The sequence below is a fragment of the Pseudomonas sp. LA5 genome, from assembly GCF_028640825.1.
Classification (GTDB): domain Bacteria; phylum Pseudomonadota; class Gammaproteobacteria; order Pseudomonadales; family Pseudomonadaceae; genus Chryseomonas; species Chryseomonas aestiva.
Map to the genome: position 1 here is coordinate 112907 of NZ_JAQYZY010000037.1, position 56283 is coordinate 169189.

49 protein-coding genes (2 of these 49 only partly in view) are annotated in these 56283 nt (G+C 68.2%); 21 read left to right on the top strand and 28 right to left on the bottom strand.

Annotation, left to right across the window (positions count from 1 at the left end):
* The 5 genes from PVZ72_RS12550 to PVZ72_RS12570 form a co-directional block, all read right to left on the bottom strand.
* A protein-coding gene (locus PVZ72_RS12550; protein WP_158891024.1) for a LysR family transcriptional regulator crosses the window boundary here: on the bottom strand, positions 1–289 show its beginning. It extends 620 nt beyond the left edge of the window; only the first 289 of its 909 coding nucleotides appear in the window; its start codon is at positions 287–289; its stop codon lies beyond the left edge, outside the window.
* Between the two features lie 135 nt (positions 290–424).
* Entirely contained in the window at positions 425–1423 is a 999-nt protein-coding gene (locus PVZ72_RS12555) for a transketolase family protein (protein WP_133860726.1), read from the bottom strand.
* Positions 1423–2271 (bottom strand): transketolase, encoded by an 849-nt coding sequence (locus PVZ72_RS12560; protein ID WP_187979433.1) that lies wholly within the window; start codon positions 2269–2271, stop codon positions 1423–1425. The genes PVZ72_RS12555 and PVZ72_RS12560 overlap by 1 nt, the downstream gene beginning before the upstream one ends.
* A gap of 14 nt (positions 2272–2285) precedes the next feature.
* Positions 2286–3584 carry an MFS transporter gene (locus tag PVZ72_RS12565; protein ID WP_187979434.1) on the bottom strand — a complete coding sequence of 433 codons (1299 nt, stop codon included), beginning with the start codon at positions 3582–3584 and terminating at the stop codon, positions 2286–2288.
* A 78-nt stretch (positions 3585–3662) separates the two neighbouring features.
* Positions 3663–4412 (bottom strand): SDR family NAD(P)-dependent oxidoreductase, encoded by a 750-nt coding sequence (locus tag PVZ72_RS12570; RefSeq protein WP_187981362.1) that lies wholly within the window; start codon positions 4410–4412, stop codon positions 3663–3665.
* Positions 4413–4606: 194 nt separating this feature from the next.
* Between PVZ72_RS12570 and PVZ72_RS12575 the strand changes: the two genes are divergently transcribed.
* On the top strand, positions 4607–5518 hold the full coding sequence (locus PVZ72_RS12575) for a LysR substrate-binding domain-containing protein (RefSeq protein ID WP_273862061.1): 912 nt from the start codon (positions 4607–4609) through the stop codon (positions 5516–5518).
* On the opposite strand, the gene PVZ72_RS12580 is transcribed toward PVZ72_RS12575, so the two are convergent.
* Positions 5515–6396 carry a LysR family transcriptional regulator gene (locus PVZ72_RS12580; RefSeq protein ID WP_273862062.1) on the bottom strand — a complete coding sequence of 294 codons (882 nt, stop codon included), beginning with the start codon at positions 6394–6396 and terminating at the stop codon, positions 5515–5517. The genes PVZ72_RS12575 and PVZ72_RS12580 overlap by 4 nt on opposite strands.
* Positions 6397–6524: 128 nt before the next feature.
* On the opposite strand from PVZ72_RS12580, the gene PVZ72_RS12585 reads away from it, so the two are divergent.
* From PVZ72_RS12585 to PVZ72_RS12595, 3 genes are read left to right on the top strand one after another with little or no spacing between them, the layout of a single operon-like run.
* Positions 6525–7832: a CitMHS family transporter gene (locus PVZ72_RS12585; RefSeq protein ID WP_273862063.1), complete on the top strand. Its 1308-nt coding sequence runs from the start codon at positions 6525–6527 to the stop codon at positions 7830–7832.
* Positions 7833–9185 (top strand): acyclic terpene utilization AtuA family protein, encoded by a 1353-nt coding sequence (locus tag PVZ72_RS12590; RefSeq protein WP_273862064.1) that lies wholly within the window; start codon positions 7833–7835, stop codon positions 9183–9185.
* Positions 9182–9496 carry an AtuA-related protein gene (locus PVZ72_RS12595; protein WP_273862065.1) on the top strand — a complete coding sequence of 105 codons (315 nt, stop codon included), beginning with the start codon at positions 9182–9184 and terminating at the stop codon, positions 9494–9496. Before PVZ72_RS12590 ends, PVZ72_RS12595 begins: the two co-directional genes overlap by 4 nt.
* Here the strand turns inward: PVZ72_RS12595 and PVZ72_RS12600 are convergent.
* Positions 9493–9786, bottom strand: a complete 294-nt coding sequence (locus PVZ72_RS12600; RefSeq protein ID WP_187979439.1) for a hypothetical protein — start codon at positions 9784–9786, stop codon at positions 9493–9495. The genes PVZ72_RS12595 and PVZ72_RS12600 overlap by 4 nt on opposite strands.
* Before the next feature lie 200 nt (positions 9787–9986).
* Between PVZ72_RS12600 and PVZ72_RS12605 the strand changes: the two genes are divergently transcribed.
* Entirely contained in the window at positions 9987–10445 is a 459-nt protein-coding gene (locus PVZ72_RS12605; RefSeq protein WP_273862066.1) for a hypothetical protein, read from the top strand.
* 16 nt (positions 10446–10461) lie between these two features.
* On the opposite strand, the gene PVZ72_RS12610 is transcribed toward PVZ72_RS12605, so the two are convergent.
* Positions 10462–11433 (bottom strand): SDR family NAD(P)-dependent oxidoreductase, encoded by a 972-nt coding sequence (locus PVZ72_RS12610; RefSeq protein ID WP_273862067.1) that lies wholly within the window; start codon positions 11431–11433, stop codon positions 10462–10464.
* A gap of 169 nt (positions 11434–11602) precedes the next feature.
* Entirely contained in the window at positions 11603–13486 is a 1884-nt protein-coding gene (locus PVZ72_RS12615) for a sigma-54-dependent Fis family transcriptional regulator (protein WP_273862068.1), read from the bottom strand.
* A gap of 365 nt (positions 13487–13851) precedes the next feature.
* Between PVZ72_RS12615 and PVZ72_RS12620 the strand changes: the two genes are divergently transcribed.
* Genes PVZ72_RS12620 through PVZ72_RS12640 form a run of 5 tightly spaced genes read left to right on the top strand, consistent with a single transcriptional unit; the run spans position 13852 to position 19120 of the window.
* Positions 13852–14901: an ATP-NAD kinase family protein gene (locus tag PVZ72_RS12620; RefSeq protein WP_273862069.1), complete on the top strand. Its 1050-nt coding sequence runs from the start codon at positions 13852–13854 to the stop codon at positions 14899–14901.
* A 1-nt stretch (position 14902) separates the two neighbouring features.
* Positions 14903–15880 carry a thiamine pyrophosphate-dependent dehydrogenase E1 component subunit alpha gene (locus PVZ72_RS12625; RefSeq protein WP_133860739.1) on the top strand — a complete coding sequence of 326 codons (978 nt, stop codon included), beginning with the start codon at positions 14903–14905 and terminating at the stop codon, positions 15878–15880.
* Positions 15881–15905: 25 nt separating this feature from the next.
* Positions 15906–16925, top strand: coding sequence for an alpha-ketoacid dehydrogenase subunit beta (locus PVZ72_RS12630; protein ID WP_273862070.1), 1020 nt, complete (start codon positions 15906–15908; stop codon positions 16923–16925).
* Entirely contained in the window at positions 16922–18043 is a 1122-nt protein-coding gene (locus PVZ72_RS12635; protein ID WP_273862071.1) for an acetoin dehydrogenase dihydrolipoyllysine-residue acetyltransferase subunit, read from the top strand. Before PVZ72_RS12630 ends, PVZ72_RS12635 begins: the two co-directional genes overlap by 4 nt.
* Positions 18044–18055: 12 nt before the next feature.
* Positions 18056–19120: a 2,3-butanediol dehydrogenase gene (locus PVZ72_RS12640; protein WP_187979447.1), complete on the top strand. Its 1065-nt coding sequence runs from the start codon at positions 18056–18058 to the stop codon at positions 19118–19120.
* Between the two features lie 46 nt (positions 19121–19166).
* On the opposite strand, the gene PVZ72_RS12645 is transcribed toward PVZ72_RS12640, so the two are convergent.
* The 3 genes from PVZ72_RS12645 to PVZ72_RS12655 all read right to left on the bottom strand — a co-directional run bounded on the left by PVZ72_RS12645 (position 19167) and on the right by PVZ72_RS12655 (position 22315).
* Positions 19167–19745, bottom strand: a complete 579-nt coding sequence (locus PVZ72_RS12645) for a glutathione S-transferase N-terminal domain-containing protein (RefSeq protein WP_187979448.1) — start codon at positions 19743–19745, stop codon at positions 19167–19169.
* 64 nt (positions 19746–19809) lie between these two features.
* Positions 19810–20781, bottom strand: a complete 972-nt coding sequence (locus PVZ72_RS12650) for a class I SAM-dependent methyltransferase (protein WP_273862072.1) — start codon at positions 20779–20781, stop codon at positions 19810–19812.
* Between the two features lie 61 nt (positions 20782–20842).
* Positions 20843–22315 (bottom strand): iron-containing redox enzyme family protein, encoded by a 1473-nt coding sequence (locus PVZ72_RS12655; protein WP_273862073.1) that lies wholly within the window; start codon positions 22313–22315, stop codon positions 20843–20845.
* A 268-nt stretch (positions 22316–22583) separates the two neighbouring features.
* Here PVZ72_RS12655 and PVZ72_RS12660 point away from each other — a divergent pair, with 268 nt between their 5' ends.
* On the top strand, positions 22584–23504 hold the full coding sequence (locus PVZ72_RS12660) for a sensor domain-containing diguanylate cyclase (protein ID WP_208691414.1): 921 nt from the start codon (positions 22584–22586) through the stop codon (positions 23502–23504).
* Here PVZ72_RS12660 and PVZ72_RS12665 read toward each other — a convergent pair.
* The 3 genes from PVZ72_RS12665 to PVZ72_RS24240 all read right to left on the bottom strand — a co-directional run bounded on the left by PVZ72_RS12665 (position 23501) and on the right by PVZ72_RS24240 (position 25584).
* The gene (locus tag PVZ72_RS12665) at positions 23501–23809 is read right to left on the bottom strand and encodes a hypothetical protein (protein ID WP_273862074.1); all 309 of its coding nucleotides are present in this window, start codon (positions 23807–23809) and stop codon (positions 23501–23503) included. The genes PVZ72_RS12660 and PVZ72_RS12665 overlap by 4 nt on opposite strands.
* Positions 23810–23965: 156 nt before the next feature.
* Complete coding sequence (locus PVZ72_RS12670) at positions 23966–25378, bottom strand: methyl-accepting chemotaxis protein (RefSeq protein ID WP_443218246.1); 1413 nt, start codon at positions 25376–25378, stop codon at positions 23966–23968.
* Positions 25351–25584, bottom strand: coding sequence for a hypothetical protein (locus PVZ72_RS24240; protein WP_443218247.1), 234 nt, complete (start codon positions 25582–25584; stop codon positions 25351–25353). The genes PVZ72_RS12670 and PVZ72_RS24240 overlap by 28 nt, the downstream gene beginning before the upstream one ends.
* A 225-nt stretch (positions 25585–25809) precedes the next feature.
* Between PVZ72_RS24240 and PVZ72_RS12675 the strand changes: the two genes are divergently transcribed.
* Positions 25810–28896, top strand: a complete 3087-nt coding sequence (locus tag PVZ72_RS12675; protein WP_273862075.1) for a hybrid sensor histidine kinase/response regulator — start codon at positions 25810–25812, stop codon at positions 28894–28896.
* On the opposite strand, the gene PVZ72_RS12680 is transcribed toward PVZ72_RS12675, so the two are convergent.
* On the bottom strand, positions 28893–30209 hold the full coding sequence (locus tag PVZ72_RS12680) for an APC family permease (RefSeq protein ID WP_443218248.1): 1317 nt from the start codon (positions 30207–30209) through the stop codon (positions 28893–28895). The genes PVZ72_RS12675 and PVZ72_RS12680 overlap by 4 nt on opposite strands.
* Positions 30210–30603: 394 nt before the next feature.
* Between PVZ72_RS12680 and PVZ72_RS12685 the strand changes: the two genes are divergently transcribed.
* The gene (locus PVZ72_RS12685) at positions 30604–33525 is read left to right on the top strand and encodes a PAS domain-containing hybrid sensor histidine kinase/response regulator (protein WP_273862076.1); all 2922 of its coding nucleotides are present in this window, start codon (positions 30604–30606) and stop codon (positions 33523–33525) included.
* Between the two features lie 9 nt (positions 33526–33534).
* Here PVZ72_RS12685 and PVZ72_RS12690 read toward each other — a convergent pair whose 3' ends face one another.
* Together PVZ72_RS12690 and PVZ72_RS12695 are read right to left on the bottom strand one after the other, a co-directional pair.
* Complete coding sequence (locus tag PVZ72_RS12690) at positions 33535–34449, bottom strand: SphA family protein (RefSeq protein WP_187981364.1); 915 nt, start codon at positions 34447–34449, stop codon at positions 33535–33537.
* A gap of 106 nt (positions 34450–34555) precedes the next feature.
* Complete coding sequence (locus tag PVZ72_RS12695) at positions 34556–35548, bottom strand: helix-turn-helix transcriptional regulator (protein WP_273862077.1); 993 nt, start codon at positions 35546–35548, stop codon at positions 34556–34558.
* A 275-nt stretch (positions 35549–35823) separates the two neighbouring features.
* Between PVZ72_RS12695 and PVZ72_RS12700 the strand changes: the two genes are divergently transcribed.
* The gene (locus tag PVZ72_RS12700) at positions 35824–36786 is read left to right on the top strand and encodes an alpha/beta hydrolase (RefSeq protein ID WP_273862078.1); all 963 of its coding nucleotides are present in this window, start codon (positions 35824–35826) and stop codon (positions 36784–36786) included.
* A 15-nt stretch (positions 36787–36801) separates the two neighbouring features.
* Here PVZ72_RS12700 and PVZ72_RS12705 read toward each other — a convergent pair whose 3' ends face one another.
* The 3 genes from PVZ72_RS12705 to PVZ72_RS12715 all read right to left on the bottom strand — a co-directional run bounded on the left by PVZ72_RS12705 (position 36802) and on the right by PVZ72_RS12715 (position 40112).
* Positions 36802–37971, bottom strand: a complete 1170-nt coding sequence (locus PVZ72_RS12705) for a D-alanyl-D-alanine carboxypeptidase family protein (RefSeq protein WP_273862336.1) — start codon at positions 37969–37971, stop codon at positions 36802–36804.
* A 112-nt stretch (positions 37972–38083) separates the two neighbouring features.
* A complete protein-coding gene (locus PVZ72_RS12710) occupies positions 38084–39457 on the bottom strand; it encodes a HAMP domain-containing sensor histidine kinase (protein WP_273862079.1) in 1374 nt (457 codons plus the stop codon).
* Positions 39435–40112, bottom strand: a complete 678-nt coding sequence (locus PVZ72_RS12715) for a response regulator transcription factor (RefSeq protein WP_187979457.1) — start codon at positions 40110–40112, stop codon at positions 39435–39437. The genes PVZ72_RS12710 and PVZ72_RS12715 overlap by 23 nt, the downstream gene beginning before the upstream one ends.
* 151 nt (positions 40113–40263) lie before the next feature.
* On the opposite strand from PVZ72_RS12715, the gene PVZ72_RS12720 reads away from it, so the two are divergent.
* Complete coding sequence (locus PVZ72_RS12720) at positions 40264–41052, top strand: substrate-binding domain-containing protein (protein WP_273862080.1); 789 nt, start codon at positions 40264–40266, stop codon at positions 41050–41052.
* A gap of 17 nt (positions 41053–41069) precedes the next feature.
* Here the strand turns inward: PVZ72_RS12720 and PVZ72_RS12725 are convergent, their stop codons facing one another.
* From PVZ72_RS12725 to PVZ72_RS12735, 3 genes are all read right to left on the bottom strand, one after another.
* Entirely contained in the window at positions 41070–42383 is a 1314-nt protein-coding gene (locus PVZ72_RS12725) for a CitMHS family transporter (protein ID WP_133860755.1), read from the bottom strand.
* Between the two features lie 114 nt (positions 42384–42497).
* Positions 42498–43811 carry a C4-dicarboxylate transporter DctA gene (gene dctA, locus PVZ72_RS12730; protein ID WP_187979458.1) on the bottom strand — a complete coding sequence of 438 codons (1314 nt, stop codon included), beginning with the start codon at positions 43809–43811 and terminating at the stop codon, positions 42498–42500.
* Positions 43812–43867: 56 nt separating this feature from the next.
* A complete protein-coding gene (locus PVZ72_RS12735; RefSeq protein WP_133860757.1) occupies positions 43868–44947 on the bottom strand; it encodes a 4-oxalomesaconate tautomerase in 1080 nt (359 codons plus the stop codon).
* A gap of 146 nt (positions 44948–45093) precedes the next feature.
* Between PVZ72_RS12735 and PVZ72_RS12740 the strand changes: the two genes are divergently transcribed.
* The 5 genes from PVZ72_RS12740 (at position 45094) to PVZ72_RS12760 (ending at position 50042) form a co-directional block, all read left to right on the top strand.
* Positions 45094–45993, top strand: coding sequence for a LysR family transcriptional regulator (locus tag PVZ72_RS12740; RefSeq protein ID WP_133860758.1), 900 nt, complete (start codon positions 45094–45096; stop codon positions 45991–45993).
* A 210-nt stretch (positions 45994–46203) separates the two neighbouring features.
* Positions 46204–47055 carry a ubiquinol oxidase subunit II gene (locus PVZ72_RS12745; protein ID WP_252977132.1) on the top strand — a complete coding sequence of 284 codons (852 nt, stop codon included), beginning with the start codon at positions 46204–46206 and terminating at the stop codon, positions 47053–47055.
* Positions 47048–49111, top strand: coding sequence for a cbb3-type cytochrome c oxidase subunit I (locus tag PVZ72_RS12750; protein ID WP_273862081.1), 2064 nt, complete (start codon positions 47048–47050; stop codon positions 49109–49111). The genes PVZ72_RS12745 and PVZ72_RS12750 overlap by 8 nt, the downstream gene beginning before the upstream one ends.
* Positions 49108–49737: a cytochrome c oxidase subunit 3 gene (locus tag PVZ72_RS12755; protein ID WP_187979461.1), complete on the top strand. Its 630-nt coding sequence runs from the start codon at positions 49108–49110 to the stop codon at positions 49735–49737. The genes PVZ72_RS12750 and PVZ72_RS12755 overlap by 4 nt, the downstream gene beginning before the upstream one ends.
* Complete coding sequence (locus PVZ72_RS12760; RefSeq protein WP_064309514.1) at positions 49734–50042, top strand: cytochrome o ubiquinol oxidase subunit IV; 309 nt, start codon at positions 49734–49736, stop codon at positions 50040–50042. Before PVZ72_RS12755 ends, PVZ72_RS12760 begins: the two co-directional genes overlap by 4 nt.
* 45 nt (positions 50043–50087) lie before the next feature.
* Here PVZ72_RS12760 and PVZ72_RS12765 read toward each other — a convergent pair whose 3' ends face one another.
* A complete protein-coding gene (locus tag PVZ72_RS12765) occupies positions 50088–51383 on the bottom strand; it encodes a PQQ-dependent sugar dehydrogenase (protein WP_273862082.1) in 1296 nt (431 codons plus the stop codon).
* Positions 51380–51808, bottom strand: a complete 429-nt coding sequence (locus PVZ72_RS12770) for a DUF2231 domain-containing protein (RefSeq protein WP_160922612.1) — start codon at positions 51806–51808, stop codon at positions 51380–51382. Before PVZ72_RS12770 ends, PVZ72_RS12765 begins: the two co-directional genes overlap by 4 nt.
* A 264-nt stretch (positions 51809–52072) precedes the next feature.
* Here PVZ72_RS12770 and PVZ72_RS12775 point away from each other — a divergent pair, with 264 nt between their 5' ends.
* Positions 52073–53197 (top strand): MFS transporter, encoded by a 1125-nt coding sequence (locus PVZ72_RS12775; RefSeq protein ID WP_273862083.1) that lies wholly within the window; start codon positions 52073–52075, stop codon positions 53195–53197.
* A gap of 47 nt (positions 53198–53244) precedes the next feature.
* Here PVZ72_RS12775 and PVZ72_RS12780 read toward each other — a convergent pair whose 3' ends face one another.
* Together PVZ72_RS12780 and PVZ72_RS12785 are read right to left on the bottom strand one after the other, a co-directional pair.
* Entirely contained in the window at positions 53245–54570 is a 1326-nt protein-coding gene (locus tag PVZ72_RS12780; RefSeq protein ID WP_273862084.1) for a M20/M25/M40 family metallo-hydrolase, read from the bottom strand.
* A gap of 148 nt (positions 54571–54718) precedes the next feature.
* A protein-coding gene (locus PVZ72_RS12785; protein ID WP_273862085.1) for a 3-hydroxyacyl-CoA dehydrogenase NAD-binding domain-containing protein crosses the window boundary here: on the bottom strand, positions 54719–56283 show its 3' portion. It continues 517 nt past the right edge of the window; only the last 1565 of its 2082 coding nucleotides appear in the window; its start codon lies off the right edge, out of view — the gene reads right to left on this strand; it ends in the stop codon at positions 54719–54721.

Below are 56283 nucleotides of genomic sequence, written 5' to 3' on the forward strand. Positions count from 1 at the left end.
CGGCCGAAAAGCCGGCCGCCTGCCGCGTGAGGCGTACCGTCTCGGCCAGGTCCTGCATCAGTCGTTCGGCCCGTGCCTCCAGCACGAAGGCGCCATCCAGCGGCGTCAGGGTGCGCCCCTCGTGCTTGAACAGCGGACAGCGCAGGGCGTTCTCCAGCGAATGGATGGCGCGGTGCACGCTGACATGGCTGGTACCCAGCTCGGCGGCGGCCCGCGCCAGGTTCCGGCTGCGCATGAAGGCCAGGAAGATCTCCAGCTTGCGCAGGGTGAGTTCATCGGTATCGGACATGGCAGCCAGCAGGCGATGGAAGACAGCTGCCCACCTTGCCCGGATGGGCGGGCGGCGTCGAGTCTTCGAATCGCCCTGGCGGCGCCTGGCTCCCTCGGTGCAATCCCGAGGGTAACCAGGCGCCTCCTCCCGGCCCTACAACCAACCCTTGATCTGCTGGCAGACCGCCGTGGTGGAGATGCCGTAGCGGTCGTGCAGGGTCGGCAGCGCCCCGGCGTCGAGGAAGGCGTCGGGCAATGCGATCTGGCGGAAGGTGGGCGTCACGCCGTTGCGCAGCAGGGTGGTCGCCACCGCCTCCCCCAGGCCACCGATCAGCGAATGGTTCTCCGCCGCCACCACCAGCCGCCCCGGCTTGCGGGCTTCCGCCAGGATCGTCGCCTCGTCCAGCGGCTTGATGGTCGGCACGTGCAGCACCGAGACGTCCACGCCATCCGCGGCCAGGGCCTCGGCGGCCTCCAGGGCGCGCATGGTCATCAGGCCGGTGGACACCACCAGCACGTCGCGACCGGGGCGCACCACCTGGGCCTTGCCGAGCTGGAACCGGTAGTCGTAGCGGTCCAGCACCAGGGGCACGTTGCCGCGCAGGAGGCGCATGTAGACCGGCCCCTGGTGGGCGGCGATGGCCGGCACCGCCTGCTCGATCTCCAGGGCGTCGCAGGGGTCGATGACCATGAGGTTGGGCATGGCGCGAAAGATCGCCAGGTCGTCGGTGGCCTGGTGGCTGGGGCCGTAGCCGGTGGTCAGCCCCGGCAGCCCGCAGACGATCTTGACGTTGAGATTCTCCTCGGCGATGGCCATGCAGATGAAGTCGTAGGCGCGGCGCGAGGCGAATACCGCATAGGTGGTGGCGAAGGGCACGCAGCCTTCGCGGGCCAGGCCGGCGGCGGCGCTCATCAGCAGCTGCTCGGCCATGCCCATCTGGTAGAAGCGCTCGGGATGGGCCTTGGCGAAGATGTGCAGGTCGGTGTACTTGGCCAGGTCGGCGGTGAGGCCGACGATGTCCTGGCGCTGCTCGGCCAGGGCCGCCAGGGCGTGACCGAACGGAGCCGGTCGCGTCGGCTGGCCCTCGGCGGCGATGCTGGCGATCATCGCCGAGGTGGTCAGGCGTGGCTTGGTGGCGGTGCTGGTAGTCATCAGAAGTCCCTCCCGGCATCCAGGGCATTGAGGGCCAGGGCCCATTCGTGCGCCTCGACGCGGATGAAGTGAGTCTTGTCGCGGGTTTCCAGGAAGGGCACGCCCTTGCCCATGCGGGTATCGCAGAGAATGATCCGGGGCTGTCGGCCGGGGTGCTGGCGGGCGCGATCGAAGGCGGCAACCAGTGCCTCGCGGTCGTTGCCGTCGACGCGCTGGACGAACCAGCCGAAGGCCTGCCAGCGCTCGGCCAGGGGTTCGAAGGCCAGGATCTCGCGGCAATGGCCGTCGGCCTGCTGGTTGTTCACGTCCACCAGGGCGATGAGATTGTCCAACTGCCAGTGGGAGGCCGACATGGCCGCTTCCCAGGTGGCGCCCTCGTTGAGTTCGCCATCGGACAGCAGGTTGTAGACGAAGGCGCCGGACTGCTTGCGCTTGAGACCGAGGCAGGCGCCCACGGCGATGCCCAGGCCCTGGCCGAGGGAACCGCCGGTGATCTCCATGCCCGGGGTGTAGGCGGCCATGCCCGACATGGGCAGGCGGCTGTCGTCGCAGCCATAGGTTTCCAGCTCTTCCTGCGGCACGATGCCGGCCTCGATCAGCGCGGCGTAGAGGGCTATCGCGTAGTGGCCGATGGACAGGTAGAAGCGGTCGCGCCCTTCCCACTCGGGGTCCTGTGGCTGGTAGCTCAGGGCGTGGAAGTAGGCGACGGCCAGGACGTCGGCGACGCCCAGGGCCTGGCCGACATAACCCTGGCCCTGGATCTGGCCCATGCGCAGGGCATGGCGGCGGATGTTGTGGGCGCGCTCGGCCAGCGAGAGCGGTGCGAGCTGTGGCGAAGAAGCGGTCATGATCTGTACCTCGATTAGCGATTGACCAGGGCGGCAGGAATGCGCAGGACCAGCGTGGCGCCTATCACCAGCACCCCGGTGATGAGGAACATGCCGATGGCGCTGGAGCCGGTGCTGGTGGTGATCCAGCCGATCAGGTAGGGCGAGCAGAAGCCGGCCAGGTTGGCGAAGCTATTCACCGCGGCGATGCCGGCGGCGGCGGTGACCCCGCCCAGCAGCGTGGTGGGCAGCATCCAGAACAGCGAGGACGCCGAAAGGACGCCGGCCGCAGCCAGGCACAGGCTGAGGATCGACAGGGTGACGTTGTGGCCGAAGACCGCGGCGAGGCTGAGGCCGCAGGCGCCCAGCAGCATGGGAATCACCAGGTGCCAGCGGCGCTCGCGGTGCCGGTCGCCGCTGCGCCCGGCCAGCAGCATGGCGACGATGGCGCACATGTAGGGCAGGCTGGTGAGCAGGCCGATGTGCAGTGGATCGGCGACCCCCGAATTGCGCACCAGGGTCGGCAGCCAGAAGGTGATGGCGTACTGGCCCATGACCACGCAGAAGTAGATGGCGGCCAGCAGCCACAGCCGGCGATCACGGATGAAGTCGCGCACGCTGGCGTGCTCGGTCTTGTGCTGGTTGTCCTCGGCCAGTTCCTTCTGGATCAGCGCCTTTTCCTCGTCGTCCAGCCAGGTCGCCTGGTGCACGCCGTCCTTGAGATAGCCGAGCACCAACACCCCCACCAGCACCGTGGGGATGGCTTCGATGACGAACATCCACTGCCAGCCGGCCCAGCCGTGGACGCCGGCGAACTGATTCATGATCCAGCCCGACAGCGGGCCGCCGATCATGCCCGACAGGGGAATGGCGACGAACCAGAGCACCGTCATGCGGGCGCGGCGGTAGGTGGGAAACCAGTAGGTGAGATAGAGCAGCAGACCGGGCGCCAGGCCCGCCTCAGCCACGCCGAGCAGGAAGCGCAGCAGATAGAACTGCCAGGCCGTCTCGACGAAGGCGAACAGCCCCGAAAGGATGCCCCAGGTGATCATGATGCGGGCGATCCAGCGTCGCGCGCCGACCTTGTGCAGGATGATGTTGCTGGGCACCTCGCAGAGGAAATAGCCAATGAAGAACATGCCGGCGCCGAGGCCGTAGACGGCTTCGCTCAGCGCCAGGTCGTTCATCATCTGCAGTTTGGCGAAGCCGACGTTGACCCGGTCCAGATAGGCGCAGAAGTAGCACAGCATCAGGAAGGGCATCAGCCGCCAGGCGGTCTTGCGATAGGCATTGGCGCGCGCCGAGGTGGCCGCTGCCAGGGTGAGCGTAGTCATGGTCTGATCTCTTGTTGTTATGGGCGCCGCAGCCGCGGGCGCCCTTGTCGATGCAGAGCGTTGAAAACGAGGGGGCGATCAGTGGATCAGCATGCCGCCGTTGACGTCCAGGGTGACGCCGGTCAGGTAGCCGGAGAGATCGCTGGCCAGGAACAGCGCGGCATTGGCCACGTCTTTGGGCTCGCCGAGGCGACCCAGCGGGATGCCGTCGATGATCGACTGGCGGCGCTCGTCGTGCATCAGTCCGCCGGTGATGTCGGTCTGGATCAGGCCTGGGGTCAGGGCATTCACGCGGACGCCGTCCGGCCCGAATTCCCGCGCCATCGCCCTGGTCAGGCCCAGCACCCCGGCCTTGGCGGCGCTGTAGTGCGGTCCGCCGAAGATGCCACCGCCACGCTGGGCGGACACCGAGGACAGGCAGACGATGCTGCCAGCGCCCTGCGCGCGCATGGCCGGGATCACCGCCTGGGACATCAGCAGGGTGCCGCGCAGGTTGACGTCGAGGATGCGGTCGTAGTCGGCGCGGCCGATCTCCAGGGTCTTCACCGGCTGGGTGATGCCGGCATTGTTGACCAGCACGTCGAGGCGACCGTACTGGGCGAGCGCCTGGTCGACCGCGGCCTTGACCTGGGCTTCGTCGGCCACGTTGGCCGCCAGGCCCAGGTGACCTTCGCCAAGGCTGGCGGCGGCATCCCGCGCGGCACTGGCATCGAGGTCGAGGATGATGACCCGCGCGCCCTGGGCGGCGAAGGCCTGGGCCGTGGCGCGACCGATGCCGCGCGCGGAGGCGGCGCCGGTGATGAGGGCGATCTTGTCTTGCAGCAGCAGGGCATTCAGGGGCATGACGCTATCCTTCTTGTTGTTGTGGAGGGCTGTCGCTGAGGGCCAGAGTGCCCCTGCCCCAGGGCCCCAGCAACGCAGCCTGCGTCAGACCGTGCTGAAAAAAATTCATGCCTGTGGCTTGGCAGATCGGCCAGGCCTGTCGACAATCAGCCTCGAACTGGCCACAGAAGCCGCGCCCCATGGATTCCGCCAAGACGCTTTCCCTGCCACCCCTGAAAGCCCTTCAAGCCTTCGAGCAGACCGCCCGCTTCGCCAACGTCGCCCGCGCCGCCGAGCAACTGGCGCTGACGCCCTCGGCGGTCAGCCATCAGCTGGCCAAGCTGGAAGCCCTGGTGGGTCGCGCCCTCTTCGTCCGCGGCGCGCGCGGCATGACCCTGACCCCGGCCGGGGAGCAATACCTGGAAGAGGTCAGCGAGGTGCTGCACCGGCTGGCCATGGCCACGGATCGCGCGGCCAGCGATGCCGGCCTGGAATGCCTGCGCCTGCACTCGGCGCCGAGCTTCGGCCTGCTCTGGCTGATGCCGCGGCTGGAGCTGTTTCGCCAGAGTCATCCCGACCTGCAGATCAATCTCTCCTGCTCCTACGAATCCCTGCACTTCAGCCGCGACAAGGTCGACATCGACATCCGCCACGGCCTGCCCAGCTGGCCGAACCTGGAGATCCGCACCCTGCAGCGCGAACGCCTGGCGGTACTGGCCGCGCCGCAGTTGCTGGAAAAACGCCCGGTCCGGTCGCCGGCGGATCTGCTGCACAGTGAGCTGATCCTGTCCGAGGCCACCCTCATGAAGTGGCCCAACTGGTTCGCCCAGCAGGGCCTGGCGCTGCCGGAACGTCCCTACACCCTGAGTTTCGATCGCTCCTACATGACCCTGGAAGCCGCCCGCCATGGCCTGGGCTTCGCCCTGGAGAGCACGGTGCTGGCGGCGGACTATCTGGCCCGCGGCGATCTGGTGCGGGTCCTGCCCCAGGACGACGACCTGCCGGTGGCCGCGCACCACCTGGTGTTTCCCCGGGCGCACTCGCGCTACGCCCGGGTGCGGCGCTTTCTCGACTGGCTGCAACAGGAACTGGGGCAGCCCTTCGACTATTAGCCTGCCTGCAGCCGCTGCCGAAGCAAGGCGACGAAGGCCTGAGCCGCCGGGGTGAGGCTGCGGCCGCTGGGGGTCAGGATGCCCAGCGGCCGGGCCAGGCTTTCGCCGCGGACCGGCAGGGCCACCACCGGGGCCTCGCCGCCCGCCGATTCCGGCAGCAGGGCGAGGCCCTGGCCGGCCGCCACCAGGGCCAGCAGGGTGCTCATGTAGTTGGCTTCCAGCGTCGCCACCAGGCGCAGGCCGGCGGCGGCGAAGGCGAAGTCCAGGCATTCGCGCACGCTGCTGTCGCGACCGGTGAGCAGCAGGGGTATGGCGTCGAGTTCGCCCAGGGTGATTTCGGCGCGGCCTGCCCAGGGATGGTCGCGAGGGACGAACAGCTGCAGGTGATCGACGTACAGCGGCTGGAACTCCAGGCCCACGGCCCGTGGCCGGACGCCGATGCCCAGATCCACCTGCCCTTCCCGGACCAGCGCCTCGACTCTACCGGCCACCACGTCCTGCAGGCGGACCTCGATGGCCGGATGGCGGGCCTGGAAGGTCTTCAGCAATTCGGGAAAGGGGCCCATGAAAAAGGACGGCAAGGCCGCCAGGGTGATCCGCCCGCGGCGCAGGCCCGCCAGGTCCCGGGCATGGGTCTGGACATCGCCCAGGTCCACCAGGATGCGCTCCAGGGGCCCACGCAGTTCTTCACCGGCGGTGGTGAGCTGAACCCTTCGCGGGGTGCGTTCGAGCAGTTGCACCTCCAGCCAGGCTTCGAGTTGCTGGATCTGCACGGTGAGCGCCGGAGGGGACAGGTGCAACTCCTCGGCCGCGCGGGCGAAGGAGCCCTGGCGGGCCACGGCGAGAAAGGCCTGCACGTGCTGGAGCAGATTCTTCATTTTGTTTTTCTGAACGCTGCTTCGAAAGATTCCAATTTACAGGAGATCCGGCGTCTTCGAATACTGGACCCACAACAACAAAACCTCCCGTGCGCCCGCCTGCCGTGCCACGGTCCAAGGAGTCCGCCATGCTCGCCCTGCTCGGTGTCGTCACCATTCTTGCGTTGCTCGTCGCGGTCATGAGCAAACGCGTCTCGCCCCTGGTCGCCCTGATCGTCATTCCCATCGCCGCGGCCCTGATCGGTGGCTTCGGCCTGGGCACCAGCGCCTTCATCATCGCCGGCATCAAGGGCGTCGCCCCGGTGATCGGCATGTTCGTCTTCGCCATCCTGTTCTTCGGCATCATGACCGACGCCGGGATGCTCGATCCCATCATCGACCGCATCCTGCGCACCGTCGGCACCCGGCCGACGCGCATCGTCTGCGGCAGCGCCCTGCTCGCCCTGCTGGTGCACCTGGACGGCTCCGGCGCGGTGACCTTCCTGGTGACCATCCCCGCCATGCTGCCGCTCTATACCCGCCTCGGGCTGGACCGGCGCATCCTGGCCTGCGTGGCCGCCATGGCCGCCGGGGTCAACTTCCTGCCGTGGACGGGCCCGGTGCTGCGCTCCTCCGCCGCCCTGCACGTGCCGGTGGCCGATCTGTTCCAGCCACTGATCCCGGTGCAGCTGGTGGGTCTGGCCTTCTTCGCCAGTGCCTGGTGGCTCGGTCGCCGCGAGGAGAAGCGCCTGACCCTGGCCGGCCAGGCGCCCTGGCTGGACGCTAGCGGCGCGGGCGCTGCACCGGAGCGGGTACTCAGCGATGCCGAGCGCGCCCTGCGTCGCCCCGGGCGGTTCTGGATCAACCTGCTGCTGACGCTGGTGGTGATGGGCGTGATGATCGCGGGCTGGGTCGATCCGGTGGTGATGTTCATGCTCGGCACCGTCGCCGCGCTGTGCCTGAACTACCCCTCGGTGGACGCCCAGAAGGCGCGCATCGACGCCCATGCCAAGACCGCCCTGACCATGGCCAGCATCCTCTTCGCCGCCGGGGTCTTCACCGGCATCATGCAGGGCAGCGGCATGCTCAAGGCCATGGCCCAGGTGGCGGTGGCGGGCATCCCGGCTGGCCACGGGCAATTGATCCCGGCGGTGGTGGGCTTCCTGTCCATGCCGCTGAGCCTGCTGTTCGATCCGGATTCCTTCTACTTCGGCGTCATGCCGGTGATCGCCGAGGTCGGCCGCAACCTGGGGGTCGATCCGGTGCAGGTGGCCCAGGCCTCGCTGCTCGGGGTGCACACCACCGGTTTCCCGGTCAGCCCCCTGACCCCGGCGACCTTCCTGCTGGTGGGCCTGTGCAAGCTGGACCTGGCCGATCACCAGCGCTTCACCATCCCCTTTCTGTTCGCGGCCTCGGTGCTGATGACCCTGACCGCCCTGCTCCTGGGAGTCTTCTAGATGAGCCGTCTTCTTCGCATCGGCTGCGGCGCCGGCTACTCCGGTGATCGCATCGAACCCGCCGTGGAGCTGGCCGAGCATGGCCGCCTCGACTACCTGGTGTTCGAATGCCTGGCCGAACGCACCATCGCCCTGGCGCAACAGGCGCGGCTGGCCGATCCCGAGGCCGGTTTCGATCCGCTGCTGGAGGCACGGATGCGGCGCATCCTGCCGCTGCTGAATCAGGCGGATCGTCCGCGCCTGCGGGTGATCACCAACATGGGCGCCGCCCATCCCTCCGCCGCGGCGCGCAAGGTCGCGGCCCTGGCGCGAGAGCTGGGCGTCACCGGGCTGAAGATCGCTGCCGTGGCCGGCGACGACGTGCTGGCCCAGCTGCCCGCCGACGCCCTGCTGGACAGCGGCCAGACCCTGGCCGAACTGGGCGACCGGGTGATCTCGGCCAATGCCTACCTGGGCGTGGAAGGCATCGTCCAGGCCCTGGAAGCGGATGCCGATGTCATCATCACCGGCCGGGTAGCCGATCCCTCGCTGTTCCTCGCACCCCTGGTGCATGAATTCGGCTGGGCGGCGGATGACTGGGAACGTCGCGGGCGCGGCACCCTGGTCGGTCATCTGTTGGAATGCGCCGGTCAGGTCACCGGCGGCTACTTCGCCGATCCCGGTTACAAGGACGTCCCCGACCTCGCTCGCCTGGGCTTTCCCCTGGCCGAGGTGGACGCCGAGGGCCAGGCGACCCTGACCAAGATCGCGGGCTCCGGCGGCTGCGTGACCCCGGCGACCTGCAGCGAGCAACTGCTCTATGAGGTACACGACCCGGCGGCCTATCTGACGCCGGACGTCACCGCCGACTTTTCCGGCGTTGCCCTGCAGCAGTCCGCGCCGGACCGGGTCGCGGTCAGCGGGGCCCGGGGCAAGGCGCGACCCGCGCAGCTCAAGGTCTCGGTGGGTTATCGCGACGGCTGGCATGGCGAAGGCCAGCTGTCCTACGCCGGACCGGGCGCCCTGGCCCGCGCCCGCCTGGCGGCTGAGGTGGTGCGCGAGCGTCTGCAACTCTGTGGCGTACCGGTTCAGGAGCTGCGCTGCGAACTGATCGGCTGCGACGCCCTGCACGGCGAGACGCTGGCCGCGCGCGCTACCGGCGAACCCTGGGAGGTCCGCTTGCGGGTGGTCGGGCGCTGCGCTACCCGCGCGGCGGCGGCGCAGATCGGCAACGAGGTGGAAACCCTCTATACCAATGGGCCGGCCGGCGGCGGTGGCGCCACCAAGGCGGTCCGCGAGGTGATCGCCGTGGCCTCGCTGCTGTGGCCGCGTGCGGCCGTCACCCCTACCCTGGAGCTGGAGACGCTGCCATGAAACTGCGCGAGATCGCCCACGTCCGTACCGGCGACAAGGGAGACACTTCGAACATGGCGGTGATCGCCTATCGCCGTGAAGATTTCGAGCGCCTGCGCCGGACGCTGACCGCGGAACGGGTCGCCGCCTGGTTCGCCGACAGCCGACCCGCCGACGCCGCGCCCGTGCGCCGCTATGAGTTGCCCGCCCTGGGCGCGCTGAATTTCGTGCTGCCCGGCGCCCTGCGCGGCGGCGTCACCCGCTCGCTGGCGCTGGATGCCCATGGCAAGGGGCTGGGCGCGGCCTTGCTGGATCTGGAGCTGACGGACTAGCCGCACGGCTCAACCCGGGTGCCGACACCCGCGCCGGGCAGGCGCGTCAGCAGGATGGTGTCCTTGTCGAGCGGGACCTGGGCGCCCTTGCGTCTGAGTTCGTTGATGGCATGCAGCAGGATCAGATTCACCTGTTCGACCTCGCGCATGTCGTCCGCCTTGAGCAGCCGCGACACCCGCACATTGTGATCGGCCTCGATGAGCGTGATCAGCAGGCCGTCACTGCGCCGCTCCAGCTCATGGCGCACGGGTGGATCGAGTTGGGCCAAGCGTTCATGCAACCTGTTCATCTGCAGGCTCCCGAAGGAACGTTACCCACTTGAGGCTAGCCGCCGCGGTAGAGAACGCAAGGCGTCCGTGTCGCTGTGTCATACCAGGGTCAGGAGAGGGTGCACCGCGGCCAAGAAGCGGCTGAGGTCTGTCACGAAGCTGCCATCAGTATCCGGCAGGCTGGGCCTCCTGACCGCCACGTCGTGGCAGAGGCCGATCCATGGATACCCGCCCCGCCCTCCGCCACCGCACCCCGGCAGTCTCTCCTTCGACGCGCGCGGCCTTGTCTGCCAGGACGGCCTGCCATCGTCACGCCGAGGCGCATGGTCAACGCATCGCCTTGGCCACCCGGCATCTGATAGCGCTCGGGCATCTGCAGATCCTCTTGGTGACAGCCCGGCAACGGTCGGTCGCCGAGGCCGACGCCGAATTACAGGCACATTGCCAGGTCATGCTGGCGGAGGGGCTGCCACTGCTGCCGCGTCTGGAGCTCGACCTGGCGGCTCCCCCATACGGGCCGGAGCTTGCCGCCAGCCTGGCCGGCATCGCCCCGACCGTCCTGCTCTGCACCCAGCCGGCCCTGGCCAGGGCGCTGCAGACCGCCCTTGCGTCCCAGGGAGAGCTGACCATCATGGGTCCCGAAACACGGGATGGGGCGCAGTACGCATCCTGGCACTAGCTCGGACGGTCACCTTTCAGAAATTCGTACCCCGTACGCCCTGCCCCGCCTGATCGGGCTGCTGCAGGTTGCCCGAATTAGCGGTCTTGACCGGGTTCCAGTCGATCTCGGCGCGCTGCACCGCATCGGCGGTGAAGCGTTCGTTGAGTTCCGGCGCCAGGCGATGGCCCCAGTAGGCCAGCTTCGCCTTGTAGCCCACGGTGATTTCCTTTTGCGGTTGCAGCAGCGCCTTGACGATGGCCTGCACCGCCTTGTCCGGTGCGTCCTTGGTCGGCAGATCGGGACGGTGGCCGGTATAGGTGGCCGCATGGCCCCAGATCGGCGTATCCAGCGCCCAGGGCAGCACCGTCGACAGCTGAATGTTCGGCTGGCGTCCACGCCGCAGTTCCTGCTGGAGCACCCGGCCGAGGCTGAGCACCGCGGCCTTGGACGCCGAATAGGAGGCCTGATAGGCGTGGGGGATCTCGCCGTCGACCGACGCCACATTGACCAGCCGGCCATAGCCCTGGCGACGGAAGCGCTGCAGGGCCAGGTGAGTGCCAATGACCACGCCTTTCACATTGGTATCCAGCAGACGCAGATGATCGTCCAGCGGGATCTCCTCGAAGCGGCCCACGGCCACGACACCGGCATTGTTGATCCAGCCGTCGATGCGACCGAAGCGCTGCTCGGCCTGCTCGGCCAGGGCAGTCATCTGCGCCATGTCGGCGACATCGGTGGGCACTGCCAGGGCGGCCACGCCCAGGGCCTGGACCTCGACCGCCAGGGCTTCCAGCGCCTCGCTGCGCCGCGCGGCCAGCACCAGATTGGCACCGTGCCGGGCCAGCGCCAGGGCCACGCCACGACCGACACCACTGGAGGCGCCGGTGACGACGATGGTCCGGCCGCTCAGTTGCGGGTGATCAGGCCGCCCGGAACGCCGGGGCGAGGTGCGGTTCAACAGGGCCAGGGCGGCAGGCAGGGCAAGGAGCAGTGGCAGGGTACGCATCAGGGATCTTCCTCGGTTCTGTGTCTGAGGTGTGACCCATGGCCGACCGCACTGACGTCCCGCCTGGGACGACCGGGGCCCGGCGCGCCGACGGCAAGCGCTTCGCTTGATCGCCGGGATCGCCGCGCCAGGGCAGCCGCCGTGCCCCACGACCGTTCGGCGGAAGAGCTCAGTCTTCGGTCTGGCGATGCGGCATGACGATGCCGTGCAGCTTGAGCCGCCGATAGAGGGTGGCCCGGGAAACACCCAGGGCACGGGCGGCGGGGATGGCCTTCCAGCGGTGCCGCACCAGGGCCGCCAGGATCGACCGTCGCTCCGGGCTGTCGACCTGGGGCTCAGGTTCGGTGAGCAACGCGCGTCCGGGGCGCAGGCTGGCCGGCAGGTGATCGAGGGTGATGCGGGCACCGTCGCACAGGGCGCAGGCGTAACGCAGCGCGTTGCGCAACTCGCGCACGTTGCCCGGCCAGTCATGTGCCAGGATGGCCTCCTGCGCCTGGGGCGTCAGCGCCGGCGCAGGACGCTCGCCGCCTTCCTCTTCGAGCAGCCGCCGCGCCAGCGCCAGGCGGTCGGCACGTTCGCGCAGTGGTGGCAGCTGGAAGACGGCGCCATTGAGGCGATAGAACAGGTCTTCGCGAAACAGTCCGGCGGCGACCCGCGCCTGGAGGTCGCGGTGGGTGGCGCAGACCAGCCGTACATCGACCCGCCGCGCCTGGGCGCTGCCCACCGGCAGCACTTCACCCTCGGCCAGCACCCGCAGCAGGCGCGTCTGCAGGGCCAGGGGCATGTCGCCGATCTCGTCGAGAAACAGGGTGCCGCCATCGGCCGCCACGATCAGGCCGTCGCGACCCTGGCGCTGGGCGCCGGTAAAGGCCCCCGCGGCATGACCGAACAATTCGCTCTCGATCAGGCTTTCCGGCAGCGCCGCGCAATTGAGGGCCATGAAGGGCCGCCCGCTACGATCGCCGCCCTGGTGCAGGCCGCGGGCAAAGACCTCCTTGCCGGTGCCGGTCTCCCCGGTCACCAGGATCGGCAGGCCGTGGCGATAAAGACGCAGGGCGGTCGCGAGCGCCTGGCTGACCTGCGGCTCCTGTTCGTCTTCGGTCTCCAGGGCTTCGCGCACCAGGGGAATCACCACACCCGTGCGCGGCCGCGGCGCCCGGACCCGCGCGTGGAACTGCGCCTCGCCCAGGCGCAGGGGTTCAGGATCGTCCTCCTGCAACCGCGCTGGGGCATCGCGACCGAATAGCTCGTCAAGGCGCTGCGGCAGGTAGCCCAGCTGAGTGAGGCAGAGTTGCCGGGCCGGACGATTCAGACCGGTCAGGCGGCCATTCGAATCCCAGGCCAGCAGGTATTCCGGCTGGGTGTCGAGATAACTGGCCTGGGCATGGCCGCAGAGCACCCAGTCGCCCCGGGCGCTGTGCATGAAGTAGGCATTCTCGATGCGCCGGGCGCTGTCGCGGGTGAATTGCTGGATCAGCAGCTGGCTGCGCCGGTCGTCCGGCGAGCGCGGCGCCGAGACGTCCAGCACGCCGAGCACCTCGCCGCTCGGCGCGAACACCGGCGCCGCGGTGCAGGTCAGTCCGGTGAAGGCCACGCGGAAGTGATCGGCCTTGTGCACCGTGACCGGCGCCCGGTCGGTCAGTACCGCGGCCACGCCGCAGGTACCCTCCTCCTGCTCGGACCAGCAGGTACCCAGATAGAGCCCGACGCGGCGGCATTCCTCATCGAGCCGGTCGCTGACCCGGTAATCCAGGGTATGGCCCTGGGCGTCGGCCAGCAGCACACAGTAGTCGGCCGCCTCGACCCGCGCATGCAGGGCGCCCAGTTCGCCATCGGCGACGCGCAGGAAGTCTTCCGCCGCCTGCTGGTGCTGGCGCAATTCGTAGCGCGAAAGGATGCGCGGCCCCCGCAGAGAGCCCGGGTCGAGCTGATATTGCTCGAAGGAACGGCGCCAGGAATCGAGGATGCGCCCGGGCGGACTGGCCGCGCGCAAGGGCGCGCGCAGGGCCTGGTCGATGGCGCGGGCGTGATAGCGGGCCTGGGTAGACAGCATTGACGTCTCTCCCTGAATTCCGGTCATGGCATGGAAGGCCGGTCATTGTTCTGCCCTTCATTTAGCGCCCCCTGGCCCCGGCCTTCAAGTCCGCCGCGTCGTGAGACGAATCGTCTCAGCGTCTCGCCCTCCCGTCGCAGGCGTGAGACGCCCCGGCGCGCGGAGTCGCCCCTCCTACGACCAGTCGCCTCCATTCAAACCCGCGCCCTGCCTGCACTGCAGCGGATTCATCACGGTTTGGCACCGGCCTTGCTCAGGGCTCTGCGAGGCGCCTATCACAACGACAAGAGGGCCAGACCCATGAGCGCACCCCGGCATCACCGCACGGCTGCCCTGACCACCGGCCCGTGCCTCGGAGCTCAGCCATGCCCGTAACCGTCGGCATCCTGCCCAACCCGGCCTCGGGCCGTGACCTGCGCCGGCTGACCGGCAACGCCGCCCTGACCTCCAGCACCGACAAGGCCGGGGTGGTGATGCGCCTGCTGGCGGCCTTTGGCGCCACCGGCGTAGAGCGGGTGCTGCTGCCGCCGGACATGACCGGCATCGCGGCCGCCGTGCTCAAGGCCAGCGGCAGTCGCCAGGCCCGCGAGCAGCGCTGGCCTGAGCTTAGGTTTCTCAACCTGCCGCTGACCCAGACCGTGGACGACACCCGGCGCGCCGCGCGGCTGTTGCTGGCCCAGGGCGCGGCGGTGATCGCCGTGCTCGGCGGCGACGGCACCCACAAGGCGGTGGCCGCCGAGGTGGGCGACCTGCCGCTGCTGACCCTGTCCACCGGCACCAACAATGCCTTTCCCGAATTGCGCGAGGCCACCAGCGCCGGCCTGGCCGGTGGCCTGGTGGCGAGCGGCCGCATCGACCCGGCGCTGGCGCTGCGGCGCAACAAGCGGCTGCGGGTGGAAGTGCCGGAACGCGACATCCGCGACTGGGCGCTGGTGGACGTGGCGGTCTGTCGCCAGACCTATCTCGGTGCCCGCGCGGTGACCCGGGTGGAGGATCTCGCGGAAGTCTTCACCACTTTCGCCGAGCCCTGGGCCATCGGCCTGTCGGCCCTCTGCGGTCTCTGGCACCCCGTCGCGCGCAGCGCTCCCCATGGCGGCTGGGTGCGACTGGAGCCGGAAGCCCCGGCGCAACTGACCGTTCCCCTCGCCCCCGGCGTGCTGGCCCAGGCCGGCATCGCCGCCAGTGGCCTGCTGCTGCCCGGCGAACCCCGGATGCTGTCGCTGGCCACCGGCACCCTGGCGCTGGACGGCGAGCGGGAAATCGAATTCGGCCCCGAGGAGCGTCCGCAGGTGACGCTGGACCTCGACGGCCCCCTGAGCATCGACGTGGAGCGGGTACTGGAGCTGGCGGCGCAGCAGCGCCTGCTGGTCCGCCGCCTGCCCGCGTCGGCCCTCGGCAATCCTGGAGAACAATAAGATGAGCGAGACCGTAAGCGTCGAAAACCTGAGCCATGCCTACCGGGTGATGCGCACCATCCGCGTCTTCGAAGAGCGGCTGCACGTGGAATTCGCCACCGGCGAGATTCCCGGCTTCGTCCACCTCTATGCCGGCGAGGAGGCCTCGGCCGCCGGTGTCATGGCCCACCTGGGCCACGAGGACAGCATCGCCTCCACCCACCGCGGCCACGGCCATTGCATCGCCAAGGGCGTGGACGTCTACGGCATGATGGCCGAGATCTACGGCAAGAAGACCGGGGTCTGCCAGGGCAAGGGTGGCTCCATGCACATCGCCGACCTGGAAAAGGGCATGCTCGGTGCCAACGGCATCGTCGGGGCCGGCGCCCCGCTGGCCGCCGGCGCCGCCCTGGCCGCCAAGCTCAAGGGCAGCGACGCCGTTGCCGTGGCCTTCTTCGGTGACGGCGGCTCCAACGAGGGTGCGGTGTTCGAGGCCATGAATCTGGCCTCGGTGTGGAATCTGCCGTGCATCTTCGTCGCCGAGAACAACGGCTACGCCGAGGCCACCGCCTCGAACTGGTCGGTGGCCTGCGACCACATCGCCGATCGCGCAGCCGGCTTCGGCATGCCCGGGGTGACGGTGGACGGCTTCGACTTCTTCGCCGTCCATGAAGCCGCCGCGGCCGCCGTGGCCCGCGCCCGGGCCGGCGAAGGCCCCTCGCTGATCGAGGTGAAGTTCACCCGCTACTTCGGCCACTTCGAGGGCGACGCCCAGACCTATCGCGATCCCAACGAGGTCAAGCAGGCCCGGGAGCAGCGCGACTGCCTGATGCAATTCCGCGAGCGGGTGACGCGCTCCGGCCAACTCCAGCCCGCCCTGCTCGACAGCATCGACCAGGAGGTGGAACAGCTCATCGAAGACGCCGTGCGCAAGGCCAAGGCCGATCCCAAGCCCGGCCCGGAAGACCTGCTCACCGACGTCTACGTCACCTACGCCTGATCGGAAAACAACAAGGAGCGCCACCATGGCCAGAAAGATCAGCTACCAGCAAGCCATCAACGAAGCCCTGGAACAGGAGATGCGCCGCGACCCCACCGTCTTCCTCATAGGCGAAGACAACGCCGGCGGTGCGGGCGCGCCTGGCGAGCAGGACGCCTGGGGCGGCGTGCTCGGGGTCACCAAGGGCCTCTACCACAAATTTCCCGGGCGGGTGCTGGACACCCCGCTGTCGGAGCTCGGCTACGTCGGCGCAGCGGTGGGCGCCGCCGCCCGCGGCACCCGGCCGGTATGCGAACTGATGTTCGTCGACTTCGCCGGCTGCTGCCTGGACCAGATCCTCAATCAGGCGGCCAAATTCCGCTACATGTTCGGCGGCAAGGCGGTCACCCCGCTGGTGCTGCGGACCATGGTCGGCGCGGGCCTCCGCGCCGCCGCCCAGCATTCGCAGATGCTCACTTCCTGGTGGACCCATATCCCCGGCCTCAAGGTGGTCTGCCCGGCCACCCCCTATGATGCCAAGGGCCTGCTGATCCAGGCCATCCGCGACAATGACCCGGTGATCTTCTGCGAGCACAAGCTGCTCTACGGGATGCAGGGCGAGGTGCCAGAGGAGTCCTACGCCATCCCCTTCGGCGAGGCCAGCTTCCTGCGTGAGGGCGACGACGTCAGCCTCATCACCTACGGCCGCATGGTGCACCTGGCCATGGAGGCCGCCAGCAACCTGGCGCGCCAGGGCGTCTCCTGCGAGGTGCTGGACCTGCGTACCACCAGCCCGCTGGATCGCGACAGCATCCTGGAAAGCGTCGAGAAGACCGGCCGCGCGGTGGTCATCGACGAGGCCAATCCGCGCTGCTCGGTGGCCACCGACATCGCCGCCCTGCTTGCCGAGCACGCCTTCGACGACCTGCGCGCCCCGGTACAGCTGGTCACGGCGCCGCACACCCCGGTGCCCTTCTCCGATGCGCTGGAAGACCTCTATATCCCCGACGCGGCCAAGATCGAGTGCGCCGTACTGAAGATCACCCAAGGGAGGCAGGCCGCATGAGCCAGATCCATACCCTGACCATGCCCAAGTGGGGCCTGTCCATGAGCGAAGGTCGGGTCAACGCCTGGCTCAAGACCGAAGGCGACAGCATCACCAAGGGCGACGAGTTGCTCGATGTCGAGACCGACAAGATCAGCAGCAGCGTCGAGGCGCCCTTCTCCGGCACCCTGCGCCGCTGCCTGGCCCGCGAGGACGAGACCCTTGCGGTAGGCGCCCTGCTGGCCATCGTGGTGGAAGGCGAGGCCAGCGACGAAGAGATCGAGGCGGTGATCGCGCGCTTCCAGGAGGAGTTCGTGCCTGGTGGCGAAGACGCCGCCGATGCCGGTCCCCAGGCCCAGCGCATCGAACTCGACGGCCGGCCGCTGCGCTATCTGGAGCGCGGTGCAGGCGGCCTGCCGCTGGTGCTGATCCACGGCTTTTCCGGCGATCTGGACAACTGGCTGTTCAACCACGAGGCGCTGGCCGCCGGGCGCCGGGTGATCGCCCTGGACCTGCCGGGTCACGGCCAGTCCGGCAAGACGCTCGCCACGGCGGATCTCGCCGAGCTGGGCGCCGCCGTGCTGGCTCTGCTCGACCATCTGGACATCCCCCGCGCCGTGCTCGTCGGCCACTCCATGGGTGGCGCCGTGGCCCTGCAACTGGCGCAGACGGCGCCGCAGCGGGTCGCCGGCCTGGTCCTGATCGGCAGTGCGGGACTGGGCCGGGACATCAATGGCGCCTACCTGGAAGGCTTCGTCGCCGCCACCAGCCGCAACCAGCTCAAGGGACCGGTCAGCCTGCTGTTCAGCGATCCCGGGCTGGTCACCCGGCCACTGCTGGAAGACCTGCTCAAGTACAAGCGCCTGGAAGGCGTGGACCAGGCTCTGAAGCGACTGGCCGGCACGCTCTTCCCCAATGGCCAGCAGGCCCAGGTGCTGCGCCAGGCACTCGACGGCGATCTGCCCGCCCTGGTGATCTGGGGCAAGGCCGACGCCATCATTCCGGTCCAGCATGCCGAAGGCCTGCCCGGAACCGTCCAGGTCGAGATCCTGGAAGGCCAGGGCCATATGGTGCAGATGGAGGCCGCGGACCGGGTCAATGTCCTGATCCAGGCCTTCCTGCCCCGCTGCGAACGCTAGAGGAGCCTCACGATGAAAGCAGCCCGTTTCCATGCCGCCCGCGACATCCGGGTGGAAGACGTCCCAGCCCCCGGCGAGCCGGGTCCTACCCAGGTCCTGGTGAAAAACCAGTTCTGCGGCATCTGCGGTACCGACCTGCACGAGTACCTTGGCGGTCCCATCTTCATTCCTACCGCGCCGCACAGCTACACCGGCGGTAAGGTGCCGCAGATCCTCGGCCACGAGTATTCCGGCGTGGTGGAGGCCGTGGGCAGCGAGGTGACGTCGGTGAAACCCGGTGACCGGGTCTCCATCCAGCCCATGGTCTCGCCACGGGACGACTACTATGGCCGCCGCGGCCAGTACCAGCTCAGCGAACAGCTGGCCATCATCGGCCTGTCCCATCCCTGGGGCGGGATGGCCGAGTACTCCCTGGTGGAGGACTACAACGCCATCCCCATGCCGGACGATCTCAGCACCGAGCACGCGGCGCTGATCGAACCCACGGCGGTGACCGTCTATGCCACTCACCGGGGCGGCGTGAAGCCCGGCGACAGCGTGCTGGTGGCCGGTGCCGGGCCCATCGGCCAGCTGCAGGTCATGGCTGCCCGCGCGGCGGGTGCCACGCGGATCTTCCTGGTGGACCTCAACGACAACCGCCTGGAGATGGCCCACCGCCTGGTGGAGGGGCTCATCACCCTGAATCCCGGCAGCACCGATGTGCTGCGCGAGGTGCGTGCCCGCACCGCCGGGGGCGTGGGGGTGGATGTGGCCTTCGAATGCGTGGGCGCCGAGGCACCGCTGGGGCTGTGCCTGGAGGCGGTCCGCCGCCAGGGCGTGGTGGTCCAGGTGGGGATGCAGGGCAAGCCCCCGGCGCTGGATGGCTTCACCCTGACCTACAAGGACGTCGACCTGCGCGGCTCCTGGTGCTACTCGACCCTGATGTGGCCTCAGGTGGCGGCCCTGATCGCCAGCGGCCAACTGCCGGCCGAGAAAGTCGTGACCCGCCACATCGCGCTGGACGACGTGGTGGAACAGGGCTTCGAAGCCTTGCTGGACAAGGCCGGGACCCAGCTGAAGATCCTGATCGAGCTCTAGGGCTTGCCCACGCGGTTGGCGGGGGCCGCCGCGTGGGCTTTTTGCCTTACTGGAAGCTCGTCGCGGCAAAGCTGGGACGCGCCAGGAGCCGCTGGTGAAAGGCCACCAGCCGCAGGTGCGCGGACCCGTCGATTTCCGGCAGCCGAAAGCTCAGGTAGTCGAGCCCGACCGCTACCAGGTAGTGGCTGAAATCAAGGTCCTCTGCATCCAGGGTGGAAGACTGGTCCAGGCGCGCCAGCAGGCGCCCGATGGCCGCCAGCCGGCGAGCGCCCAGCACCGATTCATCCTGGGCCGCACCGCCCTGCTTGCGGGCGATCACCGTGCCGAAGGCGGCGTCGATCAGGCCCTGGCCCAGGCCGGCCAATTGCAGGCGTTCGGCCGCAAGCGGGTTGCCGCCGCCCAGCTGGTGCAAATGGATGCAGATCAGCAGAGTCTCGCCGAGGGTCACACCCTCATCGGTGATCAGCACCGGCACCTTGTTGGCCGGATTGGCGGCCAACAGCTGCGCGTCCTCGTTCCAGGGGTCGCTCCACACCAGCGCCAGTCGCTCGCCAAAGCCGGCTTCCAAAGCGGTGACGCGCGCGGCGCGGGCATAGGGCGAGGTCTGGTTCAGCAGCAGTTGCATGGCGGACTCCGGGACACGGGCGGGTAATAGCAGCGCCCGCCAGTGTAGCCGTTGGCGTACGCCTTCAGTGCGACCGGGTTACCGTAAGGACCACGGCGGCGATACGATCGGTATGGGCGTAGACCCCTGCCTCCAACTCTTCGCCGAAGACATCCGGATCCAGTTCGCGATAGCGCCAGGCCACGTCCTGGCCGTCCAGGCGGGTGCGGACTTCTTCCAGGAATGGATCACGGCCATCGACCATGGCGACGCCGGTATAGAGTAGCAGGGTGCCGCCCGGCGCCAGGCGCTGCAGCGCCGTGTCCAGGATGGCCAGGGACAGGCCGGCCCCGAGGGGACCGCCACCATGGCGATAGGCACGCTCGCCGGGATCGACCAGATAGGGCGGATTGGACAGGATGAAATCGAAGTCGCCCGCCACATCGTTCAGCAGGTTGCTGTAGCACGCGCTGACATTCTCGGCCCCGGCCAGTTCGGCGTTGGTCCGGGTCAGGGCCAGGGCGCGCTCGTTGATGTCCACCGCCAGCACCTCGGCATCGGGCCGCGCCAGGGCGACCAGGATGGCACCCGGACCGGCACCGCTGCCGATGTCCACGGCGCGGCGGATGGCACCGGTATCGAAGCGCAGCTGGGCTTCCAGGGCATTGGCATAGCGATAGGTGTCGGGGCCAAAGAACACCGCATCGGCGTCCTCGGTGGGATAGGCGGAATGCACGAACAACTGGTCGCCCAGGCTCGACACCCGCACCCGGCTGCGCCAGCCACTCGGCACTGCGGTCAGCAGCTCGGCGGCCGCCAGTATGTCGACCAGAGAGCCGGGCAGCAGCTCGGGGGAAAACGGCCGACTCCAGCCGAAGATGCCTTGCAGATCCCGCGCCCAGGCGTTGCCTGGCCGGGCATTGACCCGCGCGTGGGAGGCCGGGGTGGGCGTGATGAAGTGATAGTCCGCCGCGCGCAGCGTTTCGATCAGCAGTTTCAGGGCAGCGGCGGCGGCAGGGCTGGTCGCGGTGCGTTCGGGGTGTTCCATGGCCGTCATGGGTGGGCCCTTCAATGACAGTCGAAATGAAAAAGGACCCTCGCAGGTCCTTGAATAAGGCTCAGTCCAACAGGGAGACGAACAGCCGCGTCGCCAGCAGTCCGGCACGGCTGTGATGGCGCGCCGGTGACAGCTGCTCCACCAGCAGCGCCATGGCGGCCGCGCGACTGGGCTGGCTCGCCAGCCGTTGCTCCAGTGCGACCTCATCGCCATCGAAGTCGCTCGCCTGGGCCTTGCTGGCATTGGCCGCCGTGCCCTGCTCGGCTTCCAGCGCCGGACACAGGCGCTCCTGCTGACGCTGGCGCGCGCGAAAGCTCACCTCGCGCCGCGGCAACACCGCCACCCGCTCGGCGGCAGCCTGATTCCGGGCCCCACTGTGCACGAAGTCACCGGCGATCCAATCGTGGATCAGTTGCTGTTCATAGGCGGTGAAGACGCCGAACATCTCGGCGCGCTCGCCCTGGATCAGCCGCCAGAAGCGGCTGTTGACCGGGTCCTCGTGACGCTTGATCCAGCCCTGCTCCTGCATCACCCGGAGGAAGTCGGGAATCTGCGACGGAGCGCATAACCAGTCGCCGACGCTGCGGCCACCGATGCGGCAATAGTCCGAATGCACATAGCGGCCAACCGTGCTCTTCTCCGCCAGCACCTCGATCACCGCCTGCTCCAGATCGAAACCCGCGATCACCGAGGTGGTGCCGGCGCCCAGCTCATTGAGCAGATAGCCCTGCACCACGCGCTGGTAGAAAGCCGCGCGGCCTTCGGCCGGCATGGCGTCGTGCACCGCCTGCAGCGCCTTGCGCGCATGCCCGGTGCCGGCATTGTCGACCGTTACATGCAGCGTGAAGTAATAGGGGTCGATACCCAGCTCGTTGAGCTCGTAAGAGGTGATCAACAGGTGCAGCGGCAACTGCTCGTAACCCAGGTTGAAGCCGAGCACCTCTGGCAGATAGTGATCGGCGTTATGGGCCAGGGCCAACTGAATCGCGCCCTGGACATAGTGCTCGTCGCTCAGCTGCGAAAAATCTTCGCAGCCATGACTGGCCAGCAGCTTGCGATAGAGCACCACATGGTTCTTGTCCGGTTGGCCGTCGCCCAGTTCTTCCAGATAGATCTGGATGGCCGCCCGATAGCGCAGATCGTCCCAGTGGGCGAGCGTGCCATAGAGCCAGGCGCCATCCACCAGCTTGGTGGGCGCCACGCCACGCAGGAAGTACAGCGCATGGGCCTTGCTGCCGAAGTAGCGGCGCGGCGCACCAGCCTTGCGGGCCGCCAGGTAGTCCTGATACTGGGCGCCGACCCGGGCATTGTTTTCCAGCACCCAGGCTTCCAGGCCCTCGGGTTCTTCCGGCAGGTCGGCGGTCATGCCGCCTACCGCCTGCAGCTGGTCGTCGAGAAAGCGTCGAGCCCTCTCCTGCGCCCTGACGCCCGGGTGCTCCACCAGCAATTCCTGGTAGAGCGATCGGGCCGGTTGCAGGTTGAGCGGGTTCGAGGCGGCGTACTGGCCGGTAACGGCTCTTGTCGTGGTCTGCATGAAGGGCACATCTGGCAGCTGATGAATACCTCGTTCGGCCCACGGAAAAGGCCTTGGTTCCAGGGCGAGCCCGCGCTGCAGCGGCGCCGCCCCGCTTGCGGCCGTCAAAGGCAGTGCCTGGCGACGGCTACCATTCGTCGGCAGCCGCTCCGCGTCACATCACCTGCTGCCGGGCCGCGCCAGGCGACGGGTGACCTGATGAAGGGCCTCATTTTCCAGGCTGGCGGGCCGATAGCCTGAAAACCCACGCGACTGCCAGGCCCTGCCCATGTCTCCCGCCGATTCCGATGTCGATCTGCGCGCCCTCCTCGATTCGATCCAGGAATTCATCATCGCCAAGGATGGCCGCGGGCGCTGGTTGTTCGTCAATCGCATCGTGCTCGAAGCCTACGCCATGCTCGGCTTCGACTACGTGGGCATCACCGACGCCGAATTGATCGAGCTGTTTCCGGATCATGCCCAGGCCTTCGCCTACAACATCGAGACCGACGAGCGCGCCTGGCGCAATGGTGTGGCCACGCAGATCGAGAAGTCCTTCATGGGGCCGGATGGACGCATCAATACCTGGGAAGTGATCAAGACGCCCCACTTCGATGCCCAGGGCGGACGCCAGCTGCTGACCATCGTCAGTCGCAATGTCACCGAGCGCAAGCTGGCGGAGACCGCCCTGCAGGACAGCGAAAGACGCTTCAAGTCCCTGGCCTACCTGGATGCCCTGACCGGCATCCCCAATCGACGCAGCATCCTCGACCAGATCGTCGGTCACCTGGCAGCCGCCTCTCCCCAGGCGGAGTGCGCCCTGTTCTACCTCGACCTGGACAGGTTCAAGGCGATCAACGACGAATTCGGCCACGAGGTGGGGGATCGGCTGCTGGTGGCCTTCGTCACCCGGGTCAGCGCCTGCCTGCGCGCGGACGATCTGCTCGGGCGGATCGGCGGAGACGAATTCATCGTCTTCCTGCGCGACACCCCCGCGACCACCGCCCTGGCGCTGGCCGAGCGCCTCTGCCTGGCCCTGCAGGAGCCCTGGACGCTGCAGGACATCCGCCTGGCGACCACCTCCTCCATCGGCATCGCCCACGGCGCCGCCGGCAGCCTCAACGTCCACGAACTGATCCGCCGCGCCGATGGCGCCCTGTACCAGGCCAAGCGCGCCGGGCGGGCCCGGGTAGTGCTGGCGGACGGCTAGCGCCGCGCCGTCGGCTGGGCGCGGATCATGATCTCGCGCTGACGAAAGGCCGATTCCAGGCGGTGCCGATAGCCGTCCCACCGGGCTCGATCCAGGGCCCCGGTCATGACCTCGCAGACCAGCCGTTCGCCGTCCTTGGCGCGCCGCGCCTCGTCCTGGCACAGGCCCTCCACCGGTGCCCGGCTGAAGGCGGTCAGCCCGCCGAAGCGCGCGACCAGTTCCTCGCGCACCTCCTGGAACAGCGCCCCGGACAGGCGCTGGCCGCCATTGTCGTTCAGGGGTAGCAGCAACTGAACGAGGTACATGGCCATCGCTCCTGGAGTAGTGGGCTGCAGCCCCCCTGAGCCCCCGGGCGGGTTCCCGTCCATTGGTCCCGGCCCAGCATGCCTGCCCGCACGCCAGAAACTAAAAGGCCCTGCCAAGGAGCGCTCGGCAGGGCCTTTCACCACCGTTCAGTCGGATCAGACCGAGAAACGGCCGACCAGGCGATTCATGTCCACCGCCAGGCGCGAGACCTCATGGGCGGCGGCGGCGGTCTGGTGGGCACCGGCCGAGGTCTGGATCGACAGGTCGCGGATGCTGACCAGATTCTGGTCCACCGAACGGGCGACCTGGGCCTGCTCTTCCGAGGCCGTGGCGATGAGGAAATTGCGCTCGTTGATCTCGGTGATGGAGCGGGCGATCTCCTCCAGGGCCGCGCCCGCTTCGTTGGCGATCTTCAGGGTGGCGGTGGCCTCGTCGCGGCTGCGTTGCATGGCCTGGACAGCGCCTTCCGAACCGCTCTGGATGCCGCCGATCATCTGCTCGATCTCGCGGGTGGATTCCTGGGTCCTGTGGGCCAGGGCACGCACCTCGTCAGCGACGACGGCGAAACCGCGGCCCTGCTCCCCGGCGCGGGCGGCCTCGATGGCGGCGTTCAGCGCCAGCAGGTTGGTCTGCTCGGCGATGCCGCGGATCACGTCGACCACGGTGGCGATGCCTTGCGCCTGCCCGGCCAGGGCGACGATCTGCTCGCTGGTGTGGGACACGGTGCCGGTCAGCAACTGGATGGCGTTGACGGTCTCGGTGACGCGGGCCGCGCCCAGACCGGTCGAGCGCTCCGACTGTTGCGCGGACGTCGAGGCCGAGGCGGCGTTGCGTGCCACCTCCTCGACCGCGGCGGTCATCTCGTTGACCGCGGTAGCCGCCTGCTCCACTTCGCTGTTCTGCCGTTGCAGCCCACGGCTGCCCTCTTCGGTCACGGCATTCATCTCTTCGGCGGCGGACGCCAGCTGCGTCGAGGCCTCGCCGATATGGCTGACGGTATCGCGCAGGGTCTGCTGCATCTGCAGCGTCGCGCGCATCAGGTCGGCCATCTCGTCGCGGCCGGTGGCCTGGGCCGCGACCCGCAGATCACCTTCGGCAATACGGCGGTTGATGGCCAGCACCTGGCGCAGCGGCTGCAGGATGCTGCGGGTATAGAGCACGGCCAGCACCACAGTGAGCACGATGGCCACGGCGGCAATCACCCCGAGCAGCCAGAGGTTGTGGCTGTAGGTCTGGGTCGCCAGTTCGCCGGCATGCTCGGCGCCGCGCTGGTTGAAGTCAGTCAGGACCACGATCTTCTCTTGCAGGTCGTTGGTCAGCGGCCGGATGTTGGCATTGACGTAGGCGGTCCCTTCGCTGGCCGGACGCGTCCGGGCGAGGGTGACGATCTCGTCGAGGCGCGCATCGTAGGCCTTGACGCCGGCGGATACGGCGTCGGCCAACCGCTGTTCCTCGGGCGAAGCGACCAGCGCCTGGTAGGCCGCTACCTCCTGCTGCAACTTGCTGCGCGCCTGGGCGATGGTCGCCGCCGCGGTCTGCTTCATCTGCTCGTCTTCCGAGGCCACCATGCGCAGCGTCTCCAGACGTAACCTGAGCACAGGCTATCCATCCTCGCCGTTTGCGCGATGCTGGCCATCCAGTTGGTCTCGACATCCTGTTCAGCCTTGTACAGGGAATTCAGGCCCACGGCCGAGGAAGCCACCAACACCAGCAGCAGCAGGGTAACGGTGGCAAAGCACGCGGCCGAACGGGCCGACAATTTCAGGGTACGCATGGCGCGACTCCAGGCAGGAAAGGGTATTCACCTCCTTCTGGTCGGCGCCAACCCCCCTGGCTGAACAGCCACCCATCGCCGATCAGTGGTATCCCCTGATAAGCCGCAGGCTAGAGCTGGCGCGGCCTGCAGCCATAGGCAGCGGGCCGACGACGGGCGCCCAACCCTGGCCAATGGCCACTCGAACTCAGGCTAGAATGAGCCTTTTCCTCAATCGAACTCCCCATGCCACCGACGAAGCTTCGCCCTGCGCGTCTGGTCCCCTTGCGCAATCGCCTGCTGGCCATCGCCTTCGCCGGAATCGTGCCCCTGGCGCTGGTGGCCGGGCTGGGGCTGTGGCTGCTCGTCCACCACCAGCAGCACGAAGCCGAACAGCGAGCGCTGGAGTCCAGCCGCCAGGCGGCTACCATCATCGAAAGCGAACTGCGCCGCTCGGTGACCATCCTCCAGGCGCTGGCCGAGTCGCCCCTGTTACAGACGGGTGACCTGAGCGATTTCGAAACCCTGGTCGAGCGCATCCTGCCGCTGGTACCGGGTTGGCGAACGGTGCTGCTCGCCACGCCGGAGGGCCAGGTCGTCCGGCGGATATCGAGCGTCAACCGGCCCGCTAGCGGGCCCCTCGCCGAGCCGGACAGCTTTGCCGAGGTGCTCGCCCAGCGCCGGCCGGTGATCGGGCAACTGGGCCGCGGAGCCGCCGGGCTGCTGGCCTTTCCGATCCGGGTCCCGGTGCTGCGCGAAGGTCGGCCGAATTTCGTGCTGACCGCGGTGATGACCCCGGAGAGCATCCGCGCGGCGCGCATGGCCCGCGCCCTGCCCAAGGACTGGGTGGGCTCGGTATTCGATCGCCATGGCCTGCGCATCGCCCGTACCAGCCTGCACGAGGAGAGCCTGGGCGAGCCGGCCCTGCCAGGTCTGGCGGAGATCCTGGCCCAGCCCGGCGAAGAAGGCGTCGGTACCGCCCGTACCCGGGAAGGCCGCCAGGTCTACACCGCCTTCGTGCGGCTGCCCGATTCTGGCTGGACGGTGACCACGGCCATCCCCACCGTGGAGGTGTCGGCCGCGGCTACCCGTTCCTTTGCCCTCTATGGCGGCGGCCTGGCGTTGTCGGTGGCCTTCGCCTGGGCGATGGCGCTACTGCTGTCACGGCGAATCAGCCGGCCGGTGCAGGCGCTGCAGGCGGCCGCCCAGGCCCTGGGGCAGCGCCTGCCGCCGGTGCTGCCGGACAGCGACGTGCTGGAGATCCGCCAGGTGGGCGAAGCCCTGCTGGCCGCTGCCGACGCCCGCCGGCTGATCGAAGAGGAACGCGACGACTACCTGCGCAACCTGCAGCTGAGCCAGGAGCAGCTGCAACTGCAGGTCGCCGACCTGGAGGTCCTGCAGCGGCTCAATCATCGCCTGCTGCAGTTGCCCTCGTTGCCGCAGCAATTGCAGGAGATCCTCGCGGTGCTCTGTCGCTTCCACCAGACCTCCCTGGGCTGCGTCTCGCTGCTGGAAGACGGCAAGCCGCCGCAGCTGTATTTCGCGGCCGGTTTCTCGGCCGCAGATCAGGCGCAGCTGGCCACCCTGCCGCTGGCGGAAAGCGCCTGTGCCGCCGTGCTGCGCAGCGATGCCCGGGTGGTGGTGCCGGCGCTGGCGACCGCACCCGAGTTCGCCGCCCTGGCCACCCTGGGCCAGCGTATGGGCTACGCCGCCCTGCATGCCGTGCCCCTGCGCAGTACCCTGCACGGCACCCTCGGCGCCATCACCGTCCACCTGCCGGAGGCCCGGGAGCCCACGCCGCGCCAGCAGCACCTGGCCGATCTGTGCGCCTCCAAGGCGGTGCTGGTGATCGACCGCGCCCGCATCCAGGAGGCCGCCCTGCGCTCGCAACGCCGGCTGCGGGTGGCCCTGGAAAGCTCCCAGGTCTCCTTCGGCATCGCCGTGCCCGCTGCTGCGGATGCCTTCGGCTGGGACTATCTCAACCCCATCGGCGCCACCACCCTGGGCCTCGACGGCAACGCTGCGAACGCCCGCCTGCCCTGGGCCAGTGCGCGGATCCTGCAGCTCTGTGCGCAGCACCGGGCCGGCAAGGCGGCCTGGTCCGTCGAAGTGCAAGGTGCCGATGCCAGTGGCGCCAGTTGCTGGCTGCAGATCAGCGCCACGCCCTTCGACGGCAACGTGGCGGTCTGGTTTCTCGATATCAGTGAGCGCAAGCGCCAGGAGCAACAGCTGCGCGACAACGATCGGCAAAAGGATGAATTCCTCGCCGTGCTGGCCCATGAATTGCGCAATCCGCTGGCCCCCATTCGCCAGGCGGCGGCACTGATCGCCGCGCCCCAGGCCTCGGCCGAACAGCGGCAGCGCAGTTGCCAGACCATCGAGCGACAGGTGGAACGCATGGGCGCCCTGCTCAACGATCTGCTGGACATCTCGCGCATCACCTTTGGCCGCATCACCCTGCATAACGCCTTCGTCACCCTGCAGACGGTAATCCAGGCCGCCGCCGAGGCGACCCTAGCGCCCATGCAGGAGAAGCGCCAGACCTTCGCGCTGCAAGTGCCCGAGGCGCCACTCTGGCTGCAGGCCGATCCGCTGCGCCTGGAGCAGATCTTCATCAACCTGCTGGGCAACGCCGCCCGTTACACCCCGGCAGGGGGACGGATCACCCTCGCCGTGCAGGCGAGCGACAGCGAGGTGCGGGTGGATATCGCCGACAACGGCATCGGTATCGCCCCCGAGCGCCTGGCGAACCTGTTCCAGATGTTCGGCCAGATCGACCCGCGCCTTACCGAACGCTCGCCCGGGCTGGGCATCGGCCTGGCCCTTTCCCGCGAATTGGCGCGGCTGCAGGGTGGCGACATCACCGTGACCAGCGCCGGCCTGGGTCAGGGCAGCCGCTTCACCGTGAGCCTGCCGCTGACCGCGGCGCCGCCCGCCAGCGCGCTGGAAGCCGTGGCCGCCGCCTCGGTAACGCCCACCACCCGCCGGATCCTGGTCGCCGACGACAACCCCGACATCGCCGACACCATCGCCGAACTCCTTGAGCTGGATGGCCACGAGGTGCGGGTCGCCTACGATGGCCAGCAAGCCCTGACCCTGTTCCAGAGCTATGGCCCCGAAATCGTCATCTCCGACATCGGCATGCCGGGCCTGACCGGTCACCAGCTGGCCCGGGCGATCCGCGCCACCCCGGACGGCCAGGCGGTCAGGCTGATCGCGATGACCGGCTGGGGCCAGCCCCAGGACCAGGCCGAGGCCCTGGCGGCCGGCTTCGATCATCACCTGACCAAGCCAGCCGACATGCGGACCCTCTACGCCCTGGTGGGCGCCTAGGCGTTGACCCGGTGCGAACCGGCCAGCCGCGTCAGCCCATAGAGCGCCACGCCCACCAGCAGCATCAGCCCGGCGCGCCACCAGGTCGCGGCGCCCTGCTGGGCCAGCAGTAGCGCACAGGAGCCCAGGGCCAGTACCGGAAAGAGCCAGTGGACGCGGAAATGCGCATGCTCGACCCGGTCGCGCTTGAGCACCAGCACCGCCAGGTTGGTGCTGATGAACACCACCAGGAGCAGTAGCACCACGGTTTCGGCCAGCACATCCAGGGTACTGGTATAGGTCAGGGCGATGGCCACCGCGGTGGTGGCGAGGATGGCGATCCCGGGGGTCTGTCGCCGTGGCAGCACCCGGCCGAGCACCGGCGGCAGCAGGCCCTGGCGGGCCATGCCATAGGCCAGGCGGCTGGCCATGATCATGGTCAGCAGTGCGCCGTTGGCCACGGCGATGAGGGCGATGACGGCGAACACCCGGGTCGGCACCCCCAGGCCCGAGGCACCGAGCACGTCCATCAGCGGTGCGCCCGACGCCTTGAGCTGGTCGACCGGCAGCACCAGGGCGGCGCCGGCGCCCACCAGCATGTAAACGATGCCGGCGATGACCAGAGCGCCAAACAGCGCTCGCGGATAGACGCGGCTGACGTCACGCACTTCCTCCGCCAGATTGGCCGAGGTCTCGAAGCCGACGAAGGAATAGAAGGCCAGCAGCGAGGCACCGAGGATGGCCACGGTGGCCGAGGGCGCATCCATTTCCAGTAGCCGCGCCGGCTCGCCCTGTCCCTGGACGACGAACCAGGCCGCCGCCGCGACGACGATCACCAGGCCTGACAGCTCGATCAGGGTCATCACCAGATTGACCGACAGCGATTCCCTGATGCCCCGGGCGTTGAGCAGGCCGATGAGCACCAGGAAGGCCAGGCAGACCCAACTGGCGGGCCAGGGCACCAGTGCCTGTAGATAGCCACCGGCAAAGGCCACCGCCAACCCTGCGGCACTGGTAACCCCGGCGGCCAGCATCGAGAAGCCCACCAGGAAGGACAGCCAGGGCCGCCCGAAGGCTCTCTCGGCGAACACCGCCGCGCCCCCCGCCCTGGGGTACTTGGTGACCAGCTCGGCATAGGACGCCGCGGTCAGCAGGGCGAACAGCAAGGCAACTAGCAAGGGCGCCCAGATGGCGCCGCCGACCCGCCCGGCGATGGTACCCGCCAAGGCATAGACCCCCGCACCCAGGACGTCGCCGAGGATGAAGAACAGCAGCATGGGCAGGGTGATGGCGCGTTTGAGCGTCGCGGTTGCAGGGGAGGATTCCATGGTCATGCTCGAAGTGCTCCTGCGCGGTCCGTTCGGGAAGGATTCTGGCGATCCCAAGGGCCGCCGCTTGCTTTCGTAGAGGTCGCCGACGGCAAGCGGGTTCCGAGGTGCCATCGCTCCTCCCCTGGCGCAAGGGGTCGTTTCCTCAGCGCCACCCAACAGCCGCGTGCCAGCCGCTGCCGTCGGCCGCCTCCCCTGCCCTGCTCTATCCCGGCGACCTCTACGCCCTGGCCGCTTCGCTTGGTCGCAGCCGCAATCCGGGCAGTAGCCGGGCCGTTCCATCCGCCCAGCCTGCCGATCAGCGGCAAGGCCTATCCTGCGTCGCACGAGGCCGCCACACTCTGCCGCTTTCGTGGTCGAACGATGCTCAGACCGCTTTTTCCCGAGGATCCCCTGCAAGATGAGTGAGGCACCCCTGGCAACGCTGACGCGCGAGGAACTCGAAGCCGAAGTCCTGCGTTTGCGCGCCGCCCTGCGGTCCACCGAGGACCGCGCCGTGGCCCCGACCGGCGCCATCCGCCGGCCCAGCAAGGCACGCAGCCGCGCCGTGCTGGAGAGCACCACCCAGTTCGCCATCGTGGTCTGCGACTCCGAGGGGCTCATTACCGACTGGAATCCCGGTGCCGAGCAGGTCATGGGCTGGACCGCCCAGGAAATGATCGGCCAGGATGCCTCGCGTTTCTTCACCCCGGAGGACCGTGCCAACCGTCGTGCCGAGTACGAGATGGCCAAGGCCCTGCGCGACGGCAGCGCCATCGACGAGCGCTGGCACCTGCGCCAGGACGGGCAGCGCTTCTGGGCGTCCGGCGAGATGATGGCGCTGAACGATGACGACGACGAGCCCCTCGGCTTCGTCAAGATCCTGCGTGACCGCACCGAAGAACACCTGGCGGGCCTTGCGCTCAAGGAAACCCAGGAACGCTATCGCCTGGTCGCCGAAGCCACCAACGATGCCATCTGGGACTGGGACTTCGCCTCCGGGGCGGTGCTCTGGAACGAGGCGCTGCACACGGCCTATGGTCACACCCCCACCGCGGTCGAATCGACCGGCGACTGGTGGCTGGACCGGATCCACCCGGACGATCGCACCCGTATCGCGGCCTCCATCCACGCGGTGATCGACGGCGACGGCCTGGTCTGGACCGATGAATACCGCTTCCAGCGCGCTGATGGCTCCTATGCGCTGGTGTTCGACCGCGGTCGGGTGATCCGCGACAGCTACGGTCGCCCGCTGCGGATGATCGGCGCCCTGCTGGACATGAGCCAGCTGCAGACGGCCGAGACCGCCCTGCGCAAGAGCGAGGAACGCTTTCGCGCCATCATCGAGACCATCGGTTCGGCCTTCGCCATCGTCCAGGTCAAGTTCGACGCCGACGACAAGCCCATCGACTATCGCTTCCTGGAAGCCAACCCGGCCTTCGAACGCCAGGCCGGGGTCAACCTGCGTGGCAAGTGGGTGACCGAATTCGCCCCCAACCTGGAGCAGTTCTGGTTCGATACCTATGGCCACGTGGCCAAGACCGGCGAGCCGGCGACCTTCGAGAACTACGCCAACACCTTCGAACGCTGGTTCGATGTCCGCGCCGTACGGGTGGGCGATCCCGACGAGCGCCAGATCGCCATCCTCTTCAGCGACGTGACCGAGCGGCGCAACGCCGAGGAACGGCTGCGCATCAGCGAGGCCCTGGCGCGGGAAAACATCGAGCGGGTACAGCTGGCGTTGTCCGCCGGCGCCATCATCGGCACCTGGCACTGGGACCTGCCCACCGACCGCTTTACCGTGGACGAAGCCTTCGCCACGGTCTTCGGTCTCGATCCGCGCCTGGGTCGCGAAGGTCTGAGCCTGGCCCAGGTGGTGACCAACGTCCATCCCGACGACAAGGGCGGTCTCGCCCACGCCATCGACGGGGTAATCGCCCAGAGCGGTCCCTTCGCCCACCAGTACCGGGTACGGCGCGCCGACGGCAACTACTACTGGATCGAGGCCAATGGCCGGGTCGATCACGCTGCCGACGGCACCCCGCTGCGTTTTCCCGGGGTGCTCATCGACGTCGAGGAGCGGCGGGCGATCGAAGCCGAACGGGACAAGGCGCTGGCCGCCTTGCGTACCCTCAACGAGACCCTGGAAATCCGGGTGGCCGAACGCTCGGCCGAACTGATGCAGGCCGAGGAAAAGCTGCGTCAGTCGCAGAAGATGGAAGCGGTCGGCCAGCTCACCGGCGGTCTCGCCCACGATTTCAACAACCTGCTGGCGGGTATCTCCGGTGCCCTGGAACTGATGGAGACGCGCATCGCCCAGGGGCGGTTGCGCGAACTCGATCGCTATCTGATCGCCGCCCAGGGCGCGGCCAAGCGCGCCGCCGCCCTCACCCACCGGCTGCTGGCCTTTTCCCGGCGCCAGACCCTGGCGCCGCGGCCGGTGGACGTCAACCAGCTGATCGATGGCCTCACCGAACTCATCCAGCGCACCGTGGGTCCTGGCATCCAGGTGGAGACCGTCGGCGCCGCGGGCCTCTGGCCGGCCCTGGTGGACCCCAGCCAGCTGGAGAATTCACTGCTCAATCTGTGCATCAATGCCCGCGACGCCATGCCCGAGGGCGGTCGCATCACCATCGAGACCGCCAACCGCTGGATGGATCGCGAGAGCGCCCGCGCCCAGGATCTACCGGAAGGTCAGTACCTGTCGCTGTGCGTGACGGATACCGGGGTGGGCATCGCGCCGGAGGTCGCGGCCCGGGTGTTCGAGCCCTTCTTCACCACCAAGCCCATCGGCCAGGGCACCGGTCTGGGCCTGTCGATGATCTATGGCTTCGCGCGCCAGTCCGGCGGCCAGGTACGGCTCTACTCCGAGATCAACCAGGGCACCACGCTGTGCATCTATCTGCCGCGCTACCTGGGCGAGGCGCCGACCGACGAAGGCCTGACCGCGCGCCGGGAGGTGGCCGGCAGCACCCAGGGCGAAACGGTGCTCATCGTCGACGACGAACCGACGGTGCGGATGCTGGTCGTGGATATCCTCGAAGACCTCGGTTATGCGGTGATCGAAGCGGCCGACAGCCTCACCGGCCTGAAGATCCTGCAATCGGACGTGTCGCTCGACCTGCTGATCACCGACGTCGGCCTGCCCGGCGGCATGAACGGTCGGCAGATGGCTGAAGCGGGGCGCCAGTCGCGTCCGGGCCTGAAGACGCTGTTCATCACCGGCTATGCCGAGAATGCCGCCATCGGCAACGGGCATCTGGACCCGGGCATGGAAATCCTCACCAAGCCCTTTGCCATGGACACCCTGGCGGCCCGGGTACGCGAGATGCTAGGCGTCTAGCATGCCGCCCTAGAAGCTGGCGCCGATTTTCAGCGCCACGGTATAGCCCTCGGCCCGGTTGCGCGTCTCGAATTCCTTGTAGGCGTGCAGCCAGATGGCCGGCAATCCCGAGGAGGGATCGAAGAAGCTGAGCGCCGGCCCCAGCGCCAGCGTCCGGGCACGGTTGCCGCGGGTCAGGCCGGGAGCGTCGTCGTCGCTGAGCTGGCGGTAGTAGTAGCCGCCCAGCCCCGCGGTCCAGGGGCCGAAATGCTGGCCGACGGCGAATTCGTGGCGATACTCCACCCCGCTGCGATAGTCGGTGGCCGCGTTGCGCGCATTGATGTCGACCTGGAAGCTGGACGACAGCTCCAGTCCGCTCGGGCTGATGTAGCTGGCGTTGAGGATCGGCGAGACCGTCCAGTGGTTGGTCCCGGGGCTGACCAGCCGATTCTTGTCGTAGTCGCCGGTCGGCGCCTGGATCGACAGCTGGGTGTTGATGCCGACGCCGGGCGCCGGCTCCCAGGCGAGGATCAGCGGAATCAGCTGCAGGTCGGCGGGACGGAATAGCTCGGCGCTGTCGCTGAACACCCGCTGCCCACCGGCGTTGATGCCGAGATCGGCGTCCATGCGAAAGAACACCGAGACCGCACCGAAACCGTAGCGCGCACCGAACAGCTGCTGGTCGGTCATGCGCAGGTAGGCCAGGCCGATGGCCAGGACATTGATGTTGAAATCGTTGCCATCGTCCTTGCCATGGCTGTCCTTGATCACCCGTGCCTGGTAGTCGCTGAAGCGCATGCCGAAGGTGCCGACGGGCGTCGACGGCGGCATGAAGCCGGCGCCGAAGTCCTGCACCCCGGCCGCGGTGGTCGGCATGCCCTTTTCGGTGGCATGGGTGGTGGCGGCCAGTGCGGCGAGCGACAGGACGGCGGCGCGGGTCAGCATTCCGGGCAAAGACGGCATGGCGGGATTCCTCAGGGCATTCGAGCGGGCGAGCGAGGCCTCACCGGGTGCGTGAGCGCCCGGTCTTGGCATAGGGATCAGGGGAGGATCAGTCCGGCGCGGCGGCGACCTGTTGCGCGATCTGCGCCTTGCGGTTGACGCCGAGCTTCTCGTAGATGCGCCTCAGGTGATGGCGGACCGTGGCCGGCGCCATGCCCAGGTTGCGGGCGACTTCCTTGTAGGTCTGGCCGAGGGCGAAGCACTGGGCCACTTCCAGTTCACGGGCGCTGAGGCGCTCCGCCGAACTGCGCCGGCGCGCCTTGAGCAGCAGCAGATCGCCCAGCGGCTGGGCATCGAGCTGCAGGGTGCGGCCCTGGTAGGTGCTCTGGGGATCACAGGCGGGCGGCAGGCGATTGCCGTGCCAGCCCTCCCATTCCCCCGCCAGCAGGGCGGCGAAGCCGGGCTCCATGGACAGCAGCACGCCATAGCGATCGCACACCGCCAGGGCCGTTTCGTCGAAGCTGCCCTGGCTGTCTCTCAGGGTCGCCAGGGTGCGCAGGCAACTCTCGCGCTCGGCATGCAGCAGGTGGGGCATCAGCCATTCCACCAGCTGGCATTCCAGCGCGGTGAAAGGCGTGGCGGGATCTTCGCGGAACAGCGTGAGGTGCACGCCCAGGCGGGTCTGGTCGTCGGTGAGCACGATGCGCAGGCCATGGGCCAGGCCATACCGCTGCCCCAGGGCGGCCAGGGCCGGCGCGGCCGTCTGGTCCCGGCAATCGAACAGCTGACAGCGGCCCTGCTCCTGATGCAGGTCGCCCAGGGCGCGGTCGTCGGCCTTGAGGGCATCCCATTCCCGGGTATAGCTGCGCGGCAGCCCCAGCAGGAAGGTGCTGTGCGCCACGGGGGCGCCGTCGCGCCAGGCGGAATTTCCCCACCAGGCCTTGTCGAAGGCGACCAGGCACTGCAGCTGCTCCAGGGCCTGGGCATGGAATTCGGTGATGGCCCCGCCACGCAGGCGGGCTTGCAGCGCCAGGACGACCTGGCTGAAGCGAGCGACCACCGCGCTGGGCACGCTGCAGGAAACGACGGCTGACTGATCCATGCTACCCCCATTGTTTTGATTGTCTTTGGGTAGGATGCCGGCCCCCTGACGGGGCCTGGCTTGGGTCCGAGTCTACCGTACCGCTGCGGCGCGCCTATCGTTCAGATGCAGGATAGGCCGCCCTCACCCGCGCGTCCGCGCAACGGCCGCGCGCGAACCGGGGTCCAATGCCCGCCGCCATCGTTCATCTGATCGATAGACCCACCCGAGCGCTCCGGCGAGGCTGGCGGCGACCCGGCGTCCATCCTGGCGCCCGGGACCACAGGAGAAGCCCCATGCCCGACGTCTTCGCGCGCCTCACTCCCGAGGTTGCCGGCCTGCTGGCGCAGCTGGCCGCCCACCCGCAGCCGCCGCTGGACAGCCTCACCCCGGAGCAGGCGCGCGCCGCCTATGTGCAGCTGAATCACGCCCTCGGCCTGCCGCCGGCAGCGGTGACGCGGGTGGACGAGTTCAACGCGCCCGGTCCGCTCGGTCCCATCCCGCTGCGCCTGTACCGCCCCTATGCGGAAGACGATCGACCCCGCCCGCTGGTGGTCTATCTGCACGGCGGTGGCTGGGTGATCGGCGACCTGGACAGCCATGACTCGCTCTGTCGCCAGATCGCCCTGGGTACCGGCCATGCGGTGCTGGCGGTGCACTATGCCCTCGCCCCCGAGCATCCGGCCCCGGCGAGCCCCGACGATGTGCTGGCCGCCCTGCACTGGCTGGCCGAGGCCGGCAGCGCCTTGCACCTCGATCTCGACCGCGTCGCCGTAGCCGGCGACAGCGCTGGCGGCGGCCTGGCGGCCATGGCCGCGCTGCACCTGCGCGAGGGACCGCTCAGGCTCAAGGCCCAGGTGCTGATCTATCCCGGCGTCGACAACACCCCCGAAGCCTGGAATCACCCCTCGCGTATCGAGAATGCCGAGGTCCCGCCGCTGACCCGACCGATGATGGATTACTTCTCCGGGATGTATCTGCGCGACGTGGACACCCGCGACCCCCGCGTGTCGCCGCTCTATGCCCCTTCCCACGCCGACCTGCCGCCGGCGCTGATCTTCGGCGCCGAATGCGACGCCCTGCGCGACGATGCCCGCCTCTATGCCCAGGCGCTGATCGGTGCCGGCAACGCCGTGGAGTACCACGAGCTGCCAGGCATGATCCACGGCTTCATCGAGATGCTCGGGGTGCTGCCAGGTGTGCGCTGGACGCTGGAGCGGATGAATGCCTTCCTGCGTGAGCAGCTGCAGCAGGCCTGAGTCCGCCCCCGCGGGTCAGATCCGGCTGAACCAGTGCAGCACCAGGCGGTAGAGGTGCTGCGGCCAGCGCGACCACCAGCCGCCCTGCTCTACCGCCTCCAGGGCCACCAGCGGGCGGGTCTGCAGAATGCGGTCACCCTCCAGCAGCTCCAGGCGGCCGACCACGGCGCCCTGGGCGATGGGCGCCACCAGCGGCTCGTCCAGCACCAGACGGCGCTCGGGCGGTTGCTGACCCTTGGGGCGGGTCAGCACTACGTCCTGGGTCACGCCCACCGGCAACGTCGACTGCGCACCTTCCCAGACCGCCGGGGTGCCCAGGGCAACGCCGGCCTTGTCGAAGGTCAGGTTGTCGAAGAAGCGGTAGCCATAGGTCAGCAGCTTCTGGGTATCCGCCGCGCGGTTGTTGATGGAGTTGGAGCCGAACACCGCGGTGATCAGCCGGCGTCCGTCGCGCAACGCCGAGGTCACCATGCAGTAGCCGGCCGCCTCGGTATGCCCGGTCTTGAGGCCGTCCACGGTGTGATCGCGCCAGAGCAGCAGATTGCGATTGGGTTGGCGGATGCCGTTCCAGGTGAAGTACTTCCTGGCATAGAGCTCATAGTAGGCCGATTCGTCCTGGATGATGGCGCGGGCCAGCAGCGCCATGTCGTAGGGCGAGGAGAAGTGCTCGGGATCGGGCAGTCCGGTGGGATTCATGAAGTGGCTGTCGTGCAGGCCGAGGCGCTGGGCCGTGGCGTTCATCAGGCTGGCGAAGCTCTCGTTGCTGCCGGCGATGTGCTCGGCCAGGGCCACGCTGGCGTCGTTGCCCGAATCGATGACGATGCCCTGTAGCAGATCGTGCACCGCCACCGGGGTGCGCGGATCGAGAAACATCCGCGAGCCCTCGGTGCGCCAGGCGTGCTCGCTGACGGTGACCTTGTCGTCGGCCTTGAGCTGGCCGGCCTGGATGTCACGGGTCGCCACATAGACGGTCATCAGCTTGGTCAGGCTGGCCGGCGGCAGGTGCTCGTGGGAACCCTCCTCGGCGATCACCTGGCCGGTGGTGGCATCCATCAGCACCCAGGCCTTGGCCGAGAGCTGGGGCGGCGAGGGAATGAGCACATTGGCGGCGGGCGCAGCGGCGGGTGCAGCCTCGACCTGGCCGAGCCAGGCGAGACCCAGGGCGGCGAGACCGAGGCAGAGCAAGGGGTGTTTCACGAGCGGCAGATCCGGTATGGCAGTGGGGCCCGCCATCCTGGGAGAGCCCTGCCCCGGTCTCAAATGAAGGAAAGTGAAGAAAAATTTAGGAAGCCGCGCCTCAGCCGGCGCTGGTGATGACCACCCGGGCGCCCAGCGGCTCGGCCGTCTCGATGTTCAGGCTGAAACCATGCAGGCGGACGATGGCCGCCACCAGGGACAGGCCCAGACCGTAGCCGGGCTGCTGGCGACTGGCATCGCCGCGATAGAGCCGCCGCAGCACACTCTCGCGCTCGGCTTCGGGAATGCCGGGGCCGTCGTCGATCACCTCGATGCGCACCGCCAGGCCGACGCCGCGCGCCACCAGCCGCACCCGTCCCCCCGCGGGGGCGAACTTGAGGGCGTTGTCGAGCAGATTGACCAGCGCCTCGAACAGCAACTCGGCGTCGCCCTGCACCTCTGGCAACGCCTCACCCAGTTCCAGGCTCAGGGTCTGGGCCTTTTCCTGGGCCAGGGGCTCGTAGAAGTCATGGGCCTGGCGCAGCAGCGCGGCCAGGTCCAGGGGCGCGAAGGCCATGCGCCGTCGGGTGTCCTCCAGCTCGGAGATGCGCAGCAGGCCCTGGAAGCGCGACATGATGGCCTCGGTCTCGGCGAGCGCCTCGCCAAGGCTATCGGCCTGGGGTTCGGCCAGCGGCAGCTGCTGCAGCTGATGCAGGCGCGCCCGCAGCCGCGTCAGCGGGGTGCGCAGGTCATGGGCGATGCCGTCGCAGACCCCCTTCACCTCGTGCATCGAGCGCTCGAGCTGCGCCAGGGTGGTGTTGACCGCATCGGCCAGCATGTCCAGCTCGTCATGCCGCGGCGACAACGGCAGCCGTTCTTCCAGGTGACCGGCGACGATCCGCTCCAGGCTGCGCTGCAGCCGTTCCACCCGTCGCAGCGGTCGCCGCCGCAGCAGGTGCCAGCCGACCAGCCCGGGAATCAGGGTCAGCGACAGTCCCCAGAACAGCGCCTGGCCGATGATGCCGCCCACCGCCGAAATGGAACCGCCATCGCGGGCCAGCACCAGGATGCGGCCGTCCGCGCGGCGCTGCAGAAAGGCGTGGCTGCTGCGGGTCTCGTCCAGGGCGTCGGTGGTCCTGAGGCCGCGCTGCAGGTAGTGCACCCGACCGTCGTCCGGCAGGTTGCGCAGCAGTTTGACCAGGTTGCCGGCGACATAGCAGCCATCGGCCTCGAACAGGCCGTAGGCGTCGATGCCGGGCATGGAATAGACCTCGCTGGCCTGCAACTCCCCCAGCAGGTCGGCGTCGGCCACCTTGCCGTAGTAGTGCGCCCGCTGCAGCAGGGTGCGCTCCGCCACGGCGCCCAGGTAGCCGGAGATCTGCCAGTAGAGCACCCCGGTGAAGACCGCACCCCAGGCCACGAAGAGCAGCGCATAGAGCGCCAGCAGACGGCTGCTGCCCGAGCGCCAGCGCCTAGTCCGGGACGACGAGGACATAGCCGGCTCCACGGACGGTATGCACCAGCGGCCGCCCCGCTCGCTCGATCTTGCGTCTGAGCCGCCCCATGTGCACGTCGATGATGTTGGTGCCCGGATCGAAGTGATAGCCCCAGACCTGCTCGAAGAGCATGGTGCGGGTGACCAGTTGCCCGGTGTTGCGCATCAGGTAGGTGAGGATCTTGAATTCGGTGGGCAGCAGGGCGATGGCCTCGCCGGCACGGGTCAGGGTGTTGTCGATCAGGTCCAGGGTCAGCTCCCCCACCCGCAACTGGTGGCTGGCGGACTGGGCGGCCGGCCGCCTGAGCAGCGCCTCCAGGCGGGCCATCATCTCCACCAGGGAAAAGGGCTTGGTCAGGTAGTCGTCTCCGCCGCATCTCAGGCCGCGAACGCGCTCGTCGACATCGGACAGGGCGCTGAGCATCAGCACCGGGGTGGCGATGCCGAGGCCGCGCAGGGTGCTGACGATGGTCAGGCCATCGAAGTCCGGCAGCATGCGGTCGAGGGTGATGATGTCGTGGCCGCCGGCGATGGCCGCGGCCAGGCCGTCGCGGCCGGTGCGTTCCCAGCGTACCTGATAGTCTTGCGCCTGCAATTCGCTGGCGATGGCGTGGGCGGTCACCTCGTCGTCTTCGATGACCAAAGCCTGGGTCATGATGGCCTCTGGATCTGGCGCCCGGTCTGGCGGACCGGACACCCTAGGGAAAACGCCCAGGCCGGTAAATTAAATTTTTCTTCATTCGGACTAACGCGCTTCCGCCCTGCCCGCGGTCTATCGTCGGTCTTTTCACCCTGGAGTCCTCACCATGTTTCGACGTCTGCCCACCCTCGCCCTTGGCGCCCTGCTGCTGGCGTCCACGCCGCTGCTGGCCGCGCAACCCGTCACCACCCTCACGGTGCTGAGCTCGGGCGGCATCATGGGCGCCATCCGCGAAGTCGCCCCGGCCTATGAAAAGGCCACCGGCGTGAAACTGGACATCGCCGCCGCGCCGTCCATGGGCGACACGCCCCAGGCCATCCCCCAGCGCCTGGCCCGCAACGAGCCGGCCGACGTGGTGCTGATGGTGGGTTCGGCGCTGGACAAGCTGGTCGCCAACGGCCAGGCGCTCAAGGACAGCCGCGTCGACCTGGGCCAGTCGTTCATCGCCCTGGCGGTGCGCAAGGGCGCGCCCAAGCCGGACATCTCCACCATGGACGCCTTCAAGCAGAGCCTGGAGAACGCCCAGTCGGTGGCCTATTCCGACAGCGCCAGCGGCGTCTACCTGTCGCACATCCTCTTCCCGCGCATGCAGCTGAGCGATGCCTTCAAGGCCAAGGCGCGCATGATCCCCGCCGAGCCGGTGGGCGAAGTCGTCGCCCGCGGTGACGCACAGCTGGGCTTCCAGCAACTGAGCGAGTTGAAGACGGTGCAGGGCATCGACATTGTCGGCCTGATCCCCGACCAGGCGCAGAAGATGACCCTCTATTCCGGCGCCGTGGTCAGCAAGAGCACGCACCCGGATGCGGCCCGCGCCCTGCTGCAGTACCTGGCCTCGAAGGACGCCGCCAAGGCCATCCAGGACAGCGGTCTCAAGCCCATCCCCGCCCAGCAATAAGGGCCAGGCCGCCGGCGTCAGACGAAGAAGGAAATGGCGCCGGTGGCCAGCGCGAGTACGGTGATGACCAGGGAGGTCAGTACCGCCCATTTGACCGTGGCCTTCTGGAAATCGCCGATGTCGCGGTCGACCATGCCCACCAGCAGCAGCGTCGAGGCCACCAGCGGACTCATCAGGTGCACCGGCTGGCCCAGCACCGAGGCGCGGGCGATCTCCACCGGATCGATCCCATAGGCCGCGGCGGCATTGGCCAGGATGGGCACCACGCCGAAGTAGTAGGCATCGTTGGACAGCACGAAGGTCAGCGGCATGCTGGTGATGGCCACCACCAGCGGGAACCAGTGGCCCCAGGCCGGCGGAATCCAGTCGACCAGGGTCTGGGCCAGGGCATCGACCATCTTGGTGCCGGAAAAGATGCCGGCGAAGATGCCCGCGGCGAACACCAGCAGCACCACGGTCATGGCGTTGCCGGAATGCGCCAGGATGCGCTCCTTCTGCAACTCCAGCTGCGGGTAGTTGATCATCAGCGCCAGCACGAAGCCGATCATGAACAGGATGGCCGCGTGCATCACGCCCATGACCAGGGCGGTCATCACCGCGATCACCAGCACCAGGTTGACGTAGGCCAGGCGGGGGCGCTTGTTCGGCGAGTCACCGAGGATCTCCTCGATATAGCACTTGCCGCCCGCCGCCCCGCCGCTTTCCAGGGCAACGTTGCCGATGCGCGCGCGCTCGCGGCGACCGAGCAGGAAGGCGGTGAAGACCACCCAGGCCGCCCCGCCGATCACCGTGGGCAGCATGGGAATGAAGTAGGCGGTGGCGTCCAGCCCCAGCGCGGCGATGGCGCGGGTGGCCGGGCCGCCCCAGGGACTCATGCCGCTCATGATGCTCAGCGAGAGCATGGAGACCGTCGCCAGCACCATGGGATTCATGCCGATGCGCTTGTACAGCGGCAGCATGGCGGCGCAGGTGATCATGTAGGTGGTGGTGCCGTCGCCGTCCAGGGCCACCAGCAGCGAGAGCAGCGCGGTGCCGATGGCGATCTTCACCGGGTCGCCGTTGACGCGCTTGAGGATCTTGCGGATCAGCGGATCGAACAGTCCGGCATCGATCATCAGGCCGAAGAAGAGGATGGCGAACAGCAGCAGCGCCGCCGAGGGCGCCACCATCTTCAGGCCGTCGAGCATCATCTTGCCGGTGGTGGGGGCGAAGCCACCGATGAGGGCGAAGACGATGGGCACCACGGTGAGCGCCACGATGGGCGACAGACGTTTGCTCATGATCAGGTAGGTGAAGGTCACCACCATGATCAGACCGAGAAGCGCGAGCATAGGCATATCCCTTGTTCTTGTTGTAGGTCTGGCCAGACGCGGGCCAGCCGATCCCCGCCTCCGGCCAGCTGACGGCGCGGAGGTGGGAGTGCAGCGGAAGCGGGGTTGGAACGATCAGGCGTGGGGACGGGCGTCCGATGCCGTCCACTCGGCAGCCTCGGGCAGCGCCAGGGGTTCGGCCTTGCCACTGGCCAGGGCACGCATCAGCTTGTCGCGATCGCAGGCGTCCTCGCCCAGCGCGATCACCACCGTGGCCACGGCGTTGCTGGCCAGGCTGGTCAGGGCGCGGGCCTCGGACATGAAGCGGTCGATGCCGATGAGCAGGGCCAGACCGGCCAGGGGGATGTCATGGATCACGGTGAGGGTCGAGGCCAGGGCGACGAAGCCGCTGCCGGTCACCCCTGCCGCACCCTTGGAGGACAGCAGCATGATCGCCAGCATGGTCAGGGTCTGGCCGATGGTGAGGTCGATGTTGCAGGCCTGGGCGATGAAGACCGCGGCCAGCGACAGGTAGATGGCGGTGCCATCCAGGTTGAAGGAGTAGCCGGTGGGCAGCACCAGGCCGACCACGCCCTTCTTGCAGCCCAGGCCTTCGAGCTTCTGCAGCATGCGCGGCAGCACCGGCTCGGTGGACGAGGTGCCGAGCACCACCAGGAATTCCTCGCGGAAGTAGCGCAGCAGCTTCCACAGGCTGAAGCCGCGCGAGCGGCACAGCGCGCCCAGCACCACGAAGACGAAGAAAGCGCAGGCGATGTAGAGGGTGGCGATCAGCTTGGCCAGGGAACCCAGCGAGGTGATGCCGTACTGGCCGACGGTAAAGGCCAGGGCGCCAAAGGCACCCACCGGCGCGAAGCGCATCAGGTAGCCGAAGATGCGGAAGACCATCTGCGACGCCGACTCCAGCACATCCAGCACCGGCCGGCCGCGCTCGCCCATGGCGGACAGCGCGAAGCCGCAGAGCACGGCGATGAACAGCACCGGCAGCACCTCACCCTTGTTGAACGCCCCCATGAAGGTGTCCGGGATGATGTGCATGAAGAAGTCCACCACGCTGAGCTTGGCCGCCGACGCCGTGTACTGGGCGATGCTGGCGGTGCTCAGGGTCGCGGGATCGATGTTCATGCCCACGCCGGGCTGGAACAGATAGACCGCGCCGAGGCCGATGAACAGGCTGATGACGGTGAGCACCAGGAACAGCAGCAGCGTCTTGCCCATCAGCCGACCCAGGGTGCTCTTGTCGGTCATGCCGGCGATGCCGGTGACGATGGTGCAGAACACCACGGGGGCGATCATCATCTTGATCAGCTTGATGAAGGCGTCACCCAGGGGCTTGAGCGCGACGGCCTGTTGCGCCCAGAAGTGACCGACCAGCACCCCGAGGACCACGGCGCAGAGGATCTGGAAGTACAGCGATTTGGCAAGTTTCATGGGGCATCACCGTTTATTGAAGTTGTGCGGATGCGCTGGTGGTTGGGGGATATCGCTTAGCTGGCAAGCCTCCGCGCGGTGGGCGCGTACACGTGGCCGGCGAACAGGCGGCGCGCGGTCCGGACGACCGAGGCCTGGATGGTAGTGCCGTCCGCGCCGCCGCGCGACAGCACGACGTCGATCCCGCCGCTGGGATGCTCCAGGCGGACGTGGGTCAGGTCACGCGTCGACTCGCCGAGCAGAGCCATCACCACTGTTTCCGCGGTGACGCAGGCGGTGGCCAGGCCGATGGAACCGGTGATGGCCAGGGCGCGGTGGCAGCTGTGCGGCATGAAATAGCGCACCTGCAGGGTGCCGCCGTGCTGGGGTGCAGACACCAGTACCGGCTTGGGGATCACCTTGCCGCTGACATCGCCCAGGCCCATGGCCCGACCCGCCTGCAGACGCAGGGCTTCCAGCCGCGCCAGCAGCGCCGTGTTGGCGTCCAGCTCGGCCGGCCGCTCGCTGCCGGTCACGCCCAGGTGGCGGGCGTCGACGATCATCATCGGCATGGCCATGTCGATGCAGGTCACCGGCACGCCGTCGAAGACATCGGTAGCCTGGCCGGTGGGAAACAGCTTGCCGGTCTTGCTGCCCACGGCGTCAAGAAAGGTCAGCTGCACCGGCGCGGCGGTACCGGGCACGCCGTCGATGGCGGTGTCGCCTTCATAGCGCACCAGGCCGCCCGGCGTGTGCACCAGCGAATCGACGAAGCTGTTGGTGTTGAGGTTGCGGATGCGCACCAGGGTCTTGCCGTCTTCAGCGGCGACCAGCCCCTGCTCCACGGCGAAGGGACCCACGGCACAGAGCATGTTGCCGCAGTTGGGCGCGGTATCGACGCGGCGCTCGGCGACCATCACCTGGACGAAGAGATAGTCCACGTCGGCATCGGGATGGCTGGACGGGCTGATGATGGCGACCTTGCTGGTCTGGGGGCTGCCGCCACCAATGCCGTCAATTTCCAGTTCGTGACCGGCACCCATGAGGTCGATCAGCATCTCGTCGCGCTGGACGGGATCGCTGGGCAGGTCGCTGGCAAGGAAGAAGGGACCCTTGGAGGTGCCGCCTCGCATGAGAACGCAGGGAATACGTTGCATGACTGCTGACTCTTGTTGATCAATAGCGGTTATTGATGTTCTGCAGGCAAGATTGGCAGCCGGATATAAATCTATCCAATGCAAATATCAGCGTTATTATTCCACTTGGATAATCAATTACGCCGAGGTTCCGAGGCAGGGCAATCATGGACTACGAGCTGCAAGACATTCGATCTTTCGTGAAAATCGCCGAACTGGGCAGCTTCCATGAGGCCGCCGACGCCCTGCACCTGTCGCAGCCGGCCCTGAGCCGACGCATCAAGAAGCTGGAAGACGGCCTGGGCACGCCCTTGCTCGAACGCACCACTCGTCGCGTCGGACTCACCAGCGTCGGCCGCGATTTCCTGCCCAAGGCGCGGCGGCTGCTGGACGACTTCGAGGATTCCATCCTCAGCATCCGCGAACTGGCCGAGCGCCAGACCGGCCAGGTCACCCTGGCCTGCATCCCCACCGCGGCCTTCTACTTCCTGCCCTCGGTGATCCGCCAGTACAACGAGCAATACCCCAAGATCCGCATCCGGCTGCTGGACCTCAGTGCCAACGACGGCCTGGAGGCCGTGCTGCGCGGCGAGGCCGACTTCGGCATCAACATGCTCAGCGGCCAGCACCCGGACATCGAATTCGTCCCCCTGGTGCAGGAGCAGTTCGTGCTGGCCTGCCGGCGTGACCACGAACTGGCCGGACGCCCGTCGATCAGCTGGGCCGAGCTGGTCGAGCACCGGCTGATCGGCGTGGGGCGCCTCAGCGGCAACCGGGTGCTGCTCGACCATGCCCTCTCCGCGCGCGGCATACGCCCCAAGTGGTTCTACGAGGTGCAGCACCTGTCCACCTCCCTGGGCATGGTGGAAGCCGGCCTCGGCGTCTCGGCCATGCCCAGCCTGGCCATGCCGGACGCCGACCACCCGACCCTGGTCAGCGTGCCCCTCACCGATCCGGAAGTGACCCGTACCCTCGGCCTGGTCTCGCGCCGCGGGGCCTCGTTGTCGCCCGCCGCGGAAAAATTCGTCGCCATCCTGCTCGGCCAGTGGAAGACCGAACAGCCCTAGTCCGCGCCATGCACGCGCCCCTGTCCTGAACAGCAGCGGCCAAGCGCCAGTATCCAGTGAACGTCGCGTCCCCTTGGGCGGTCTGTTGGCTGCAACAACTGGTTACGGTCAGGTCCGCTCATGTCCCTAGCGCGAATATCGCGTCCTTCTACTCCTCGCCCGGGGAGCACCTCGCGGCACTGCTCAGGCGTCCGGGCGCTGGCCGGCCTGGTGCTCGCCGCTTCGCTCACGGGCTGTTCGCCGCTGCAGCACGGCTTTCTCGCCCCGGCCGGTCTCGCCGCCAGCGGCGAACGCGACCTGCTGCTGTGGATCGTCGGCCTGGCGCTGGTGGTGGTGCTGCCGGTGATCCTGCTCACCCCGCTGATCGTCTGGCGCTATCGCCACGGCAACACGCGCGCCGCCTACCGGCCACGCTGGGAGTTTTCCTGGCTGCTGGACGTCTTCGCCTGGGGCGTACCGGCGCTGATCGTCGCGGTGCTGGCCTTCTTGGTCTGGACCCGCACCCACAGTCTGGACCCCTATCGCTCGCCGACGCCCGGCGAGGCGCCGCTGGAGGTCCAGGTGATCGGCCTGGACTGGAAGTGGCTGTTTCTCTATCCCGAACAGGGCATCGCCACGGTCAATGAGCTGGTCTTGCCGGCGGGGCGGCCGGTACAGCTCAGGCTCACCAGCGATACGGTGATGCAATCCCTGCTGCTGCCGCGCCTGGGCGGCCAGATCTACGCCATGGCCGGCATGCAGACCCAGCGCTATCTGCAGGTTCCGGCGCCCGGTCAGTTCGAGGGCCGCAATGCCCAGTACAGCGGCGAAGGTTTCCAGGACCAGCACTTCCCGATCCGGGTGCTGGCGGAGGCGGATTTCCAGGCCTGGACCCGACAGGTCGGTCAGGCCCGCGAAGCCCTGGACTGCGCCCATTACCAGGTGCTGGCCCGCCCCGGCACCCTGGAGCAGGCCGCCGAGTGGCGCCTGACCCAACCTGCCCTGTTCGCCTGGGTGCTGGCGCGCTATCGCCAGGACCCGGTACCCACCTGTGCCACCTTTACCGGAGCCGCCCATGACTGATTCCTCGGCCCTCTGGCACCTGCTGTTCGGCCGCCTGGGTTACGACGCCCTGCCCTTCTACAGCCTGATCGCCACCTGCGGCGCCAGCGTGGTGATCCTCGGCGCCCTCGCTACGGCCGGGGTGATCACCTGGCTCGGCAAATGGCGCTATCTCTGGCAGGAGTGGTTCACCAGCCTGGACCACAAGCGCATCGGCATCATGTATGTGGTGCTGGCGCTGGTGATGTTCAGCCGCGGCGTAGTGGAAGGCGTGATGATGCGTACCCAGCAGGCGCTGGCCATCGATGCGCCGGGCTACCTGCCGCCGGAACACTTCGGCCAGCTGTTCAGCACCCACGGCACCATCATGGTGTTCTTCGTCGCCATGCCCTTCCTCACCGGGCTGATCAACTTCGTCATGCCGCTGCAGATCGGCGCCCGCGACGTGCGCTTTCCCCTGCTCAACGCCATCAGCCTCTGGCTGACCGTGGCCGGTGCCGCCCTGGTGATGGTGTCCCTGGTGCTGGGGCGCTTTTCCACCGGTGGCTGGAGCGGCTACCCGCCCTATACCGGCATCGACTACCAGCCCGGCGTCGGCCCCGACTACTGGATCTGGGCGCTGACCCTGAGTTCCCTCGGCAGCACCCTCACCGGCCTCAACTTCGCGGTCACCCTCTACAAGGAAAGGGCGCCGGGGATGCGCCTGTTCCATATGTCGCTGTTCAGCTGGACGGCGCTATGCACCAGCATCCTGATGATCTTCGCCATGCCGCCGCTGACCGTGGCTACCCTGCTGCTGGCCCTGGACCGCTACCTGGACTTCCACTTTTTCACCAATACCCAGGGCGGCAACCTGATGAACTACATCAACCTGTTCTGGCTGTTCGGCCACCCGGAGGTGTACATCCTCATCCTGCCGGCCTTCGGGGTCTTTTCCGAGGTCTTCGCCACCTTTTCCACCAAGCGTCTCTATGGCTATCACTCGCTGGTCTGGGCCACCCTGGTGATCGCCGTGTTGTCCTTTACCGTCTGGCTGCACCACTTCTTCACCATGGGCCAGAGCCCCAAGATCAACGCCGCCTTCGGCATCGCCACCATGCTCATCGGCATTCCCACCGGGGTGAAGATCTACGACTGGATGGCGACCATGTTCCGCGGTCGCATCCGCCTGACCACGCCGCTGATCTACGCGGTGATGTTCATCATGCTGTTCGTGATTGGCGGCCTCACCGGCATCACCCTGGCCACGCCGCCAGTGGACTACCAGGTGCACAACACCGTCTACCTGGTCGCCCACTTCCACAACATGCTGATCCCGGGAATGCTGTTCGGCATGCTGGCGGGCTACCACTTCTGGTTTCCCAAGGCCTTTGGCTTTCGCCTCGACGAGCGCTGGGGCCGCATCGCCGCGCTGAATTTCGGCCTGGGCTTCATCCTCGCCTTCATGCCCCTGTATGTGCTGGGCGTCTCTGGTCTGCCGCGACGCAGCCAGGCCATCCACAACCCCGATTTCGCTCCGCTGCTGTGGGTCGCCGAACTCGGCGCCGTGGTGCTGCTGGCCGCCCTGGGCAGCCTGGTGATTCAGCTGGTGGTGAGCATTCGGCGCCGCGACAGTGCGCGGGTGCCGGCGGGTGATCCCTGGAACGGCCGGACCCTGGAATGGGCGGTCGCCGCGCCGCCGCCGGAGTACAACTTCGCCGTGCCGCTGCCGATCAACGACCGCGACCCCTTCACCTGGCTCAAGGAACAGGGCCTGGCCTACGACCGGCCGCGGACCTATGCCGATCTGGTGCTTCCCAGGAACAGCGCCGTACCGGCCATCGTCGGTGTGGCGGGCTTCGCCTGTGCCTTTGGCCTGGTCTGGCACATCGGCTGGATGGCCGTACTGGGGCTGCTGGTGGCCTGGGGCGCGGTGATCGCCCGCAGCTTCCAGCGCGATACCGAGCGACTGATCTCGGCGGCGGACGTTCGGCGCGAGCATGAGGCCTGGCTGGATGAGGTCGCCGCGACCCGCCCCGTCACGCGCGACGAGGAAACCGGGCCGGGCAATCGTGGCCTGGCGGAGATGGCGCCATGAGTTCGCGTGATATGAACCACGCCGGCCTAAACGTCGGTCACACCGACCACGCAACCCACGCCGAGGCCGAATACTCGCTATTCGGCTTCTGGATCTTCCTGATGAGCGACGCCCTGGTGTTCGCGCTGCTGTTCGCCATCTATGCGACGCTGCAGCACGCCACCGCCGGGGGACCGGTGGCCCGGGACGTCTTCGAGATCGGCAGTGTCACCGTCCAGACCCTGGTGCTGCTGGCCAGCAGCTTCACCTACGGCCTGGCGTCGCTGGCGATGAAGTACCACGAGGGTCGCCTGCGGCCCCTGGTGACCTGGCTGCTGGTGACGCTGGCCCTGGGGCTGGTGTTCCTCGGCCTGGAAGTGCACGACTTCCTCGGCATGGCGGACAAGGGCGCCCTGCCCCAGCGCAGCGCCTTTCTCTCGGCCTTCTTCGCCCTGGTGGGCATGCACGGGGTGCACGTCGCCAGTGGTTGCCTGTGGCTGGTGGTGATGCTGGTGCAGCTCAGGGTGTTCGGCCTGGATACGCCGGTGAAGACCCGGCTGATGCGCCTGGGGCTGTTCTGGCATTTTCTCGATATCGTGTGGGTCGCCATCCTGTCGGTGGTCTACCTGCAGGGGCTGTTGCCATGAAGCGTGACGACTATCGCCGAGAACTGGCGAGCTATGTGATCGGCCTGGTGCTGGCGGTGACTCTGAGCCTGATCCCCATCGGCCTGGTGCTGTTCCCGACCTGGCCGCGCGGAACCACCCTGGGCGTCATCTTCGGCCTGGGGCTGCTGCAGATCCTGGTGCACCTGCGCTGCTTTCTGCATATCAGCCTGGGTCGCTCGCACCGCCACGACCTCTATCTGCTGCTGTTCACCAGCCTGATCCTGGTGCTGATGGTGGTGGGTAGCTTGATCGTGCTGGGTGATCTGCACCACCGCATGGGTTGATACCGGTCGCCGTCCCTGAAGACGGCAACCGGATCGTCACCCACCTTACTGGGTGCGCGTCACCCGCCAGACGGTATTGGCCAGGTCGTCGGCGATGATCACGCCGCCACGTTGGTCCACCGCCACCCCGACCGGTCGGCCGCGGGTCTTGCCATCGTCGCCAAAGAATCCGGTGGCGAAGTCGATGGGCTCGCCGGCCGGACGGCCCTGCTGGAAGGGCACGAAGACCACGCGGTAGCCCACCGGCTTGTCACGGTTCCAGCTGCCGTGTTCGCCGACGAAGACGCCGTTGATGAACTGACCGCCCACCGCCGCGGTGGCAAAGGTCACGCCCAGGGCGGCGACGTGAGAACCCAGGCTGTAGTCAGGCTTGATGGCCGCGGCCACCTTGGCCGGATTCTGCGGCTGGGCGCGGGTGTCGACGTTCTGCCCCCAGTAGCTGTAGGGCCAGCCGTAGAAGCCGCCCTCGCGGATGGAGGTCAGGTAGTCCGGCACCAGGTCCGGGCCGATCTCGTCGCGCTCGTTGGCCACCGCCCACAGCTGGCCGCTGTCGGGCTGGATGGCCAGGGCGGTGGGATTGCGCACCCCGGTGGCATAGCTCTTGTGCGCGCCGCTCTGGGCATCGATCTGCCAGATCACCGCGCGGTCCACCTCGACATCCATGCCGCGCTCGCCGACGTTGCTGTTGGAGCCGATGCCCACATAGAGGTAGCGACCATCGGCGCTCGCGGCGAGGGACTTGGTCCAGTGGTGATTGATCGCCGCCGGCAGATCGACCAGCTTGTCCGGCGCGCCGCTGGCCTGGGTCTGGCCGTCCTGGTAGGGAAAGCTGACCAGGGCGTCCTGGTTGGCCACGTAGATCCGGCCATTGGCGAAGGCCAGGCCATAGGGCGCGTTGAGATTCTCGGCGAACACGGTCTTGAGTTCGTACTTGCCATCGCCGTCGGCATCGCGCAGCAGGGTCAGGCGATTGCCACCCTTCACCTGGGTGTTGCCCTGGGCCTTGATGTAGCCGGCGATGACGTCCTTGGGCTTCAGCTTGGGCGCGTTGCCGCCACGGCCCTCGGCCACCAGGATGTCGCCATTGGGCAGCACCAGCATCTGCCGCGGAATGCGCAGGTCAGTGGCGATGGCGGTGATGGTGTAGCCCTGGGGCACGGTGGGCGTGCGATCGCCCCAGGGGGCCGGCTCGGCGATCTTCATGCTCGGCAGGAGGCCGCGCTGGGGTTCGGGCAGCTTGGGATCGGGTCCGCGCGCCTGGGTGTCGGCACCGCCTTCGTTGCCGCAGGCGGCCAGCAGCACGGCCAGACCAAGGACGCTCAAGGCTCTTGGAGTGCTCATCGAACCACCTCCGAACGCAGATTGGAGAGTGCGATCCAGGCGGCCACCAGGCTCAGCACCGAGACCACCACCGAGAGGATCAGTCCGGCGGGCATCACCGCCCAGGCGTCCTTGGCGTGTTCGAAGGCATTGACCAGCCCCAGCACCCAGGCCAGCAGCAGCAGGAGGAAATAGGCCACCGGCCGGCGGCCGCGGAAGCGCGCACCGAACAGATTGCCGAGGGCGAACAGCAGGGCCAGCCCGGACAGCAACAGCGCCCCGGCGATCAGCCAGGCGGCGAAGTTGGCCCACTGGATCTGCATCGTCTGGTAGTAGGCGATATCACTGAGCAGGCCGCCGATGAACAGCGGGACGGAGCCGGCCAGCAGCAGCGCGTGCAGCGGGCCGGGCCGGACAGGGTGGTAATGGTGGGCAGCTACGGTCACTGACGACTCCTTTTCTAGACGGGACGTGGCAGGGCCGGGCAGCCACTGCGCAACGCAAGACGCACTGAAAAGGATTGCGCGCGCCCGGGGTTAGTTCAGCCGCTTCGCCTGGCGGACACCTCTTGCAAAAGAAGAGATAATGACAGTCTCGTTGCAGCCACGGCCTCTGCCAGGCGCCTGTCCGGCAATGCCGCCCGTGCAACCCGCTGTCCAGCTGCCGACCGAAGGGCTGGACGTCACCTCGTCCACAGGAATCTTTCGCGCATGACCTCTTCCCGGTCCGTCGACCAGGCCTCCCGGCGCGCGGCCATCGTCCTCGCCTGCTGCCTGCCCAGCGACGTGCTGCTCTACCTCGTCCTGCCCATGTACGCCCCGGTCTTCGGCATCACCCTGATCGAAGCCGGCATCCTGCTGGCCGCCAACCGGGTGATCCGCATCGTCGGCTATCGCTATGTGGTGCAGCTCTATGCCCGCTGCGGGGATCGGCGCAGCCTGGTGGTGGCCGCCGTGGTGGCCACGCTCTGCGCCCTGGGCAACGCCAACCTCTCGGGCTTCTGGGCGTTGCTGGGGCTACGCCTGGCCTGGGGCCTGAGTTTCGCCACCTTCAACCTGTCCACCCAGGTGCTGGCCACCGCCGACCCGGCCGGCGCCGCCCGGCGCACCGGCACCTCCCGGGCGCTGATCGCCATCGGCCCCATGCTCGCCCTGTCCGCGGGTGCCTGGCTCACCCTGCAATACGGGCCGCGGGCGGTGCTGCTGCTGAGCAGCGGTCTCTGCCTGATCGGCCTGCTGCTGGCCCTGGGGCTGCCGCGCGTCGGTCACGAATTGCCGGCGCCCGGGCGGCGCCTGCGCTGGCCGGATCGCATCGTCACCTGGTCCTTCATCGAGGGCGTGACCCTGGACGGCCTGTTCATCTTTGGCCTGTCGGCCTTTTCCCAGGCGGTACTGGGCGGCGACGCCGTGCTGGTGGCCGGGTTGCTTATGGCGCTGCGCTATGTGTCCGACATGCTGCTCAGCCCGCTCGGCGGTCGGGCGGCGGATCGCTATGGCGCAGCACCCATGCTGGTGGTCTGCTCGACGCTGACCGCGCTGTTCCTGATCGCCTTCGGCTTCCACTGGCTGATCCTCGGCGCCGGCGGAGTACTGATCCTGCGCGCCCTGCAGATCCCCCTGGTGGTGACCCTGGTCGCCACCCGCCATCCCGGCCAGGCCCGGCTGCCGGCGCTGGCCTCCAACGCCATGTGGCGCGACGTGGGTGCCAGCGTGGGGCCGCTGCTGGCGGGCGTGCTCATCCCCCTGGTGCCTTCGACCCTGCTGTATCCGCTGTCCGGCCTGGCCATCCTGGTCAGCTCCCTGGCCTGCCTGAAATTGAAACCGGCTTCCGAGTAGCTATCCGTACCCTGGCGTCCGTTGCGGACGCCAGGGTCTGCCTGCCGCTACTTGCCGTGGGCCTGCAGCACCGGCTCGCTGACGCCCTTGACGCCGACCAGGGTCAGGCTGGTCAGCAGCACGTTCTGCGGCCCCTGGTAGGCATCCACCGGCTTGTACCACTCCGCCAGCGAGTGGGCACTGCCGCCCTCCCCGCCGCCGCTGATGGTCATGGCCGGCACGCCCAGGGACATGGCGGTGTTGGAGTCGGTGCTGCCACCGCTCAAGGTGACCTTGGCGCCGTTGGTCACGGCGGCGATGGAGCGCTGCGCCGTCTGTACCATGGGCGAATCCTCCGCCGTGCCACCGGCCGGACGGTCACCGATCAGCTTGATGTCGACCGAGATCTGATCGGTGTCCCAGCGTTTGTTCTCCTCCTTCACCGCGTCCTGCACCAGGGCCAGGATCTCCTTCTCTTCCGCCAGCAGCGCGGCCTCCTCGTTGGATCTCATGTCCAGGGTCAGGCGCGCTTCGCCGGCGATGGCGTTGACCGAGGTGCCGCCCTGCACCGTGCCCACGGTAAAGGTGGTCTTCGGCTCCTTGGGTGGACGCACCTCGGCGATCTTGGCGATGGCGCGACCCATGGCGTGGATGGCGCTGGGTCGCCCGAATTCGGCGAAGCTGTGGCCACCCGGGCCCTTGAAGGTCATCTCGTAGCGGTGGCTGCCGGTGCCGCGATTGACGATCCGCCGCACGTCGATGCCGTCCACCGAGATGAAGCCGTCGATGCCCTGGCGATCCTTGAACAGGGCCTTCACCCCGCGCAGGTTGCCGAGCTCCTCCTCGCCCACGGTACCGACGAAGATCAGGTCGCCCACGGTCTCGATGCCACTCTTGTTCAGGGCGTCGATCACCGACAGCAGCGCCGCCAGGCCCCGGGCGTCATCGCCGATGCCAGGGCCGTAGGTCTTGCCGTCCTTTACCTTCAGGGTCAGGTCGGTGCCCTCGGGAAACACCGTATCCAGGTGCGCCGAGATCACCAGCTGCGGACCCTGGCCGCTGCCCTTGCGGGTGGCGATCACATAGCCTTCCGGGGCGATGCTGGCGTCCTTGAGACCCAGCTCCTGGAATCGCTTGAGGTAATAATCGGCGCGCACCTTTTCCTTGAACGGCGGCGCGGGAATCTGGGCGATATGCTTCTGTTCCGTGAAGGTGCGGCCGTCATCGGCGCGCAGCGCGTCCAGCGCCTTGGTGACCCGGGCATCGCCCTGGACGGCAGACAGGGAACCCTCGACGCCCGGCGCGGCGGCCAGGGGCAACGCCAGGGTGGCGGTCGCTGCGGTAAGCACTAGAGCGGAAAAGCGGTTGGCCAAGGCCGAACGAGCAAAAGACATCTGACACTCCCATTGCCTGAATTGGTATTCCGAAGAAGCGCAATCGTCAGACGAATGCGCCCCGCCTGACCCTAGGTGCCCGCGAACGAAAGGTCAAAGAACCGGGCGCTCTCGGATATGCAGCGTCGTTCAGGGTGCTCCTCGCGACTCAGGAGTCCAGAAACCTCCGCCCCTCGGCCGCCAGCTGCCTGAGCCGCGGAGAGATTCGCGTCCCGCGCTTGGCCAGGGCGGCGGACCAGCCTTCCAGGGCGCTGACGATTCGCTCCAGCCCGCACTGGTCGGCGTGGTACAGCAGCCCGCCGCGATAGCGCGGAAAGCCGTAGCCGTGCAGCCAGACCAGATCGATGTCGACCGGCTGTTTGACGATGCCCTCCTCCAGCAGCCAGGCTGCCTCGTTGATCATCACGAACAGGCAGCGTTCGAGGATCTCCGTATCACTGTGGCTGCGCGGGGTGATACCCCGGCGCTGACGGTGGGCGACGAGCAACCCGGCGATCAGGGGATCCGCCTGGCCCTGGCGCTGACCCGGCTCATAGCGGTAGAAGCCGGCGCCGGACTTCTGGCCAAGACGGCCGAGGGCGTGCAGCTGCTCGATCAGGTCGCAGGCCCGCTCGGCAGGGCTGAGGGATTCACCCCGCCCCTGGCGATTGCGCCAGGCGATGTCGATCCCGGCCAGGTCGCGCAGCTCGAAGGGGCCCATGGGAAAGCCGAATTCCCGCAGCACCCGGTCGACCTGTTCGGGGGCGGCGCCCTCTTCCACCAGCAGGGTCGCCTCGCGTTCGCGCACCGCCAGCAGGCGATTGCCGACGAAGCCATGGCAGTTGCCCACCGCCACCGTGGTCTTGCCCAGGCGCTCGCCCAGCTGCAGGGCAGTGGCCAGTACGGCAGGCGCGACCGCGCGGGTGCGAACCACCTCCAGCAGCTTCATCACCTGGGCCGGACTGAAGAAGTGCATGCCGATCACCGCCTCGGGCCGGCCGGTCACCCCGGCGATGGCATCGATGTCGAGATAGGAGGTGTTGGTGGCCAGGATGGCGCCGGGCTTGGCCAGGCGATCGAGCTGACGAAAGACCTCCTGCTTGACCGCCAGATCCTCGAATACCGCCTCGATGATCAGATCGGCGTCGGCTATCGCGTCCAGGGTCGCTTCACAGCGGATCAGGGCGGCGCGTGCGCTGGCCTGATCCGCCGTCAGGCGGCCCTTGGCCAGGGCTCCGGAGAAATAGCCGTCGATAGTGGCGCGGCCCCGTTCCAAGGCCTGGAGCTGGGTATCGATCAGGACGGTGGCCAGGCCGGCGTTGGCCAGGCAGAGGGCGATACCGCTGCCCATCAGCCCCGCGCCGATCACCGCCACCTGCCGCAACGCTACGGGAGGCGCCGCCTTGGCCAGGGCGCGATTACGACCCGCCAGGGCGCGCTCGGCGAAGAACACCTGGCGCAGGGCCCGGGCCTGGGCGGACTCGCGCCGGGCAACGAACAGCTCACGCTCGCGCTGCAGGGCGGCGGACAGCGGCAGCTGCCAGGCACCGCGCAAGGCGTCCAGCGCCAGCACCGGTGCCTCCTGTCCCGGCAACTTGCGCAGCAGCCCGCGGGCCTGGGCCTCGAAGGCGTCGGGGTCGAACGGGGGTACCGTCTGGACCGCCGTCGGCCGTGGCGACAAGGAGGGATGATCACGCAAAAAGCCCTGGGCCAGGGCCAGCGGTTCACCCTCGC

Coding starts and splice junctions, on each gene's coding strand:
- PVZ72_RS12670 (WP_443218246.1), bottom strand. CDS start 25,378: ATGGTGGCCTCGGAAGACGAGCAGATGAAGCAGACCGCGGCGGCGACC.
- PVZ72_RS12650 (WP_273862072.1), bottom strand. CDS start 20,781: ATGACGGCCATGGAACACCCCGAACGCACCGCGACCAGCCCTGCCGCC.
- PVZ72_RS12640 (WP_187979447.1), top strand. CDS start 18,056: ATGAAAGCAGCCCGTTTCCATGCCGCCCGCGACATCCGGGTGGAAGAC.
- PVZ72_RS12700 (WP_273862078.1), top strand. CDS start 35,824: ATGCCCGACGTCTTCGCGCGCCTCACTCCCGAGGTTGCCGGCCTGCTG.
- PVZ72_RS12735 (WP_133860757.1), bottom strand. CDS start 44,947: ATGCAACGTATTCCCTGCGTTCTCATGCGAGGCGGCACCTCCAAGGGT.
- PVZ72_RS12580 (WP_273862062.1), bottom strand. CDS start 6,396: ATGAAGAATCTGCTCCAGCACGTGCAGGCCTTTCTCGCCGTGGCCCGC.
- PVZ72_RS12685 (WP_273862076.1), top strand. CDS start 30,604: ATGAGTGAGGCACCCCTGGCAACGCTGACGCGCGAGGAACTCGAAGCC.
- PVZ72_RS12780 (WP_273862084.1), bottom strand. CDS start 54,570: ATGTCTTTTGCTCGTTCGGCCTTGGCCAACCGCTTTTCCGCTCTAGTG.
- PVZ72_RS12760 (WP_064309514.1), top strand. CDS start 49,734: ATGAAGCGTGACGACTATCGCCGAGAACTGGCGAGCTATGTGATCGGC.
- PVZ72_RS12765 (WP_273862082.1), bottom strand. CDS start 51,383: ATGAGCACTCCAAGAGCCTTGAGCGTCCTTGGTCTGGCCGTGCTGCTG.
- PVZ72_RS12585 (WP_273862063.1), top strand. CDS start 6,525: ATGCTCGCCCTGCTCGGTGTCGTCACCATTCTTGCGTTGCTCGTCGCG.
- PVZ72_RS12645 (WP_187979448.1), bottom strand. CDS start 19,745: ATGCAACTGCTGCTGAACCAGACCTCGCCCTATGCCCGCGCCGCGCGC.
- PVZ72_RS12630 (WP_273862070.1), top strand. CDS start 15,906: ATGGCCAGAAAGATCAGCTACCAGCAAGCCATCAACGAAGCCCTGGAA.
- PVZ72_RS12710 (WP_273862079.1), bottom strand. CDS start 39,457: ATGTCCTCGTCGTCCCGGACTAGGCGCTGGCGCTCGGGCAGCAGCCGT.
- PVZ72_RS12600 (WP_187979439.1), bottom strand. CDS start 9,786: ATGAACAGGTTGCATGAACGCTTGGCCCAACTCGATCCACCCGTGCGC.
- PVZ72_RS12660 (WP_208691414.1), top strand. CDS start 22,584: ATGTCTCCCGCCGATTCCGATGTCGATCTGCGCGCCCTCCTCGATTCG.
- PVZ72_RS12695 (WP_273862077.1), bottom strand. CDS start 35,548: ATGGATCAGTCAGCCGTCGTTTCCTGCAGCGTGCCCAGCGCGGTGGTC.
- PVZ72_RS12605 (WP_273862066.1), top strand. CDS start 9,987: ATGGATACCCGCCCCGCCCTCCGCCACCGCACCCCGGCAGTCTCTCCT.
- PVZ72_RS12560 (WP_187979433.1), bottom strand. CDS start 2,271: ATGACCGCTTCTTCGCCACAGCTCGCACCGCTCTCGCTGGCCGAGCGC.
- PVZ72_RS12715 (WP_187979457.1), bottom strand. CDS start 40,112: ATGACCCAGGCTTTGGTCATCGAAGACGACGAGGTGACCGCCCACGCC.
- PVZ72_RS12725 (WP_133860755.1), bottom strand. CDS start 42,383: ATGCTCGCGCTTCTCGGTCTGATCATGGTGGTGACCTTCACCTACCTG.
- PVZ72_RS12635 (WP_273862071.1), top strand. CDS start 16,922: ATGAGCCAGATCCATACCCTGACCATGCCCAAGTGGGGCCTGTCCATG.
- PVZ72_RS12740 (WP_133860758.1), top strand. CDS start 45,094: ATGGACTACGAGCTGCAAGACATTCGATCTTTCGTGAAAATCGCCGAA.
- PVZ72_RS12565 (WP_187979434.1), bottom strand. CDS start 3,584: ATGACTACGCTCACCCTGGCAGCGGCCACCTCGGCGCGCGCCAATGCC.
- PVZ72_RS12610 (WP_273862067.1), bottom strand. CDS start 11,433: ATGCGTACCCTGCCACTGCTCCTTGCCCTGCCTGCCGCCCTGGCCCTG.
- PVZ72_RS12620 (WP_273862069.1), top strand. CDS start 13,852: ATGCCCGTAACCGTCGGCATCCTGCCCAACCCGGCCTCGGGCCGTGAC.
- PVZ72_RS12655 (WP_273862073.1), bottom strand. CDS start 22,315: ATGCAGACCACGACAAGAGCCGTTACCGGCCAGTACGCCGCCTCGAAC.
- dctA (WP_187979458.1), bottom strand. CDS start 43,811: ATGAAACTTGCCAAATCGCTGTACTTCCAGATCCTCTGCGCCGTGGTC.
- PVZ72_RS24240 (WP_443218247.1), bottom strand. CDS start 25,584: ATGCGTACCCTGAAATTGTCGGCCCGTTCGGCCGCGTGCTTTGCCACC.
- PVZ72_RS12755 (WP_187979461.1), top strand. CDS start 49,108: ATGAGTTCGCGTGATATGAACCACGCCGGCCTAAACGTCGGTCACACC.
- PVZ72_RS12555 (WP_133860726.1), bottom strand. CDS start 1,423: ATGACTACCAGCACCGCCACCAAGCCACGCCTGACCACCTCGGCGATG.
- PVZ72_RS12690 (WP_187981364.1), bottom strand. CDS start 34,449: ATGCTGACCCGCGCCGCCGTCCTGTCGCTCGCCGCACTGGCCGCCACC.
- PVZ72_RS12775 (WP_273862083.1), top strand. CDS start 52,073: ATGACCTCTTCCCGGTCCGTCGACCAGGCCTCCCGGCGCGCGGCCATC.
- PVZ72_RS12750 (WP_273862081.1), top strand. CDS start 47,048: ATGACTGATTCCTCGGCCCTCTGGCACCTGCTGTTCGGCCGCCTGGGT.
- PVZ72_RS12680 (WP_443218248.1), bottom strand. CDS start 30,209: ATGACCATGGAATCCTCCCCTGCAACCGCGACGCTCAAACGCGCCATC.
- PVZ72_RS12720 (WP_273862080.1), top strand. CDS start 40,264: ATGTTTCGACGTCTGCCCACCCTCGCCCTTGGCGCCCTGCTGCTGGCG.
- PVZ72_RS12665 (WP_273862074.1), bottom strand. CDS start 23,809: ATGTACCTCGTTCAGTTGCTGCTACCCCTGAACGACAATGGCGGCCAG.
- PVZ72_RS12575 (WP_273862061.1), top strand. CDS start 4,607: ATGGATTCCGCCAAGACGCTTTCCCTGCCACCCCTGAAAGCCCTTCAA.
- PVZ72_RS12590 (WP_273862064.1), top strand. CDS start 7,833: ATGAGCCGTCTTCTTCGCATCGGCTGCGGCGCCGGCTACTCCGGTGAT.
- PVZ72_RS12595 (WP_273862065.1), top strand. CDS start 9,182: ATGAAACTGCGCGAGATCGCCCACGTCCGTACCGGCGACAAGGGAGAC.
- PVZ72_RS12675 (WP_273862075.1), top strand. CDS start 25,810: ATGCCACCGACGAAGCTTCGCCCTGCGCGTCTGGTCCCCTTGCGCAAT.
- PVZ72_RS12625 (WP_133860739.1), top strand. CDS start 14,903: ATGAGCGAGACCGTAAGCGTCGAAAACCTGAGCCATGCCTACCGGGTG.
- PVZ72_RS12615 (WP_273862068.1), bottom strand. CDS start 13,486: ATGCTGTCTACCCAGGCCCGCTATCACGCCCGCGCCATCGACCAGGCC.